Source organism: uncultured Enterovirga sp. (assembly GCF_964242715.1).
In the GTDB taxonomy this organism is placed as follows: Bacteria; Pseudomonadota; Alphaproteobacteria; order Rhizobiales; family Beijerinckiaceae; genus Enterovirga.
Genome location: NZ_CAXTAZ010000021.1, coordinates 9,967 through 66,820, shown reverse-complemented (window position 1 = coordinate 66,820; position 56,854 = coordinate 9,967). Strand labels below are relative to the sequence as shown.

Annotated in this window: 48 protein-coding genes (1 of these 48 cut by a window edge); 22 read left to right on the top strand and 26 right to left on the bottom strand. The window is 68.5% G+C overall.

Annotation, left to right across the window (positions count from 1 at the left end):
* The 3 genes in view from ACFE87_RS12415 to ACFE87_RS12405 are tightly spaced (at most 56 nt apart) and all read right to left on the bottom strand, a layout consistent with a single transcriptional unit that may run on beyond the window.
* Positions 1-767, bottom strand: partial view of an SDR family oxidoreductase gene (locus ACFE87_RS12415; protein ID WP_375459947.1) — the 5' portion only. It extends 292 nt beyond the left edge of the window; only the first 767 of its 1,059 coding nucleotides appear in the window; its start codon is at positions 765-767; its stop codon lies beyond the left edge, outside the window.
* Positions 764-1,426: a hypothetical protein gene (locus ACFE87_RS12410; RefSeq protein ID WP_375459946.1), complete on the bottom strand. Its 663-nt coding sequence runs from the start codon at positions 1,424-1,426 to the stop codon at positions 764-766. The genes ACFE87_RS12415 and ACFE87_RS12410 overlap by 4 nt, the downstream gene beginning before the upstream one ends.
* A 56-nt stretch (positions 1,427-1,482) precedes the next feature.
* Complete coding sequence (locus tag ACFE87_RS12405; RefSeq protein WP_375459945.1) at positions 1,483-2,451, bottom strand: tripartite tricarboxylate transporter substrate binding protein; 969 nt, start codon at positions 2,449-2,451, stop codon at positions 1,483-1,485.
* A 254-nt stretch (positions 2,452-2,705) separates the two neighbouring features.
* Between ACFE87_RS12405 and ACFE87_RS12400 the strand changes: the two genes are divergently transcribed.
* A complete protein-coding gene (locus tag ACFE87_RS12400; protein ID WP_375459944.1) occupies positions 2,706-3,560 on the top strand; it encodes an amidohydrolase family protein in 855 nt (284 codons plus the stop codon).
* Between the two features lie 3 nt (positions 3,561-3,563).
* Here ACFE87_RS12400 and ACFE87_RS12395 read toward each other — a convergent pair whose 3' ends face one another.
* The 4 genes from ACFE87_RS12395 to ACFE87_RS12380 are packed head-to-tail and all read right to left on the bottom strand — an operon-like array spanning position 3,564 to position 7,281.
* The gene (locus ACFE87_RS12395; protein WP_375459943.1) at positions 3,564-4,172 is read right to left on the bottom strand and encodes a glutathione S-transferase family protein; all 609 of its coding nucleotides are present in this window, start codon (positions 4,170-4,172) and stop codon (positions 3,564-3,566) included.
* A 16-nt stretch (positions 4,173-4,188) separates the two neighbouring features.
* Positions 4,189-5,148: a tripartite tricarboxylate transporter substrate binding protein gene (locus tag ACFE87_RS12390; protein ID WP_375459942.1), complete on the bottom strand. Its 960-nt coding sequence runs from the start codon at positions 5,146-5,148 to the stop codon at positions 4,189-4,191.
* A 28-nt stretch (positions 5,149-5,176) separates the two neighbouring features.
* A complete protein-coding gene (locus ACFE87_RS12385; protein WP_375459941.1) occupies positions 5,177-6,694 on the bottom strand; it encodes a tripartite tricarboxylate transporter permease in 1,518 nt (505 codons plus the stop codon).
* The gene (locus tag ACFE87_RS12380; RefSeq protein ID WP_375459940.1) at positions 6,694-7,281 is read right to left on the bottom strand and encodes a hypothetical protein; all 588 of its coding nucleotides are present in this window, start codon (positions 7,279-7,281) and stop codon (positions 6,694-6,696) included. The genes ACFE87_RS12385 and ACFE87_RS12380 overlap by 1 nt, the downstream gene beginning before the upstream one ends.
* 275 nt (positions 7,282-7,556) lie before the next feature.
* On the opposite strand from ACFE87_RS12380, the gene ACFE87_RS12375 reads away from it, so the two are divergent.
* From ACFE87_RS12375 to ACFE87_RS12365, 3 genes are read left to right on the top strand one after another with little or no spacing between them, the layout of a single operon-like run.
* A complete protein-coding gene (locus tag ACFE87_RS12375; protein WP_375459939.1) occupies positions 7,557-9,095 on the top strand; it encodes an FAD-dependent oxidoreductase in 1,539 nt (512 codons plus the stop codon).
* 15 nt (positions 9,096-9,110) lie between these two features.
* Positions 9,111-9,569 (top strand): tripartite tricarboxylate transporter TctB family protein, encoded by a 459-nt coding sequence (locus tag ACFE87_RS12370; protein ID WP_375459938.1) that lies wholly within the window; start codon positions 9,111-9,113, stop codon positions 9,567-9,569.
* Between the two features lies 1 nt (position 9,570).
* A complete protein-coding gene (locus ACFE87_RS12365) occupies positions 9,571-10,389 on the top strand; it encodes an SDR family NAD(P)-dependent oxidoreductase (protein WP_375459937.1) in 819 nt (272 codons plus the stop codon).
* Here ACFE87_RS12365 and ACFE87_RS12360 read toward each other — a convergent pair.
* Both ACFE87_RS12360 and ACFE87_RS12355 read right to left on the bottom strand, forming a co-directional pair.
* On the bottom strand, positions 10,376-10,624 hold the full coding sequence (locus tag ACFE87_RS12360; RefSeq protein WP_375459936.1) for a hypothetical protein: 249 nt from the start codon (positions 10,622-10,624) through the stop codon (positions 10,376-10,378). The genes ACFE87_RS12365 and ACFE87_RS12360 overlap by 14 nt on opposite strands.
* Positions 10,625-10,632: 8 nt before the next feature.
* The gene (locus ACFE87_RS12355) at positions 10,633-12,288 is read right to left on the bottom strand and encodes an FAD-dependent oxidoreductase (RefSeq protein ID WP_375459935.1); all 1,656 of its coding nucleotides are present in this window, start codon (positions 12,286-12,288) and stop codon (positions 10,633-10,635) included.
* A 185-nt stretch (positions 12,289-12,473) separates the two neighbouring features.
* On the opposite strand from ACFE87_RS12355, the gene ACFE87_RS12350 reads away from it, so the two are divergent.
* On the top strand, positions 12,474-13,883 hold the full coding sequence (locus ACFE87_RS12350) for an FAD-dependent oxidoreductase (protein ID WP_375459934.1): 1,410 nt from the start codon (positions 12,474-12,476) through the stop codon (positions 13,881-13,883).
* 105 nt (positions 13,884-13,988) lie between these two features.
* Here the strand turns inward: ACFE87_RS12350 and ACFE87_RS12345 are convergent, their stop codons facing one another.
* Together ACFE87_RS12345 and ACFE87_RS12340 are read right to left on the bottom strand one after the other, a co-directional pair.
* On the bottom strand, positions 13,989-14,759 hold the full coding sequence (locus ACFE87_RS12345; RefSeq protein ID WP_375459933.1) for an adenylyl-sulfate kinase: 771 nt from the start codon (positions 14,757-14,759) through the stop codon (positions 13,989-13,991).
* Between the two features lie 104 nt (positions 14,760-14,863).
* Positions 14,864-15,748 carry an alpha/beta fold hydrolase gene (locus tag ACFE87_RS12340; RefSeq protein WP_375459932.1) on the bottom strand — a complete coding sequence of 295 codons (885 nt, stop codon included), beginning with the start codon at positions 15,746-15,748 and terminating at the stop codon, positions 14,864-14,866.
* 290 nt (positions 15,749-16,038) lie between these two features.
* On the opposite strand from ACFE87_RS12340, the gene ACFE87_RS12335 reads away from it, so the two are divergent.
* The gene (locus ACFE87_RS12335; RefSeq protein ID WP_375459931.1) at positions 16,039-17,325 is read left to right on the top strand and encodes a hypothetical protein; all 1,287 of its coding nucleotides are present in this window, start codon (positions 16,039-16,041) and stop codon (positions 17,323-17,325) included.
* A gap of 189 nt (positions 17,326-17,514) precedes the next feature.
* Entirely contained in the window at positions 17,515-17,691 is a 177-nt protein-coding gene (locus tag ACFE87_RS12330; RefSeq protein WP_375459930.1) for a hypothetical protein, read from the top strand.
* Between the two features lie 36 nt (positions 17,692-17,727).
* Here ACFE87_RS12330 and ACFE87_RS12325 read toward each other — a convergent pair whose 3' ends face one another.
* Together ACFE87_RS12325 and ACFE87_RS12320 are read right to left on the bottom strand one after the other, a co-directional pair.
* Entirely contained in the window at positions 17,728-19,590 is a 1,863-nt protein-coding gene (locus ACFE87_RS12325) for an ABC transporter ATP-binding protein (RefSeq protein ID WP_375459929.1), read from the bottom strand.
* A 10-nt stretch (positions 19,591-19,600) separates the two neighbouring features.
* The gene (locus ACFE87_RS12320) at positions 19,601-20,758 is read right to left on the bottom strand and encodes a beta-glucosidase (protein WP_375459928.1); all 1,158 of its coding nucleotides are present in this window, start codon (positions 20,756-20,758) and stop codon (positions 19,601-19,603) included.
* A gap of 338 nt (positions 20,759-21,096) precedes the next feature.
* On the opposite strand from ACFE87_RS12320, the gene ACFE87_RS12315 reads away from it, so the two are divergent.
* The 3 genes from ACFE87_RS12315 to ACFE87_RS12305 all read left to right on the top strand — a co-directional run bounded on the left by ACFE87_RS12315 (position 21,097) and on the right by ACFE87_RS12305 (position 24,090).
* Entirely contained in the window at positions 21,097-21,633 is a 537-nt protein-coding gene (locus ACFE87_RS12315; RefSeq protein ID WP_375459927.1) for a ferritin-like domain-containing protein, read from the top strand.
* Between the two features lie 109 nt (positions 21,634-21,742).
* Complete coding sequence (locus tag ACFE87_RS12310) at positions 21,743-23,227, top strand: hypothetical protein (RefSeq protein ID WP_375459926.1); 1,485 nt, start codon at positions 21,743-21,745, stop codon at positions 23,225-23,227.
* 11 nt (positions 23,228-23,238) lie between these two features.
* A complete protein-coding gene (locus tag ACFE87_RS12305) occupies positions 23,239-24,090 on the top strand; it encodes a 3-keto-5-aminohexanoate cleavage protein (RefSeq protein ID WP_375459925.1) in 852 nt (283 codons plus the stop codon).
* 57 nt (positions 24,091-24,147) lie between these two features.
* Here the strand turns inward: ACFE87_RS12305 and ACFE87_RS12300 are convergent, their stop codons facing one another.
* The 7 genes from ACFE87_RS12300 to flgF all read right to left on the bottom strand — a co-directional run bounded on the left by ACFE87_RS12300 (position 24,148) and on the right by flgF (position 30,794).
* On the bottom strand, positions 24,148-25,035 hold the full coding sequence (locus ACFE87_RS12300; protein ID WP_375459924.1) for an MBL fold metallo-hydrolase: 888 nt from the start codon (positions 25,033-25,035) through the stop codon (positions 24,148-24,150).
* A gap of 282 nt (positions 25,036-25,317) precedes the next feature.
* Positions 25,318-26,775 (bottom strand): sensor histidine kinase, encoded by a 1,458-nt coding sequence (locus ACFE87_RS12295; RefSeq protein ID WP_375459923.1) that lies wholly within the window; start codon positions 26,773-26,775, stop codon positions 25,318-25,320.
* Positions 26,772-27,329: an O-acetyl-ADP-ribose deacetylase gene (locus ACFE87_RS12290; protein ID WP_375459922.1), complete on the bottom strand. Its 558-nt coding sequence runs from the start codon at positions 27,327-27,329 to the stop codon at positions 26,772-26,774. Before ACFE87_RS12290 ends, ACFE87_RS12295 begins: the two co-directional genes overlap by 4 nt.
* 108 nt (positions 27,330-27,437) lie before the next feature.
* The gene (gene flgH / locus ACFE87_RS12285; protein WP_375459921.1) at positions 27,438-28,184 is read right to left on the bottom strand and encodes a flagellar basal body L-ring protein FlgH; all 747 of its coding nucleotides are present in this window, start codon (positions 28,182-28,184) and stop codon (positions 27,438-27,440) included.
* Between the two features lie 35 nt (positions 28,185-28,219).
* The gene (gene flgA / locus ACFE87_RS12280) at positions 28,220-29,227 is read right to left on the bottom strand and encodes a flagellar basal body P-ring formation chaperone FlgA (protein ID WP_375459920.1); all 1,008 of its coding nucleotides are present in this window, start codon (positions 29,225-29,227) and stop codon (positions 28,220-28,222) included.
* Between the two features lie 10 nt (positions 29,228-29,237).
* Positions 29,238-30,029 (bottom strand): flagellar basal-body rod protein FlgG, encoded by a 792-nt coding sequence (flgG, locus tag ACFE87_RS12275; protein WP_375459919.1) that lies wholly within the window; start codon positions 30,027-30,029, stop codon positions 29,238-29,240.
* Between the two features lie 18 nt (positions 30,030-30,047).
* Positions 30,048-30,794 carry a flagellar basal-body rod protein FlgF gene (gene flgF, locus ACFE87_RS12270; protein ID WP_375459918.1) on the bottom strand — a complete coding sequence of 249 codons (747 nt, stop codon included), beginning with the start codon at positions 30,792-30,794 and terminating at the stop codon, positions 30,048-30,050.
* A 283-nt stretch (positions 30,795-31,077) separates the two neighbouring features.
* Here flgF and fliL point away from each other — a divergent pair, with 283 nt between their 5' ends.
* From fliL to ACFE87_RS12245, 5 genes are all read left to right on the top strand, one after another.
* On the top strand, positions 31,078-31,569 hold the full coding sequence (fliL, locus tag ACFE87_RS12265; protein WP_375459917.1) for a flagellar basal body-associated protein FliL: 492 nt from the start codon (positions 31,078-31,080) through the stop codon (positions 31,567-31,569).
* A 29-nt stretch (positions 31,570-31,598) separates the two neighbouring features.
* On the top strand, positions 31,599-32,651 hold the full coding sequence (locus ACFE87_RS12260) for a FliM/FliN family flagellar motor switch protein (protein ID WP_375459916.1): 1,053 nt from the start codon (positions 31,599-31,601) through the stop codon (positions 32,649-32,651).
* The gene (locus tag ACFE87_RS12255; RefSeq protein WP_375459915.1) at positions 32,648-33,121 is read left to right on the top strand and encodes a DUF6468 domain-containing protein; all 474 of its coding nucleotides are present in this window, start codon (positions 32,648-32,650) and stop codon (positions 33,119-33,121) included. Before ACFE87_RS12260 ends, ACFE87_RS12255 begins: the two co-directional genes overlap by 4 nt.
* Positions 33,118-33,888 carry a MotE family protein gene (locus ACFE87_RS12250; protein WP_375459914.1) on the top strand — a complete coding sequence of 257 codons (771 nt, stop codon included), beginning with the start codon at positions 33,118-33,120 and terminating at the stop codon, positions 33,886-33,888. The genes ACFE87_RS12255 and ACFE87_RS12250 overlap by 4 nt, the downstream gene beginning before the upstream one ends.
* Positions 33,889-34,039: 151 nt before the next feature.
* Complete coding sequence (locus ACFE87_RS12245) at positions 34,040-37,351, top strand: hypothetical protein (RefSeq protein ID WP_375459913.1); 3,312 nt, start codon at positions 34,040-34,042, stop codon at positions 37,349-37,351.
* 7 nt (positions 37,352-37,358) lie between these two features.
* On the opposite strand, the gene fliP is transcribed toward ACFE87_RS12245, so the two are convergent.
* Positions 37,359-38,123: a flagellar type III secretion system pore protein FliP gene (gene fliP / locus ACFE87_RS12240; protein WP_375459912.1), complete on the bottom strand. Its 765-nt coding sequence runs from the start codon at positions 38,121-38,123 to the stop codon at positions 37,359-37,361.
* A 118-nt stretch (positions 38,124-38,241) separates the two neighbouring features.
* Positions 38,242-39,387: a hypothetical protein gene (locus tag ACFE87_RS12235; protein WP_375459911.1), complete on the bottom strand. Its 1,146-nt coding sequence runs from the start codon at positions 39,385-39,387 to the stop codon at positions 38,242-38,244.
* A 250-nt stretch (positions 39,388-39,637) separates the two neighbouring features.
* Between ACFE87_RS12235 and flgB the strand changes: the two genes are divergently transcribed.
* Genes flgB through cckA form a run of 7 tightly spaced genes read left to right on the top strand, consistent with a single transcriptional unit; the run spans position 39,638 to position 45,541 of the window.
* Positions 39,638-40,036 (top strand): flagellar basal body rod protein FlgB, encoded by a 399-nt coding sequence (gene flgB, locus ACFE87_RS12230; RefSeq protein WP_375459958.1) that lies wholly within the window; start codon positions 39,638-39,640, stop codon positions 40,034-40,036.
* Between the two features lie 5 nt (positions 40,037-40,041).
* Positions 40,042-40,452 (top strand): flagellar basal body rod protein FlgC, encoded by a 411-nt coding sequence (gene flgC / locus ACFE87_RS12225; protein WP_375459910.1) that lies wholly within the window; start codon positions 40,042-40,044, stop codon positions 40,450-40,452.
* A 20-nt stretch (positions 40,453-40,472) separates the two neighbouring features.
* Positions 40,473-40,817, top strand: coding sequence for a flagellar hook-basal body complex protein FliE (gene fliE / locus ACFE87_RS12220; protein ID WP_375459909.1), 345 nt, complete (start codon positions 40,473-40,475; stop codon positions 40,815-40,817).
* Between the two features lie 3 nt (positions 40,818-40,820).
* The gene (locus ACFE87_RS12215; RefSeq protein ID WP_375459908.1) at positions 40,821-41,087 is read left to right on the top strand and encodes a flagellar biosynthetic protein FliQ; all 267 of its coding nucleotides are present in this window, start codon (positions 40,821-40,823) and stop codon (positions 41,085-41,087) included.
* A 50-nt stretch (positions 41,088-41,137) separates the two neighbouring features.
* Positions 41,138-41,893 (top strand): flagellar biosynthetic protein FliR, encoded by a 756-nt coding sequence (fliR, locus tag ACFE87_RS12210; protein WP_375459907.1) that lies wholly within the window; start codon positions 41,138-41,140, stop codon positions 41,891-41,893.
* Entirely contained in the window at positions 41,893-42,966 is a 1,074-nt protein-coding gene (gene flhB / locus ACFE87_RS12205; protein ID WP_375459906.1) for a flagellar biosynthesis protein FlhB, read from the top strand. The genes fliR and flhB overlap by 1 nt, the downstream gene beginning before the upstream one ends.
* 31 nt (positions 42,967-42,997) lie before the next feature.
* Complete coding sequence (cckA, locus tag ACFE87_RS12200; protein ID WP_375459905.1) at positions 42,998-45,541, top strand: cell cycle histidine kinase CckA; 2,544 nt, start codon at positions 42,998-43,000, stop codon at positions 45,539-45,541.
* Positions 45,542-45,554: 13 nt separating this feature from the next.
* Here cckA and ACFE87_RS12195 read toward each other — a convergent pair whose 3' ends face one another.
* The 4 genes from ACFE87_RS12195 to ACFE87_RS12180 all read right to left on the bottom strand — a co-directional run.
* Positions 45,555-46,070 (bottom strand): phage tail protein, encoded by a 516-nt coding sequence (locus ACFE87_RS12195; protein WP_375459904.1) that lies wholly within the window; start codon positions 46,068-46,070, stop codon positions 45,555-45,557.
* 9 nt (positions 46,071-46,079) lie between these two features.
* Positions 46,080-46,583: a phage tail protein gene (locus tag ACFE87_RS12190; protein WP_375459903.1), complete on the bottom strand. Its 504-nt coding sequence runs from the start codon at positions 46,581-46,583 to the stop codon at positions 46,080-46,082.
* A gap of 12 nt (positions 46,584-46,595) precedes the next feature.
* Positions 46,596-47,096, bottom strand: a complete 501-nt coding sequence (locus tag ACFE87_RS12185; RefSeq protein WP_375459902.1) for a phage tail protein — start codon at positions 47,094-47,096, stop codon at positions 46,596-46,598.
* 153 nt (positions 47,097-47,249) lie between these two features.
* Positions 47,250-56,854: tandem-95 repeat protein (locus tag ACFE87_RS12180; protein ID WP_375459901.1), on the bottom strand; the 9,605-nt coding region annotated here is incomplete at its 5' end.

Below are 56,854 nucleotides of genomic sequence, written 5' to 3'. Positions count from 1 at the left end.
CGCGCGAGCGTCGGCCAGATGTTTGCCCAGCGAAAAACATCGCCGTTCGTGACGTTGAAGGCCTCGTTCGCGCAGGCGGGCTCCTCGGCCATCCAGCGGAGCGCCGCGACGAGCTGCTCGGTCGAGGTGCATTGGTAGAGGGCCCGGTAGTTCTCCGGCGTTCCGGGGAAGGAGAGCGGGAGCCCCAGCTCACGGGAGACGAGCGCATAGACCGCGAGCACGAGCACCAGGTTTCGCGGCATGTCCGGGACGGTGTGGCAGATCCCGTGCGGGCGCGAGGTCGACCATGACCAGGCTTTTCCCTGCTGCCGCTCGGCGATGAAATCCTGCTGCCGGTAGTAGAAGTTGTCCGCGAGACTACGCGGATCGTCCTCGCGGGCCGGCGTCGAGAAGGGGCCGAGCTGCGAGCCGTACCATTTCGTGCCGTGGACGAGGTGGACGTGCCGGAGCCCGGTCGCGGCCGGCTCGACGGCATCCATCACATGGCGGAGCATGGCGAGATTCGTCTCGATCGGTTCCGGCTGCCCGGCTTCGTGATCGAATCGGGCCGTGAAGAAGACGTGCGTGATCTCCGAGAGGCCTGCCAGGCGCTCGCGGCATTCCGCCTCGCGCGTGAGATCCACGCCGATGAAGCGAGTTCCGGGGACGTCGACCGGCTTTCGGGCCAGCGCGATCACGTCCCAATCCGCGCTGGCGGCAAGGCTCTCCGTGAGCCCGCGGCCGACGGCGCCGGTCGCGCCCGCGATCAGGGCGGTCTTGCGGCTCATGCGGAGCGCCCCTGGTTGCCGCTCGGGCGGGGCGAGACACGGTAGAGCAGCTTGAACATGCTCGGGACGAAATCGGGATCCGGCTGGGGAACGCCACCCACGCGCGATGAGAGGTCGGCCAGCGAAAACTCTGCCTCCGCACTCTCGACCAGCAGCGCCGCTGCCAGCGAGCGGTCTCCCTGTCGGACGTGGCGGCGCGTCGAGCCGGAGGCGGCCTCATCGTCACGCTCGATCAGCTGGGCGGCGACGATGCCCCGAAACCCGACCAGCGCCGGGATGGCGGACGTGACGAGGCGGTCACGGGCCGCCCTCCAGTCGGCGCCGCGAAGGAGCGGAAGGAGCGCCAGCGAGGCGCCCTCGCTTTCGCCGAAGGACGCGACCAGCCGTGCCACGGTCCGGATCGGCTGCCTGAAATTCAGGATGAAATGGTGGCTCTTGGGATCTGGGGTGCCGATCAGTCTGAGATAGCTATCGGAAGAGAACACCTCGGGCCCGACCGCCTCGTAGAGTGCCAGGTATTTCGGCTCGCCGGAAAGGGCGACAAAGCGGCGTCCGCGAAGGAAGCCGGGCACGCCGAGCACGCGGTCGCGCATATGCTCGTGGTTGTACCATTCGTTGAATGCCGGCTCCTCCGCCGGATCGATGTCGGTCCAGGCCATCAGCACGGCCTGCCCTTGTGCCGGCGGAGGGTCCGTCGGAATCGGGGAGGGCCCGGTCATTGGGCCCAGAGAGTCTCGACGACCCGCTTTTCGGCCGCGACCATCTCGCGGACGCGCAAAGCGTCGTGGACATACGGCACCATCCCGACCGAGGTAAGAGCAGCCACGAATTTAGGGTCTTTCGAGACCGCATCGAGCGCCTCGTCCCAGGCCTTGACGACCTCGGGAGAAAGGCCGCTCGGGCCCGAGATGCTGAACCAGAACAGGATCTCGACGGACGGCATGCCGAGCTCCGCCATGGTCGGGACGTCCGGGAGCGCGGGGAAGCGGGTGGGGGAGGCGACGGCGAGCGCCTTCAGCTTCTTCGCGTTGAGAAGAGGCCCGACGGCGCTCCAGGAGCCGGCGCCCATCATGACATGGCCGCCGGCCGTCATCGTCACCGCCTCCGAGCCACCCTTCGATGCGACGGCCCGCGTCCGGGCGACGTCGATCCCGGTCGCCTTGAAGAGCTGCCGGAAGGTATAATCCTGCGCGCCCGCCCCCCCGAGGGACGTCCAGGTGAAGGACGAGGGCTCGCGCTTCAGCCGCTCGACCGCGTCGGCCATCGTCTGGAAGGGCGTGTCGGATGGCGCGATGAAGATCATCGGGGTCTGCGCGCTCATGCCCAGGAAGGTCCTGTCCATGACCTTGAACGGCAATCGCTTCACGACGATCTCGAGCATCGAGCTCGAGGCCGGCGAATCGGCAAGAACCGTGTAGCCGTCCGGCGCCGAGCGCATCACCTCCTCGACGGCCGGCACCGTGTTGCCGCCCGGCTTGCTGACCACCCGGACAGGGACGCGCCAGCGCTCTTCGAGAGCCTGGCCGAGAGCCCGCGCCGTGAGACCGGTCGAGCCGCCGGGCGCGAAGGGCACGATGAGGTCGATGGCTTTCGTCGGATAGCTCTGAGCGAAGACCGCCGGGGACGCGCAGAGCGCCGCGGCGACGAGGAGGGCAGCCAGCCGTCGGCGCAAGACCGTCCCCATGCATTCCTCCGGATGTCATCGTGGATGCCGGCCCAAGCGGGCCGGCTCGCTTACCGCAGCTCGGCGCAAGCGGTATGCCACCGCCCGACGAGCGAAGGAGAGGGCGGGCAGCGCCGGCCCGCGTCTCGAATGTCCGCGAGCCGGACACGGGTGTTGCCGCGGCTGACAAGTTCGGTCAGCCTTGCCCCTCGGGCATTACGGGCCTGAACCTTGCGGCGACCCTCGCCAGAAGAAGGCTCCCGGGGAGGTGCAGCATGCCCGTCATCGATTTCCGCGTCCGACCTCCGTTCCGCGATTTCCTCGGGATGGTCATGTACGGCCAGCCCGAGCGGCGGGACCGCTTCACCCGCCAGCTCGGCTTCGAGCCGTCGCGTGCCGCGACGGAGCAGTCCGTCGATTTGATGCTTGCCGAGATGGACAGGGCCGGGATCGACATCGGCGTGGTGATCGGCCGTAACTCGGGCCTGCTCGGCTCCGTCGCCAACGAAACCGTGCTGGACTTCGTCGGCGCGCATCCCGGTCGCTTCCTGGCTGTCGCGTCGATCGATGCGACCAACCGCAAGGCCGCGAGCGCCGCGATCGACCGAGCGATGGCGGACGGATTCCGGGCAATCAACATCGAGCCCGGCGCCTGTGCGATTCCGATGCAGCCCGATGATCGCCGGCTCTACCCGATCTACGCCCGCTGCGAGGACGAGCGCATTCCGGTCATCATGATGACGGGCGGCAATGCCGGGCCGGACCTGAGCTATTCCATGCCGGTGGCGCTCGACCGCGTCCTCGCCGACTTTCCGTCCCTGAAGGTGGCCTCGTCGCATGGCGGCTGGCCCTGGGTGACCGAGATCCTGCACGTCGCCTTCCGGCGCCCGAACCTCTATCTCTCGCCCGACATGTATCTCGTGAACATGCCCGGCATGGCCGATTACGTGGCGGCCGCGAACGGCTTCCTGGCCGACCGGTTCCTTTACGCGAGTTCCTTCCCGTTCTGCCCGATCGACTCCTACGCGGCCTGGTTCCGCACCCTGCCGATCCGGCCGGAGAACATGGAGCGCATCATGTACGGCAATGCCGCCGCCTTCCTCGGTCTGACCGACGAGGCCAGCGCCTGAGGCTCAGGTCCCGGGCGGCGCGGTCTCGACGAAGGAGGGCCGCGTTGCCAACCGGGCGACGCGCTCGGCGAGACCCGGATGAGTCGAACGCCAATCATGCGGGTAGCGGAAATCCATGTAGCTAATCGCGACCCCGAGCGTGATGTCCGCCAGGGTCGGGCCGCCGCCAACGAGCCAGTCTCCCGATCCGTGCCTGGCCTCGATATCGTCCAGCGCCCGCGCGATCCGGCGCTCCTCGCGGGCCATCCGGTCGGCCATCTGCAAGTCGGGAGGCCGACGGGTCTCCAGAAGGCGTGCGACGGTCGCGTCGATCATGCCCTGCGCGAGCGCATGCCAGCGCAAGACGGAAATCCGCTCGTCCCCTTGGGCCGGAATCAGGCGGAGAGCCGCGCCCAACGTGTCGAGATATTCGACGATGAGGAGCGACTCGAAGAGCGGTTCGCCCCCATCCGGCACCAGGATCGGCACCTTCCCGAGGGGATTGCGGGAGAGGACATCGTCGCCGTCCTGCCAGGGATCGGCGACCACCATCTCGCAGGGGATCGCCGCCTCCTTGAGGCAGACCCGGACCTTTCGGACGAAGGGCGACGTGAGAGAGCCGTAGAGTTTCATCACACCCTCCGAAGCCTCAGCGCGACCAGAGTTCCTGCGTCTCGGCCCGTTCCTTGGTGACCCGCGCCTTCATGTCGGCAGCGTTCGCGTAGAGGGGCTTCAGCCCAACCTTCAGCAGGCCCTCGACGACCGCAGGGTCGGACGTCACCTCGCGCACCGCCTTGTCCCAGATCTCGACGATCTCCGGCTTCAGGCCGGGAGGGCCGGAGAAGCCGATCCAGTACAGGGTTTCGATCTGGGGATAGCCGAGTTCTGCGGCCGTCGGCGTCTCGGGCAGGTTGGGCCAGCGTTCCGGGGAGGCGACGGCCAGCACCTTCAGCTTCTTCGCCTGCAGCGGCGCCGCGATCGAGCTATACGACCCGACCCCCATCGTGACGTGGCCGCCCGCCGCGAGCGTGATCGCCTCGGAGCCGCCTTTCAGCTGGATCGGGCGGGTCTTCGACACGTCGACCCCGACCGCCTTGAAGAACTGCCGGTTCGCCATGTCTTGCGCGCCGGCGCCGCCGAGCGAGGTCCAGGTGAAGCTGCCGGGGCTCTTCTTCGCAAGCTCCATCGCGTCCTTGAGCGTGACCAGCGGTGAATCGATCGGGGCCACGAACATCATCGGCGTATAGGCCGCCACGTTGACGAAGGTCCGGTCCGTCACCTTGAACGGGAGCGTCTTCACCGCGGTGTCGAGCATCGAGCTCTGGGGCGGGCCGTCGGCCAGGACAGTGTAGCCGTCGGGCTTGGCGTTCATGACCTCGTTCACGGCCGGCACGGTGTTGCCGCCCGGCTTGTTGATGATGCGGACCGGGACGCCCCATTTCGCCTCGAGAGCCTGGGCGATGACCCGGCCGCCGAGATCGGTCGAGCCGCCGGCCGCGAAGGGCACGATGACCTCGATCGCGCGGGTCGGGAATTTCTCCTGGGCCTGTGCGGCCAGTCCGGACAGGACGGCGATGCCGCCTGCGATCAGGTGTCCGATGGTCCTCATGGTCGTCTCCCTTGGGAGCCTCTCGGGCTCACGTCTCGTTGGTGCTTTGTTCGATCACTCGTTCGATGAGGCTCGACCGGCGCCGCACGATCAATGTGCCGACGACCACGAGCACGGCCATGATGCACAGGATGAGCGTGATGGGCCGGGACAGGATCAGGAGCGGGTCACCTCCGGAGAGGGCCAGCGATTGCCGTAAGGACTGCTCCATGAGCGGCCCGAGCAGGAAGCCCAGAACGAGCGGCGCGATCGGCATGGACAGCCGCCGCATCGCATAGCCGACGACCCCGAAGATCAGCGCCACCCAGACGTCGAATATCGTGTTGCGGGGCGCATAGGCGCCGACCGCGCATACGGCCAGCACGATGGGACCGAGCACGCTATACGGGATGAGGCTGATCCGCGCCCAGAGCCCGACCAGCGGCAGGTTCAGGACCAGCAGCATCGCGTTCGCGACGAACATGCTGCCGATCACCGTCCAGACGAAGGCGGCGTTCTGGGCGAACAGCATGGGGCCGGGCGTCAGGCCGTTGATGAGAAGGGTGCCCAGCATGATGGCGAGCGCGGGGCTCGTCGGGATGCCGAGGGAAAGAAGCGGGATGAAGCCAGCCATCGCGGTCGCGTTATTGGCCGCCTCCGGCGCGGCGACGCCCTCGATCATGCCGGTGCCGAAGAGTTCGGGAGTTTTGGATATCCGCTTCTCCACGTCGTAGGACAGGTAGGCCGTGAGCGCCGGAAGCATGCCGGGCAGAAGGCCCATCACGAACCCGATCACCGTGCCGCGCAGGCTCGCCAGGAGCCCGCGGGTCAGTTCCGCACCGCGCGGAATCATCGACAGCCAGGACCCGAGGCGCCCGGAATAGATCTGCGAGACATTGGCCCCGAGGCTGGTCAGGACTTCGCCGATCCCAAACAGCCCGATCAGGACCGGGATGATGTCGAGACCCTTCGTCATTTCGAGAGACCCGAAGGTCATGCGCTGCGTGCCGGTGAGGGGATCGGTCCCTATGCTGGCGAGCGCCATGCCGAGCGCCCCGATCGCGAGGCCGCTGATGAGCGAGGGGCCCGCGAAGCTGATCAGCGCCGTCAGGCTGAAAAGGACGAGGCCGAAATATTCGGGAGGACCGAAGCGGAGCGCGAGGTCGGCGACCGTCGGGCCGATCACCGCGATCGCGAGCGTGCCCAGGATGCCGGCCGCGAAGGAGCCGATCGCCGCGATGGCCAGCGCCTGGCCGGCGCGGCCCTGCTTCGTCATCTGGAAGCCGTCGACGGCCGTCACGACCGATGAGACCTCGCCCGGGATGTTCATCAGGATCGCGGTGGTCGAGCCGCCATACATGGCGCCGTAATAGATGCCGGCCATGATGATGATGGCGCCTTCGGGCGACATGTAGGTCGTGATCGGCAGCAAGATCGCCATGGCGGAGGCGGGCCCGAGCCCGGGCAGCACGCCGACGAGCGTCCCGAGAAGGCAGCCGATCAGCGCGAAGCCGATATTCAGCGGCGCAAGGGCGTTCGCCAGTCCGCCCAGGAGGCCGGTATCCATCAAGCGGGCTCGAGAGCCTGGCCGGACTCGCTCCTGGCCAGGATGGAAATCGGCCGGTAGGTCGCGTCGGCGGCGCGCATGCCGGCCGGGAGGGTAGCCGAGGGTCGTCCTTCATTGACGATCCCGAATCCGAGCAGGGCCGTGTGCCGATCCAGCCCGACCGAGCGGAGCCAGGTCAGGTTCAGGCCTCCCGCCTCGACGCTCGCCTTCGCGGCATCCGCCTCCTCTGACGAGAGACCTTCGCACGACACGATCCGCAGCAACTGGCCGTCCGACAGTTTCGGAGCCGCGACGTCGCTCTCGACGCCTTCGAAGAGGTCCCGGCTCCAATCCCCGATATACGGAGCCCATTCGAAGAAGCCCCAGTCAGTGGTGTATTCGGGCGTGGTGAAGGCTTGTTCCGAGGCGAGCGTCCAGAAAGCGACGTATTCTCGTCCTTCGCCCGCTACTCTGTGGAAGCGCTGGCCGGTCAGGAAATGCGGCTTGCTCAGCATCTGCTTGAGCTTCGGCCCGCTATACCAGCTGTTCCAGGCGTCCTCGCGGGACGGCTCCTTGAACGTGCAGCGAACGATATAGGCGAGTGTCATTGCCCGGCTCCTCCATATGCAGGCCGGTTGACGCGCGGCACCTGCCGCAACCCGACGCCTCTTCGCTGGCCGTCAGACTGCAATCGGCTTGCCATCAAAATCGTAGGGTGAGGTGGCCTTGCAGCCTCGTCTGAGTGTCGGCAGAGACAACACCAGGTCCGCCAGCTGTCCGCCGGGCGGACAATAACGGCTTGCCGGATCGTCTCGTCCGAGCGCAGGCTCCTGGCATATCCATTGCGCCGAAGGCTGCTCTACGAAGACGAAGGCAAACAGGAATGGGAGGAGAGACGCGGCAATCCGGGCCGGACGTGATCGTCGTCGGCGGAGGCGGGGCCGGTCTCGCTGCGGCGATCGCGGCCGCGGAAGCGGGCGCCAAGGTCCTGCTTTGCGAGAAGAACCCCGAACTCGGCGGCAGCACGGCATGGTCCGTGGGCTCGGTCTCGGCCACCGGCACGCCTCACCAGCTCGCGCGCGGCATCCGGGACACGCCGGACGAGCATTACGACGATCTCGAGATCCTGGCCGGCCGTTACGCCAATCGCGACAACCGCGAATTGCGCCGTCTCCTCGTGGACCGGACACAGGAGATGATGGCGTGGCTCGATTCGCTCGGGATCGTCTTCGTCGGCCCGAATGTCGAGCCGCCTCACCGGCATCCTCGGATGCACAACGTCGTCCCGAATTCCCGCGCCTTCCCACTGGCGCTGGGCGCGCGCTGCCGGCAGCTCGGCGTCGAGATCCGGCTCGCCACCCGGGTTCTGTCTCTTCTGACCGACGACGACCGGATCGCCGGGGTCGAGATCGCCGGTCCCGGCGGTCGCCGCGAGCCGATCCGGGCGCGGCGGGGCGTCATCCTCGCGGCCGGCGATTACAGCGCGAGTCCGGAGCTGAAGCGTCGTTTCGCCGGGCCGGAGACAGCCGATCTCGAACCGGTCAACGCCACGGCGACGGGCGACGGCTTCGGCCTTGGCACGGATGCGGGCGGCACCGTGATCAACGGTGACATCGTGCGCGGACCGATCATGCGCTTCGTGCCGCCCACGAGCCCGAGCCTGATCGGCCGGCTCCCACCCAGCCGGGCGCTAGGGCGCTTGATGAAATGGTCGTTCGAACATCTGCCGGCCGCGATCCTCCGGCCCTTTGCGATGCGGTTCCTGACCACGGCGCTCGGTCCCTCGGCCGAACTCTTCCGCCAGGGAGCGGTTCTCGTGGACCGCGGCGGGCGGCGTTTCGCCGACGAGGTGGCGGGAGCGGCCGGAAGCGTTCCGCAACGACCGGGCGGAGAGGCCTTCATCCTGTTCGACGCCACCGTCGCCGATCAGTTCACGGCCTGGCCGTATTTCATCTCGACCGCGCCCGGCGTCGCCTACGCCTATCTCGACGATTACCGGCGAACCCGCGGCGACATCTACCATTCCGCCCCGACGTTGGACGCATTGGCAACGGCGCTCGGGGTACCGGGCCAGGCCCTCGCTGACTCGGTCGCTGCCTACAATGCAGGTGGCCGCCGGAACCCCGACGGGGCGATCCGCCCCGTGATTGCCCGGCCTCCCTTCGTCGCTCTCGGGCCGGTCAAGAGCTACGTCGTCTTCACGGATGGCGGGCTGAAGGTGAACACGAAGCTGCAGGTCCTGGACGGTTCCGACCTGCCGATCCCAGGCCTTTGGGCAGCCGGATCGAACGGGCAAGGCGGCGTGCTCCTGGAAGGGCACGGCCATCATCTCGGCTGGGCCTTCATCTCGGGCCGGATCGCGGGACGGGAGGCGGCCCGAGCCGAAGCCGCCGCGGACAATGGGCAGGCGCAGGCGGCCTGAGGAGGGAGGAAGCGGATGTTCGAGCGGATCTGGGGCGTGTTGTTGGCCGCAGGCGGCCTTCTCTTCGTCTGGGACGGGCGGCGGCTCGGTCGCGAGGCGCGCGCGGATGGGATGTTCGACGACCTCGGGCCGGACCGCTACATCATGTTGCTCGGTGGACTTCTCGCCGTGGCTGGCGTGGCCATTGCCCTGCAGGCGAAGCCAGACAAGGAGGTGCAGCGGCAACGCCCGGCCCTCTGGCCTCCCTCACTTCCCGTCCTCTTCACGCTCGCCATCGCGGGCTATGCGCTTCTCATGCCCTGGCTGGGCTACACGGCCGCGACCTTCCTGTTCTTCGCGGTCGCCTTCGGGATGGCGAGTCGCCGGCCATGGCAGTCCACCGCTGCGATGAGCGTGGTTTCGACCGCACTCAGCTATGTGCTCTTCGTCAGAGTCGCGAACATGCCGCTTCCAGGCGGCATCCTGGGGTTTTGAGATGAGACTGCGACAGGGACGACTCGACGGGAAAGTCGCGCTGATCACGGGGGCGGCGGGCGGGCAAGGTGCCACGGAGGCGATGCTGTTCGCGGAGGAGGGGGCCGCCATCGTCCTGACCGACGTGGACGCGGAGGCGGGCCAGCAGGTTGCCGACCAGATCCGGGAGCGAGGCGGGCGCGCGACCTTCCTACGTCACGACGTGTCCGAAATCCCCGGCTGGCATGAGGCCGTTGCGGCCGCACGCGATCTCGGCGGGCTCCACGTCCTGGTCAACAATGCCGGCATCATCAGCCGGCATGGCCTGACCGACATCCCGCTCGCGTCCTGGCAGCGCACGCTCGATGTCAACCTGACGGGCCCGATGCTCGGCATGCAGATCTGCGCGCCCCTGATGCGCGACAGCGGCGGCGGATCGATCGTGAACGTGTCGTCCATCGCCGGCCTGACGGCCCATTACGATGCGGCCTACGGGGCCAGCAAATGGGCCCTCCGCGGCCTCAGCAAGATCGCCGCGATGGAGTTCGTGGATTGGAAGGTCCGCGTGAACTCGATCCATCCGGGCCAGATCGTCGAGACGAGCTTCGTCCGGGACGCCACGCCCGGTCACGCGGAATCCGCGCGTCGCACCATCCCGATGGGCCGGCAGGGAACGCCGCGCGAATGCGCCGACCTCGTGCTCTTCCTCGCCTCCGAGGAGGCGAGCTTCATCACCGGCGCGGAGATCGCGATCGATGGCGGCTTCACGGCCGGCGCGGCGATCCGGATGCGGTCCCAGATGCGCGACGAACTCGCGCGCGCCTCGGCTAGCGAGGCATGAGGGTCGCCGCGACGATCTCGACCATCTCGACCAGGCAGAGGACCAGCAGCAGGGAGAGAGGTGCCGCGAGGAGCGCGGCGATGCCGACCCAGACCGGATATCCGGCCACGAAGGCGGCCACGGCGGCGAGGACGAGCATCACGGCGAGCGCAACGGCGATCGCGCGTCCGAACCGCATCACGACTTTCAGGGCCGGGTAGTCCGGAGGCTGGTAGCCGTCGCTGAGGTCGTCCATGGCGAGCCTTACGCGGCCGCTGCGGCATCGGCCGCGACGGCTTCCGGGAGGTCGTCGGAGACGGACGCATAGGCGGCCCTGCGACCGGCGAGGCGACCGGAGGTGAAGGCCCAGCCGAGATGGTGTCCGTGTCCCTCGAGGAGGACGCCGCCCATTCCGATGAGCCCGGCCGCATAGAGGCCCGGCACGGGTCGGTCGCCCTCTCCGAGGACGCGGAAGCCGTCATCCACGGCAATGCCGCCGTCGGTGAAGTTGATGTAGTAGCGAACCGGACCCAACGCGACGAACGGGCCCCCACCGAGCGGCTGGCGTTCGTCGGGGGACCGGCGCAGCGCGAGCTTCGCGTTGTGATCGGTGACGCTGCGGCGGAGCGTATCGGGCTCGAAGCCCAGCTTGCCGGCAAGACCCTCGAGGGTCGCGTCCTCCCGGAAGATGTCCCGGCGGGTTCGGCGGTAATCGGCGATCGACGCGTAGGCGATGCCGGGCGCGGTCGAGACGTAATAGGGCCAGCCCGAGAACTTCTCGGCCAGGCGTCCGTCGAGCAGGATATAGGCGCGCTGGTCGGGCTGCCGGGCGAGGTCGGCGCAGGGGTCCATCAGCTCGTCGGTGAAGCGTTCGCCGCGCGCATTGATCATGATGGCGCCCTGCTGGAACAGTTTCGGCGAGGGCACCAGCACGGTCGTGAGGAAGCTGATGATCAGCGGTCGCAGCAGCGGCCCGGGCACATGGTCGAGCACCCAGCGCATCATCCGGGTGATGGGCCGGTAGGGCGGAATCTTGCCCAGCCAGCGCCGGGGTGGGCGCTGGAAGCGGATGCCTGCGAGGTGGAGCTGCGGGTTGATGATCCGGCCGCCCAGCGCCAGCACCAGACGGTGGCCGTCGCCGGTATTCAGCGGGTTCACGGGTTCGACCGCGGCAATGTCCGGGGAAATGTATTTCGCCCGGAACTCGGGGTCGGCACTGTAATCGCCCGTGCAGAGCACGACGCCTCCGCGGGCCCGAACGGTGATGGGGCCGGACGCGGTCTCGCATTCGACTCCGACCACGCGGCCGCCTTCGACCAGGAGCTTGCGGGCGGCGCTGCCGGTCCTGACCTCGACGCCGAGTTGGCGCGCGCGCCGCTCGAGATGGAAGATATAAGCCCGGGAATCCGGCAGCACATTGTGCATGCGGGGCTTGCGATGCGGCAGCTCGGCCATGGGGCCGAAGAACTCGATCCCCATCGATTGCAGCCAGCGGAATGTCTCCGGCACGTTCTCGACCAGCATGCGGGCCAGGGTCTCGTTGCCTGGCAGGTTCAGCTTGGCATTGAATTCCCGGAAGTCGCGTAGATGATCTTCGGGGCTGTCCTGGATGCCCTTCCGGAATTGATGGGGCGTGTTCGTCGCGGCGATCGAGCCGATGGACCGGCCGGTCGTGCCCCCGAGGTCCTCGCCCTTCTCGATCAAGCTGACGGTCCGGCCGAGAGAGGCGGCTTCGATCGCGGCCGCGAGTCCGCTGCCGCCCCCTCCGATCACGATGACGTCCACGATGCGCGCGTCTGGACCCGAACCGGCCTCGGCAAGTCTCATCGGGCGCTCCGGGCGGCTCTCTCGCGGGTTCTGCGGGCCGCGCTGGTTGGTCTTGGGCGTGGTCGTGCCGTCGTCCCGCAACACGAGTGCCACCTGCGCATCTGTCTCGACGCGGCCTAAAGCATCACAAGGAATGTAGCCTTCGCGGACACCAGGTCACGCCTCTGCCTTCGACGAGGACAGCCCGGGATCTGCTGGCCTGCCCCGGCCTATATGGCACGACGCCTGCTCGATCTGCCGGCGGTCATCAACGCAGGACCGGATTGGGCGGAGACGGCATGGGGGACGGCAGGCGGTCGCTGCTCGTGGTCGGAGGCGGGATCGCAGGGCTCTCGGCCGCTCTGCGGGCCGCCGAGCTCGGCCTCGACGTCTGCCTCGTCGAGAAGGGCGCGGGCGAGCGCTATCCCTGCAACACGCGCATGTCGGGCGGCATCATCCACGTCGCCTATAACGATGTGAAACGCCCGACTCAGGAGCTCGAGGCCATCCTCGCCCGGGCGACCGCTGGCCGGCTCTCGGCCGATCTGGCGCATGCCTTCGCGGTCGGGGCACCGCGGCTTGTGAACTGGCTCCTGCGGCACGGCACGTCGTTCGTCCGGCCGGGACCGGCCTGGCAGACCTGGACGCTGGCACCGCCGCGGCCCATCACGGCCGGCGTGCATTGGATCGGACGAGGGCCCGACGTGCTGCTTCGCCGCCTCGGCGACGCGTTGCGACGCCGCGGCGGCACGATACGGCTCGGCACCCGCGCCACGCGGCTCCTCATGCGCGATGGCCGTTGCGAGGGTCTGGAGGTGGTGGCAAATGGAGAGCCGATGCGCCTCACGGCGGATGCCGTCATTCTGTGCGACGGCGGTTTCCAGGCCGATCCCGACATGGTGCGCCGGCATGTCTCGCCCGCTCCGGGCAAACTCAAGCAGCGTGGTGCCGCGACCGGTTGCGGCGATGGATTCCGGATGGCCCAGGAGATTGGGGCGGCCGCGAGCCGGCTCGACCGCTTCTACGGGCATCTCCTCAGCCGGGACGCCATGACGAGCGACGCGGTCTGGCCTTATCCCGACCTCGACGCGGTCGCCACGGCCGGCATTCTGGTCGGGCCCGACGGTCGTCGCTTCGCCGACGAGGGGCGCGGAGGGATCTTCCTCGCGAATGCGGTCGCGGCGCTGCCGGATCCGCTCTCGAGCACGATCGTCTTCGACAGCCCGATCTGGTCTGGGCCGGGCCGATCCGCCCGCATCCCGGCCAACCCGCATCTGGCCCGGGCCGGCGGCACGATCCACCGCGCGCATACTCTGCCCGACCTTGCGGCGCTGGCCGGGCTCGACCCTGACGGGCTGGCCCGGACGGTCGAGGCGCACAATGCGGCGCTGCACATTGGCGCCGCTACGTCGCTCGGCCCCGAGCGCAGCACGGATCGATACCGCGCCTTCCCGATCCGCGAGGCGCCATTTTACGCTGTTCCGGCCTGCGCCGGCATTACCTACACGATGGGCGGGCTTCGCATCGATGAGCATGCGCGCGTGCTGGCCGACGGCGACTGCCCGATCCCCGGCCTGTATGCCGCCGGCTCGATCGTCGGCGACATCGAGGGCGGCGATGGAGCCGATTATCTTGGCGGACTGAGCAAGGCCGGCGTCTTCGGCATCGCCGCCGCGGAACATGCGGCCGCCAGCGACAGAGAACTCTAACCTTAGGTCCTCCAAAGCCGGGTCCTTGGGGTCGGGAGTTCGAAGCCCTCCTCCGCTACCGTCTCCGACCGCCACTCCGATCCTTCGACCTCCGCCAGTTCCGCCTCACAACCCCGCGCGTTGGCGGATGCCGGTCGCGGAGATGGCCTGGAGGCCGCTGTCGAGCACGATCTGTTCCACGTTCCAGCCGACATCGCGCCCGTAGAAGACGTCCGTGATGTTCGGGACGGGGAGGACGAGGAAGCGGCCTTCGTGGATGGACATGGCCTGCTCGATGCGCTGTCGGACGTCGTGGAAGCCGAGGGGGTTCTTGGGATCCGTTCCGCCGGTGTCGCGGACCGCGATGCAGACCTGACCGACCCGGCGAAGCCCTTCCTCGATCAGTGCGCGGTGGCCATCGTGGAATGGCTGGTAGCGGCCGATGAAGAGAGCCGTCGGGGCCTTCGGATCGAAGACGGGCCGGAGCTGGCGAACGATCTGCTCGGCCCAGAATTCAGGGGCGCCTTCGGCAGTGACCCGCACGTCGGGATCGACCGGAGGCTCGAACAGCGCATTCGTGTCGGCGAACCGGCCAACCTCGATCCGGTCGACCCAGACCACGAAGCTCTCCGAGCCGAAGGCATTGCGGGTCTCCTCCGTCGGACAGACGAAATCGGCGATGGCCGTCCCCCCGGATGCGACGACCAGATCGCAGAGATGGCCCATTCTCCGGGCCTGTTCGAGGCGATCCTCGACGGAGAAGCCGAGGTCCTTGTTGATGTTGCGGCGGATGTCGTCGTTGTTGAAATGCACGGCTCCGAGCCGCGGCGCCAGAGCCTCCGACAGGCGGGTCTTGCCCGCTCCCGGAAGGCCCATGACAAGGATCTTGCGCGCCATCCTGAAAACCTCCCTACGATTTCGATGATAGGCCCGCACTAAGTTCGATGGGGAGCGGATGCAACCCGGTGCAACCCCGGATCAAGTCGGACCCTCCTTGCTCGTTACGGTTTCATCCCGGTGATCGAGGCTGCGAGCGAGCGGGGATCCCGCATCGGCCAGCGTCCGCTATCCACCTGGGCGAGGAAGGTGCCGAGAAGGCGGTTATACTCGTCCGGCTCCTCGATGTTGATCGTGTGGCCGGAATTCGGGATCACCGACAACGCCGCCGACGGGATGTTCTGCTTCATCAGGATACTGGGAAGCAGGCAGGGCCAATCCTCGTCGCCGGTGATGATGAGGGTCGGGACGGTCAAGGCTCGCATCTCGTCCACGAGTTCGTAGAGTGACGGCCGCTCCTTCTGCACGCCGAGCTGCGTGTTGGCCGAGCCGAGGGCGGAATGCTGGGACAGCATGTCCCTGAACTCGGCGAAGCCACGCGGATCCTTGTTCTCGAACTGCACCCTGGTCGGTCCATAGGCGTACCGGTCCGCGAAGGCCTCCATGCCGTCCCGCTTGAGGGCGGCCGCGATCACGTCGGCTTCGCCGCGGAAGCGTTCGCGCTGGTCGAGTTCGGCGCCGTAGCCGCATCCGCCGACACAGAGCGAACGGGCCTTGCCGGGGTGGCGAAATCCGAAATGCAGCGTGGCGAAGCCTCCCATCGAGAGCCCGACCACATGCGCCTTCTCCTCCCCGAGATGGTCGAGAACGGCCGCGATGTCGTCGGCCGCCTGCGCCTGCGAATAGGAACTCGCCTGTTCCGGCACGTCGGAGGGCGGATAGCCCCGAGCCGCGAAGGCGACGCAGCGGTAGCGCCGCCCGAAATGCCGCATCTGCGGTTCCCAGCTCTCGTGGCTGCCCGCGAACTCGTGGACGAAGATGACGGTTCGGCCGGAGCCGGTCTCCTCGTAATAGAGCCTGACGCCGTCGGAGGCGATCGCGTGCGGCATATCGGTTCCTCGATGTTGCGAGGAGGCAATTCTATGCCGTCCGGCGAACCGGGGCGCCAGCCGCCCCGGCTCATGCCGAGTCGAGGCCGCGGCCGATCCGGCATCCATGTGATGAGCGCCAGGCTGCCTTGAGAGTGCCGATTCGCCTCCGGGGTCGTTGGTGACTGTACCGACGCCGCTCGCGCCCCCCGATGAAAACGCCGTTCGTAAGTCGAGCCCGGAGTGTCGATCGGTCATGACGCGGCCTGCATTTCGCTTAAGGGTCGAGGTCTCGACCGCCGGAGGTTTGCTTGAAAGTCGTTCTGGGCGCGCTCCTGGCGCTGTTCGTGGTCGGTGCCCAGCCTGTCGGCGCCATGTCCATCGATGCGCAGGTGCGGCTGCTGGGCGGCTTTCAGCCGCGCGCGGCCGATCTCGGCGACCCCGCCGTGCAGGCGATCACGGCGAGCACGGCCTGGAGAAAGGCGTCCGAGACGGGCTCCTTGAACGGGGTCTTGCGGGAACAGGCCGTGCTGCCGAAGCTGATCGGCGACCGGCGCCGCGCCTGGGCGGACGAGTCGCCGAGCCGGACCTTGTTCTCACCGAAGTCGCGCGCGCAGATGAGCGAGTTCTTCGCGCGCAATCTCGGACCCGCCTCGACCGAGACCCGAAACCTGCTCTATCTTTTCGGCGGGCCGGACGTGCTCTATCCGAACCTTCTCTTCCCCAATGTCGAGCATCTCGTGCTCGTCGGGCTGGAGAGGCCGGGCCAGGTCTTCTCGCCGCAAGATCTTGTCCAGTCCAAGACGCTCGACGCCACGATGGGGCGCGTCGCGCGAGCCTACAACGCGCTGATGCGGCTCAGCTATTACATCACGACCGCCATGGCCAAGGAGCTCACCGAATTCGGGACCTCGACGATGATCGCCGTCGGATTGGCGGCGAATGACTTCGAGATCCTGGCAGTCGAGCCCGTCGCCATCGACTCGGCCGGGCAGTTGCGCGTGAGCACTGATCGATCGAACGGCGTTCGCGTCCGGTTCCGCAAGCCGAACGGCCGCGAGGGCGACGTCACCTATTTCCGCATGGACCTCAGCGACCAGAACCTTCAGCGCAATCCCGACTTCATGAAGTTCCTCGAAGGCAGCCGCTTCGACACCGCCTATTACAAGGCCGCGAGCTTTGTCTCCTCCAGCCGCGAGTTCGACGGGCTGAACAAGTTCGTCATCGGCCAGGTGAAACACGTCGTACAGAACGACGACGGCATTCCCTTGCGGGCCTTCAAGGACACGGCGTCGTCCTGGAGCTTGCGGTTGTTCGGCCATTACACGCGCCCGCATAAGCAGTTCGGGACGAGCGGCCCGCAGAACGACTTGAAAAGCACCACCGGAGCGGCTCTCTGCCGGACGGCTTCGAAGGACGACAAGGACCTCTGGCGGAAGCTATGGAGCGACGGCTGCCGGGCCAAGCCGGCCTACGACTTCGCCGCGCTGGACTGGATCGGCCCGATCCCGTTCCGCTACGGCTATGGCGCAGTCGGCGGCCCACGCACCGACGATCCCGATCGTTTCAGCACCCTGATGGTCTTCGACCGGAAGTAGGGCGTCGTCGTTCGCACCCGGACGGAAGACGGGAGCGGGGCACACAGATCGGGCTGGCGAGTTGAGCCGATGACCCGACCGACGGGCCATCCTCGCCCGTCCTCACCAGCAGACGAGCGCGAGCGGCTCCGGTCGTTGGCCACCGCGCTTGCCGCCCGTGGGATCGGTTCATCGCTGGCGGAGACCATCATGAGCACATCGAAACGCGCTAACCTCGGCATCGCCGCCCTGTCGATTCTCGTCCTCGTCGTGGCCTTCGTAGGATACCGGTACACGCAATACGGCCGGGCCGAAGCTCCGGCGCCGGGACAGCCGGCCAATGTCGACCAGAAGCCCCCGGAGGCCTACAAGCCGCGCCCGCAATGACGGGGCGGGCTGGTGATCAGGCCAGCCGGTCGGGACCTACCCGGTCGCCGAGGCCCGGTGTGCGGCGGGCCTGATGCTCTCCTCGCCCTCAGCCGACGCCGGGGGAACTTCGTAGATCGACAGCCCGCGGGCCTGGAGGCGCCACATGCGCCGGTAGAGCCCGTCTTCCGCCAGAAGCTGGCCCGGGGGGCCGTCCTGCACCACGCGGCCGTCCTGGATGACGATGACCCGGTCGAAGGTGGCGAGCGTCGACAGGCGGTGGGCCACCGCGACCACGGTCCGACCCTTCATCTGGTTCATCACCGAATTCTGGATCTGGATCTCGGATTCGGTGTCGAGCGCAGAGGTTGCCTCGTCGAGAATGATGATCGGCGCGTTCTTCAGGAAGGCGCGCGCGATTCCGACCCGCTGGCGCTGGCCGCCCGAAAGACGCATCCCGCGCTCCCCGACGATCGTGTCATATGCCTCGGGCAGCGTGGCGACGAAGGCCTCGCAATTCGCCGACCTCGCGGCCGCGACGACCTCCTCGTCGGTGGCGGAGGGCCGCGCGAAGCGGATGTTGTCGCGCACGTTGCGATGAAAAAGGCCGATCTCCTGGGGCACCACGGCAAGCGCGGCGCGCAGGGAATCCTGCGTGACACGGTCGATGGGCTGCCCGTCGATCAGGATACAGCCCCGGTCGACGTCGTAGAGCCGCTGCAGCAGGTGGACGAGGGTCGACTTGCCGGCACCCGATGGACCGACGATCCCAACCTTCTGACCACCCGGAATGACGAGGCTGAGCTCATGGGTCGCGTCTCGGGCGCCGTCGCCGGCATAGGAGAAGCTGACATCCTTGAATTCGATGGTGCCGGTCGAGGGCCGCAGAGGGGGCGCATCCGACTGGTCGAGGACGGTCTGCTTCTGGCCGATCGTGCTCAAGGTCTCGTCGATGAAGCCGACCTGACGGCCGATATCCACGAGCGAGAGCGCGAGGTCGCGGGAGGAATGCAGGATCCGGAAGGTCAGGGTGGAGACCACGACCACGTCGCCGGGCGTGATGCCGCCGGCCGTCCAGAGCGTGATGGCCCAGGCCAGCATCCCGGCCGCCGCCGCACACAGGACGACGTCGTGCAGCAGGCGCGCCTTCTCGATATGCATCCAGCTCGCGCGCTGCGCAGAGGCCTCCGCGTCAAAGGACGTCCGAAGCCGCTCGTATTCGCGTTCCCGGGCCGAGAAGGCTTTCACGGCCCACATGTTGCTGATCGTATCGACGAGCTCGCCCGCAACCGTGCCGGCGCGCCCCGAATAGTCGCGGTGCGTCGGCCGTCCTCGTTCGCCGAACCAGATCAGCAGCCAGGTGACCAGGATGACGGAAAAGGCGAGGGCGCCCGTCATTCCAAGGTTGATCGAGCTGAAGATGATCAGGGCGCCGAGAAAGTCGATGCAGGGCGGAACGACGCGCCAGACCAACGTATTGACGAACGCACCGAAATTGCCGGCCGTCGCCGTGATGCGTTGGCCGAGGGAGCCGGCCAGGTTGTCGGCGAAATATCGCATCGGCTGACGATTGAGATACTCGAACAGGTCGAGCCGCATCTCGACGCCGGCATCGACCGTCGTCCGGCAGGTCAGCCAGCCGACGAGTCGCCAGCATAGATTCTCGAAGGCGATCAGACAGACGAAGAACGCCAGGACCGTCCAGACGGCGTTCTTACCCTCGGCCGGGCCCGCCATGACGTCGACGAGGAGCTTGATAACATACTGGACGCTGACGGCCGCTCCGGCCGCGCTGACGACCCCGACCCCGAGCACGAGGAAGACGCTGCTTCGGACCCGAACGTAATGGAACAGGAAGCGGCCCGGGGAGGTGAGATGCCGGCCGATATCCTCGGTCCGGTCGGAGCCGGCCGCCATCATGCGAGCCCCATCAGGCGGCTTCGCTCAGCTTGGGCGCTGCGTGGCGCCGTGCGGAACTCCGGACGTCCTTCACGAGGGCGCGCTGCACCCCGAGCTCCGTTGCCAGCGGGCCATAGACCGTCCTGGTGCCTGTCTCGTCCGGCCCCGAGAGTAGCCCGGTCGCGCAGGCCCGGCCATTCTCCCATCCCTGATATTCCAGGATGGGATAGATGCAGACACCGTCGCAAGGCACGCCGAGGCGGCTCGCCTCGCGCACCTCGCCGCAGACATAATGCAGCCAGGAGGCGCGGCCGGATCCCTCGGCACCCGTCTCCGCGAGCAGCAGCGGCTTTTCGAACCGACCCCACCATTCCTGCATGATGACGCTGAGCGGCCGGAAGGCATGGTGTCCGAGCGGGATCGTCAGCCCGCCGTAATACCATTGATTGTCGGGATAGAAATTCAGACCGATCACGTCGATGACGTCCGGGCTTCCACCCAGTTCTGGCTCTTTCCGACCCAGGAGGAGATCGATGGCTTCGAACTGCGACAAACGATTGAACTCGGCGCTGGCGACATGGTCGGGCTCGGCATTCCCACCTGGATCGATATGGATCGCCGGTTCGGCGCAGATGAAGCGTGCGCCCGGCACGGCGTCCCGCACCGCCCGCGTCGCCGCGATGCAGGCTCGGACGAGTTGCCGCTTCAATTCGCCGCCTCGCCCATGGGCGCACGGCCCAAACCGCCCGACCTCGCCGCCCGCCCAGGACCAGAACGAAATCTCGTTCACGGCGCAAAAGGTGGGCGGTGCTCCGCTGATGTCGGCGATGACGAGCGCGGCCTCGCGGGCGAACCTTGCGAACCGATCCGGAAAGTGAGGCGACCAGATGTCGATGTGGGTTGGCAACCCGTAATGGCAGAGGTCCCAAACCACCTGCATACCGACTTGTCGGGCCGCATGCGCCATCGGCAGCAGGCTGGACCAGTCGTAGCGACCCGGCTCGGCCTCGATCAGATGCCAACGGATCCCGTCGCGCGCCGACCGAATGTCATGATCGATGAGGAGGCGGTAGTCCGACGCCGCGAACCGGTCGTGACCGGTCGAGCGAAGGAGATCCAGCCTGTTGGCGTCGGGTCTCGTGTGGCACGAGCACTCGAAGCCGCCGAGGAAGAAGCTGGCGAAACTCACCGATACCCTTACCGTACATCCGACATGACACAATGTGTCCTGTGCGACTTGGTTCGCACCCTTTGAGACGAGGGCCGCGACGGTACGGCACCCGACGGAGTGGTTGGCCTGCGCCTTCGGCAGCTCGGCATTCAGAAATCGTACCAAGCGTTGTTTGCATTTCCAAGACGCCGGCTCATGCCCGGCCTGATGGTCTGTCGTGCTTGTGACGGCAGCTCGATTGCCAGTTGCACTTGCGACGAGGGTACGTTTCCAGTCGGTCTCTAGGCAGCGTTCGGTGCGTAGGAACCCGACCTCGCGGCTCGGGTTCGTTCCTCAACAACCGCAGGAATCCCGCCATGGCCGCCTCACTCGGAAGCTCCGCAGGGTCAGACGCGATGCTCGACCTCTATGTGGTCGGGCTGAAGAATGCGCATGCCCTGGAGAAATCAGCGACGCAATTGCTGGAGCGGCAAATCGAGCGGGTGGAGAATTATCCGGAGGTCAATGCTCTGCTTCGGCGCCATCTCGGCGAGACCGAGCAGCAGATCCAGCGTCTGGACGAGATCCTGGACTCCTTCGGCGAGGAGAATCCGATGCTGAAGGACTTGGCGACGTCGATCACCGGCAATCTTGCCGCCCTTGGCCACACCGTCATGGGCGACGAAATCCTGAAGAACCACTTCGCCAACCACGCCTTCGAGAATTTCGAGATCGCCGCCTATGTGTCACTGATCACGATGGCCGAGGCGTCGGGCCGGAACGGCCATGTCGCCGCCCTGAACCTCACCCTGCAGGAGGAGCGCACCACCGCGCAGCTGCTGCATGACATGACCCCGGAGCTCACCCGGACCTACATGCAGCGTTCCGCTTCGGGTCAAAAGGCTGACCGCTGAGCCGCAATGCGAGGCCGTATCGCTGCGGCGTTCGGCGGTCTGACAGGGTCCGCCGGACCGGCTAAGGGCGACACCGCATCACGGCACCTCATTGCGACGGAATACGCGGTTGGACCTTCCTCTCGGCGAGCGGCAGGCGTGGCTGAGGCCAGCCATCACGGGAAACCAGACGCCCGACGGCTTCCCGAATGCGGGCACGACGGCATGGGTCCAAACCCGGCCCGGCCTGCCCTATTTCGTCACCGAGACAGGGTCGCCCTGGACACCGGTCGGCCAGAATGACGCGATCGACTGGGTCGAGTTGCGTGACCTGTTTCGGCGGCGCGATCTTCCTGGCGTCGAGGCCCATCTGCGCTGGCTTCGGGCGAGCGGCGTCAACTGCCTTCGCCTGATGCTGGAATATGCCCATCGCCGGCATCGCTATATCGAGCGGCCGGTCGGGCGTTTTGTGCCGGACATGGTCCGGCTCTGGGACGACCTCTTTCGCCTTTGCGAGGAGATCGGCCTCAAGATCCTGCTGACGCCCTTCGACACGTTCTGGACGTGGCTGCAATGGAAGCACCACCCCTACAACGTGCTGAACGGCGGGCCTCTGAGGCGCCCGTCCGAATTCCTGCTCAGCCCGGCGACGCGCGCAGCGATCAAGGCTCGGCTCGGCTTTGCGGTCGAGCGCTGGGGCGGCAGCCACGCGCTCTTCGCGTGGGACCTCTGGAACGAAATTCACCCGGCCCAGGCTGGCGGGTCGGCGGATTGCTTCGGCGAGTTCATCCAGGACCTGAGCCATAACGTGCGCCGGCTCGAGACACGCCTGTATGGTCGAGCCCACCCGCAGACCGTCTCCCTCTTCGGTCCGGAACTCTGGTGGCGGCCGGAGATGGAATTGCGGGAGCCGATCTTCCGCCATCCCGACTTGGATTTCGCCTCCATCCACCTCTACCACCAGGGCACGATCGACGCCCCGGACAACACGGTCGACCCCGCGATCAGCACCGGTCGGATCGTTCGCGAGGCGATCGCGGAGATCCGTGACGGCCGCCCCTTCCTGGATACCGAGCACGGGCCGATCCACACCTTCAAGGACAAGCGCCGCTCCCTGCCCGAGGCCTTCGACGACGAATATTTCCGCCACATGCAATGGGCCCACCTCGCCTCGGGAGGGGCCGGCGGGGGGATGCGCTGGCCGAACCGCAAGCCCCATGTGCTGACGCGCGGCATGCGTGAGGCGCAGCGGGCGCTGTCCGACTTCCTGCCCCTCGTCGACTGGACGTCGTTTCGACGGAAGAACCTGAACCGGGAGATCAGGGCGCTCTCGTCGGACATCGCCGTGTTCGGCTGCGCCGACGAGCGCCAGGCGGTGATCTGGCTTCTTCGCCGCAACACCATCGGGGCGGACGGCCTCCTCCGGAAGGACGTCGCCCCGACCTCGACGACGATCAGGATTCCGGGGCTTGCGGCCGGCACCTACGCGGCGACGGGCTGGAACACGACGGACGGAGCAATGGCCTGGAATCAGGAGGTCTCGACGGAGGCCGCCCTGATGCTGAATGTCCCGCCCTTCGCCGCGGATATCGCGATCGCGGTGCGGCCGGTCTGAGAGGGCATGTCATGGCGGCAGGCGAGGGGATTCCCAGCGAGACCTGGCTCGAGGTGGCGCTCAACGGGCCGTGGGGACCGGACCTCCAGCCCGGGGCGCCGGTCAGCGTCGAGGCGATCATCCGCGAGGGGATCGAGGTGGCGGAAGCCGGCGCCGCGATCATCCACTTTCACGCGTATGACGAGGCGACCGGTCGACAGAGGGACGACTGGGATATCTATGCCCGCATCATCGAGGGGATCCGTTCACGGGTCGACATCATCGCCTACCCGACCATCCCGCTCGCCGGTTCCGGCCTAGGCTCCTACGAACCCAGCGCGGCCGCCGACCGGTACCGCCACGTGGAGGAGCTCGCGCGGCGCGGACTCATCGAATGGACGGTCTGCGATCCCGGGACGGTCAACTTCACGCGGTTCGACCGGATCGGGGAGGGCGATCGCGGCTTCGTCTATCTGAATCCGGGCGAGCATATCCGGGAAGGATTGCGAATCGCGGCCGCCCATCAGATTCGGCCGAGCTACGCGATCTACGAGCCCGGCTTCGCCCGGCTCGGAGCGGGGCTCGCCACAGACGACATCCCGACGCCGATCTACCGCCTCATGTTCTCCGACGAATTCGCCTGGGGCTTCCCGCCGAAAGACTATGCGCTCGAAGCCTATCTGGCGCTCCTTGCCGAGGTCGCTCCCGGAGCTCCCTGGATGATCGCCGGACTGGGCGTCCACGTGGACCCGCTGATCGAGGCGACCCTCGCCCGCGGCGGCCATCTCAGGGTCGGCCTCGAGGACGCGCCGCTCGGAAGCGGCAGCTCGAACCTGGTTCTCGCCGAGGAGGCCGTCCGGCACATGCGACGGTTGGGACAGTAGCCGGCCATCGCGGCGGCGGTCCGGACCAGCTTGCAGCTTGCCGACGCTCGCCGGCCGTCACGGCGTCCGGTAGGCTAAGCCGTTCTCCACCGTCGCCGGATGGTCGAGATAGCGGCCCTGCTCGGGCAGAGCGACCCTGTCGAAGGTCCGGGCCAGGGTCTCGAGGGCGGCCGTCATCTCCGGGCCCTTCATGGCTCGGCCGTGGCCCGTGACGACGAGGCTCGGCCGAAGGGCGGCGAGGGTCTCCACTGAGGCCCGGGACTTGGCCCAGTCGATGGTGAAATAGCGTGGCGGCCCGTGCATCTCGGGACTTTGCACGGCCGCCGCATAGACCGATTCCTGCTTCGTGGTCACGAAGGCATCGCCGGCGATCAGGGCACGGTCCGTCTCGCGCCACAGAGAGACCTGGCCAGGCGCGTGGCCAGGCGTGTGCACCCAGCGCCAGCCCGGCATCGGGGGCACGCTGCCGTCGGCCGGCAAGATCCGCAGCCTCGCGGAGACGTCGACCGGGCGGGTCGGCAACAGGCTGGACAGGCTGGCGATGAGCCCGCCCCCGACGCTCGGGTCGCCGGGCGGGTAGGCGGCCGTCCCATTCAGATAGGGGAGTTCCAGCTCATGGGCGTAGACGGGGACGTCCCATTCCTGCGCGAGATCCTCCAGCACGCCGACATGGTCGAAGTGACCATGCGTCAGGACGATCGCGGACGGCCGTGCGCCGGCGCCGAACCGGGCCTCCGCGGCGGCCTTGATCTGGCGCTTGGTCCCGAACACGCCCGCATCGACCAGAACCCATCCGCGGTCCCCCGCTCCGGGCGGGCCGGAGAAGACGACATTCGCGATCAGGGTGCGCAGATAGGCGAGATCGGGCGCGATCTCATGCGTGCCGTCCGGACCCGCTCCTTCGTCGGCCCGGGCCTCCTCACTGAGCGGGACTTGCTGGGTCATCGCGCTCGTCTCCCATTCCGCGGCCAGCATCGCGGCGATCTGGTTGCGGACAGACTCAGGCCTGTCCGAACCGACGCCGGTTGGCATATCGGAACCCGTCGGACCGGCCTTCGTTCACGCGCTCGCTTGAACGTTCGGAGGAAGACGGTCCGACCCTGGCGTCACCCGAGGGCGCCCGCTCCTCGTCTGAGGAGCGACAAAGGGTATGCGGACTGAAAGCCCCATTTCGAGGGCGACCGGCCGAAGCGCTGGAAAGCCTGTCTTCCGCCCGGCATCGGGTGATCACGCCTCGGCGGGTCGGTCCGGGATGGTGATGAGAAAGCTCGCGCCGCCTTGCGAACCGCTATCGAGCACGATCGTGCCCCTGTGCAGGCGAACGAGTTCGTCCGCGACCGGCAGGCCCAGCCCCGTTCCGCCGGCCTGGTCGGAAGCCTGAAAGGCGCTGAACAGGCGGTCCCTGATCCGCTCCGGGATGCCCGGGCCGTTATCCGACACGCGCAGGATGACCACCCCGTTCCGGCGTTCGCCTGCGATGGCGAGCGCAGCGTTTCGGGTGTCTGCGCGCGACAATGCCTCGACGGCATTGCGGAGCAGGTTCAGGAGCACGCGCGCCAGCTGATCTGGATCGGCATCGATCACGAGATCGTCCGGCATCGACACGGTGACCGCGACCTTGCTGCTGTCGGTCAGGGCCGAGAGGTCGAGCTGCTCCTCGACCAGGGGCCTTACCCGGATGCGTTTTCGTTGCGGCGGGCGCTCTCCGGCCCGCCCATAGGCGAGGGTCGCGCCGCAGAAGTCGATCGCCCTCGCCAGGGTACGGACCAGGCGTGGCGCGATGCGGCGCACGGTCGGATCCTCCAGCTCGCCGAGCCGGTCGCCCAGGAGCTGCGCCGTCGTCAGCATGTTCCGAAGCTCGTGATTGATCTTGCTGACCGCGAGGCCGAGATCGGCGAGATGGCGCTTCTGGCGCAACTCGCCGGCGAGCGCCGTCTCCATCCGGGCGAGCGCCTCCTCGGCTCGACCGATCTCGTCCTGCCTGAGCGAGGGACGGATGATCCGTGACGCGTCCTCCGGGTCGCGGGCGAAATCCTCGATATTGCCGGCGAGACGCCGGACCGGGCGCACCACGATAAGGTGAAGTGCGAGATAGAGCAGCGCGCCCGTGATCGCGGATATCGCCAGCGAGATGAGCAGAAAGTTTCGGGTGAAGCCGATGACGGCATGCCGAAGCGGTGCCTCGTCGGTGATGATTTCGACCCATTCGACGCCCGTCACGCCGGGCACGCCGGGACCGATGATCCGGATGACGTTAGGCTTGTTGGTCAACAGGGTGCGGGCGACACCCCGGAGAGGTCCCCACCAGGGAGCCTCACGCATGTCGATGGTCAGCGACGCCGGCGGTGGAGCCTCTCCCGCGCGTTCCAGGAGCCATCGGGTTCCAGGCCCACGGACGCCGATGGCCTGCGCTCCCTTGATGCCGGCGAGGAGCTTCGTCTCCAGCTCGGGCGAGAGCGCTTCGGGAGACGTGGCCGAGAGCGCGAGCGCGACCATCTGCGCGCCCATGATGCGATCCGTGATCAGGCTGCGTCGAAAGCTCGCCACGGAGGGCAGATAGATCATCACCTCCGCCAGCATGACGAACAGCATGGTGAGAAGGATCAACCGGCCCGACAGGCCGATGCGGCGCCCCGGTAGCCAGGCGGCCCTCGTCTCCTCTCCGCGGGAAGCAATCGTGGTCATGAGGACGACGGGGCCGTTTCGATGCGGAGCATCTCCGAATGAAGCAACGCGCTGGCGGCGCTGAAGCAACACAGCACAATCAACGCGGCACCGCTATGTTCCGCCACATCGCGCAAGGTCCGAACCGCGATGCCGGCCGCGCGATCGGCGGGGAACCCGTATATTCCTGTCGAGATTGCCGGGAAGGCGAGGCTCCGGATCCGGTTCTCGCGGGCAATCTCGAGCGAGCGCCGGTAGCAGCTCGCCAGGACGTCGGCCTCCCGGTGCGTGCCGCCCCGCCAGACGGGTCCGACCGTGTGGATGACCCATCGGGCCTTGAGCCCGAAGCCCGGCGTGATCTTGGCATCTCCCGGCTCGCAGCCGCCGAGAACTCGGCAGGCGTCCGCAAGCGCTGGCCCGGCCCCGCGATGGATGGCGCCGTCCACCCCGCCGCCTCCGGCCAGGGCGGCATTCGCGGCATTCACGATCGCGTCGAGGTCGAGCGCCGTGATGTCGGCCTGCTGCACCTCGATCGTGACGCCACCGATAACTCGCGACACCGCGGGCTCGTTCATGGCGGCGTCATAACAGAAAAGCGGCCCCGGCGGGAGCACCGGGGCCGCGTTGGAGGTGTCGGCTGACGTGGGGAGCGTGCCGACACCTCCGGGGGGAAGGCGTTCGCCCTAGAAGGGCAGGATGATGTCCATGACCTGCTGGCCGTAGCGGGGCTGCTGGACGTCGGTGATCTGGCCGCGGCCGCCATAGGCGATCCGGGCCTCGGCGATCTTGGACGAATCGACCGTGTTGTCGGCCTGGATGTCCTCCGGCCGGATGATGCCCGCCACGATCAGCTCTCGGACCTCGAAATTGACCCGGATCTCCTGCTTGCCCTCGACCACGAGGTTCCCGTTCGGCAGGATTTGGGTCACGACGGCCGCGACGTTGGTCGTGAGTTCCTCCTTGCGGGTGATCGAGCCCGACCCGTCGCTGTTCGAGGTCGAGCTCGCATCGACGAGGGCGCTGGCGCTCGCGCCAGGCAGGACCTTGGTCAGCTTCGTTTCGGCGCCGAACAGGTTCGTGGCGCCGAAATTCTCGCCGTTCGAACGAGACCGCTTGGTCTCGTTGTCGAGATTGGCCTTGTCCGTCACCTTGACGTTCACGGTGACGATGTCGCCGACCTGCTGCGCACGCTGGTCCTTGAAGAAGCCGCGCGACCCCGTCCGCCAGAGCGAGTTCGCCGCGTAGGAAACCGGCTGCGGGGTCGGCATCGGCATCCGGACCGGCTTGTAGCCGGGCTGCGCGGTCGGGTCCTGGATCGCCGACAGGTCGGGCTGCGCGCCGACATTGGCGAGACGGTCGAGCGAGCCGCAGCCGGCGAGGGCGAGCGTGGCGGCGCCGAGGGCGGCGAGGCGGAGGAGGGGGCGGGTCATGGCGGATATCCGATGGGGCACGGAGCGGGGCGGGCTTACGGAGAGGGGATGGCGGCGGCGAGCCGCCCGGTCGGGGCGGTCGAGACGGAGACGCGGCCGGGACCGATCACCACCGCCTGCAGCACCTTCTTGGATTGCGGATTGGTGATGCCGACCGTGTCGCCGAGGGCGCCGCCCTCCGACACCTTGGCCCGCATGGTCAGGCTCACGCCCGGGGTCTCGTAGGTGACGGTCACGACGTCCCCCCGGGCCACGAGTTCGGGCCGGATCAGGTCGGCGGGCCGCATCAGGGCGCCGACCCCGACCGCGCGGCGGGCGACCCGGCCCTCGAGTGGCGTTCCGTCCAGGATGGCGTCGGCCGGAACGAGGTCCCGGGCGCGGCGCTCCAGGACGACGTCCGTCGACCGCACGGTCTCGCCGCGGGCGAGGGCTCGGCCGGCAACGGCCACCTCGACGAGGTCGACGGCGCTTCCTGTAACCCGAATCTGGGCCTGACGTTCGCCGGCCGAGGGCCCGATCCAGATCGTCGCCTGGACTCGCCGGCTCCGCCGGTCGAGCGTGACGTCGGTCGCCGTGACCTCGCCCGTGACGGTCGGCGCGACGACGAGCGTCGGACCGGCCCCGTCGAAGCTGATCCCGGTCGCGCTCGGGTCCATGCCGAATTGGCCAGCGAGGCGCTTCCGGATCGCCGCCTCGATCTCGCTCGCACCGACATGGCGGGCGGCGCGGGTGACGGTGACCTGCGTCCGTCCCGCGGTGTCGATCGGTCCCAATCCGAGCGTCTCCGCCGCGCCCAGGACTCGTTGCGCCTGGATCGTGCCGGACTGGCCGAGGGACGGGGCCCGGAACAAGGCCGTGCCGGCGAGGGCCGCCGGGGCATGCGCGACGAGGTCGCCGAGCGTCAGGAGGTCGCCCACGACGGTGACGTCGCCGCGCAGGCTCGGGCGATCGGCCGCGCTGGCCGAGGTCGCCGCGACCATGGCGAAGATGGCGAGGCCCGCAGCGAGGGCCGGACGGCGTTGAGGGGGATGGCGGAGGGTCATGGTTCAGCTCTCAGCCGCGGAACATCTGGCTGGCCGAGGACAGCATCTGGTCCGCCGCCGTCACCACCTTGGAATTCATCTCGTAGGCGCGCTGGGCCGCGATCAGGCTCGAGATCTCGGTCACGGCGTTGACGTTCGCCTCCTCCAGGTAGCTCTGCTGCAGGTTGCCGAATCCGTCCTGGCCGGGATTGCCGTCCACCGGCTGGCCGGACGCGGCCGTCTCGATGAACAGGTTGTCGCCGATCGCTTCGAGGCCGACCTTGTTGATGAAGCGCGAGAGCTGGAGCTGGCCCGCGATCGTCGGGGCTGTCTGGCCGGTCAGCGACGCTTGGACCTGGCCGGTCGCGCTGATCGTCACCCCGGTCGTGTTCTGCGGGATGGTGATGCCCGGTTCGAGCACGTAGCCGTCCCGCGTCACGATCTGGCCCGCATTGTCGAGGTCGAAGGAGCCGTCCCGCGTGTATGCGGTGCGGCCGTCGGGCATCCGGACCTTGAACAATCCCTCGCCCCGGACGGCGACGTCGTAGGTCTTCTCGGTCGAGGACAGGTTGCCCTGGCTCATGACGCGGGGGGTCGAACCGGTCTTCACGCCCGAGCCGAGGGCGAGGCCGGCGGGAAGCCGGGTGCCCTGGTCCGAGGTCTGGCTGCCGGCCCGGCGCAGGTTCTCGTAGAGCAGGTCCTGGAACTGGGCCTGCTGGCGCTTGTAGCCGGTGGTGCGAAGGTTCGCGATGTTGTTCGAGATGACCTGGACGTTGAGTTCCTGGGCCATCATGCCGGTGGCGGCTGCCTGGAGGGCGCGCATGCTGTGTTTCCCCGGCCCTTATGAATTCGCGGTGTCGGCGAGGCGCGACATCGCCGAGCGTTTGAGCTCGTCCATGCGGCCGATCATGGAGGCGACGCTCGAATAGGCGCGGTTCACCTCCATGAGACGGGTCATCTCCAGCACGGGCCGGACATTGGAGCGTTCCACCGCTCCGGGCTCGAGCCGTCCGGCAATGCCGGCCGGCTGAGGGGCGCTTGCCGACGAGAACACGTTCGCGCCCTCGTTGCGCAGCGCCCGCACGTCGTCGAACCGCACGAGGCGAAGTTTTCCGCGCGGCCCCTGCGTGGTCGTGACGGTGCCGTCGGGGCCGATGGCGGCGCCGGTCTCCTGCGGCGCGAAGGTGATCGGCCCGGCATCGCCGAGCACCGAATTGCCGTCATTCGTGACGAGCTGGCCGGTGGCGTCGACCTGGAAGGCGCCGGCGCGGGTGTAGCGCTCGCCGGCCTGCGTCTGGACGACGAAGAAGCTGTCGCCCTTGATCGCCGCGTCGAGCGGGTTGCCCGTCGTCTCGATCGCGCCGGAGGAGGTGTCGAGCGGCGTGCCGGCATCGATCACGAAGTCGAGCCGACGGTCCGGCCGCGAGAAGGCGTCGGCGCTGGCCTTCGCCATCAGATGGTCCTGGAAGCGCGCCGAGCGAGCCTTGAACCCATTCGTCGTGACGTTCGCCATGTTGTTGGCGATGACGTCGAGCTCCCGGCCGAGCGCCATCTGGCGCGACAGGCCGACGAGCAGCGCGTTCTCCATGAGACGCTTCCTGCATTTCCCCGCCGGCTTCTCGACGCTCCCCAGCGCGAACCCGGCATGTGAGACGGAGCAGACCGCGTGCCAGCGGCAGGTAGCGGGAGTCGGTCTCATGTTCTCAAGGGCTTACGGTCGGACGTTCGTGTCGATGGGCGAGGCCGATCCGGCTGCCCGGCAAAGCCGGACCGGCAATTCCTGCCGGGTTTAACGCACCGTTAACCCTCGACCGAGAAAGTCTTTCCCGGAAACAGCGCGAGCTGCGGCGCGGTCCGGGATGTCGAGAACCATGGCGAAAAAGGCCAAGCCGAACGCTGCGCCCGAGGGCGAGGCAGTCGAGGGCGAGAAGCCGGCCGGCCGGAAGAAGCTCGTCATCATCGTGGCGGCTGTCCTGCTTCTCGGCGGCGGGGGCGGCTGGTTCGTCATGCGCAAGCCCGCCCCGGACCAGAATGCCGCCGCGGCCAAGAAGCCCGTCGCCTTCCTGGACGTCGCCGACATGGTCGTGAACCTCGCCTCTGAGCCGAACCAGGACCGCCCCCGCTTCCTGAAGCTGAAGGTCGCGCTCGAGATGAAGGATGCCAAGATCGTCGGCGACGTGCAGCCGCTCCTCCCGCGGGTGCAGGACATCTTCCAGGTCTTCGTTCGCGAATTGCGGGCCAGCGACCTCGAAGGGTCCGGTGGCATCCATCGCTTGAGGGAAGAACTCCTGCGGCGGGTCAATCTCGCCGTCTTCCCGAGCAAGATCGACGCCGTGCTCTTCAAGGAAGTCATCGTCCAGTAGGCGTCCGGCGCCCGGAGCACGCGACAATCATGTCTGACGACGTGTCGATCGAGGCCGAGGCCGCGGCGGTGGAGGAATCCTCCCTGGCCCCGCGCCAGCCCTACGAACCCCTTCTCGACCAGCACGAGATCGATGCGCTGGTCGGTTATTCGCCGGGCGAGCAGGCACCTGCGCCCGGCCTTCGGGCGATGCTGGACGCCGGCGCCGGCCCCCGCGAAGCCCTGCCGATGCTCCCGGTCGTGTTCGGGGAAACGGTGCGGCGCCTCGGCGACAGCCTGCGCGAGCTGTTCGGCGGCGACGCGGAGGCGAGCCTCACCTCGCTCTCCACGCTCCGCTACGGCGACATCGTGGAAGAGATCGTGCTGCCCGCCCAGGTCGCGACATTCCGGGCCGAGGGCTGGGATGGTTGCGGCCTCGTCGCCATGGGTCCCGATTTCGCCTGCCTCGTCCTCGATTCGCTGCTTGGCGCCGGACGCAGCCTTTCGAACGGGCGGGTGGCCTCGAGGCCTTTCAGCGCGATCGAGCGGGCGATCCTGACGCGGCTCGCCGACGCCGTGCTCCGCGAGGCGGAGACGGCCTTCACCGAACTGGCGCCCGTCCGGTTCGTCCGCGACCGGGTCGAGGCCGATCCGCGCCTCGCCCAGATCGCCCTGCCGGGCGATGTCGCCGCCTCGGCCCGGATCACGCTCACGCTCGAAGGGCGCGCCGCGACGCTCCTCTTCGTCCTCCCGCTCGCCACACTGGAGCCCGTGCGGGCCATCTTCCGGCAGAGCTTCGCCGGGGCGAAGCAGGGCCGCGACCTCTATTGGGCGGGCCATCTGGCGACCGAGATCTGGCAGGCTTCGATCGAGGCCGAAGCCGTTCTGCACGAATGCGCCCTGCCGCTCCGCCGGGTGCTCGACCTCGGCATCGGCGACACGCTGATGTTCGACATGAAGCCGACCGACCTCGTCGAGGTCCGGTGCGGAGGCCTGTCCCTCACGCGCGGCCGGATCGGCCGCATGGAGGGCCGGATCGCCGTGCAGATCGTCGAACCCGTGCGCGCCATGCGGCGGTCCGGCCCGGAAGCGAGCCTCGCATGAGCCCCGTCCTGTCCTTCGCGGCCGACCTCCTGGTCGCGATCCTCCTCGTCGCCACGATCCTGACCTCGGTTCGCCTGTCCGGCCGGATGAAGCGCCTCAAGGCCGACGAATCCGCGATGCGGGCCACGATCGGTGAACTCCTGGTGGCAACGGATTCGGCCGAGCGCGCCATCGCGGGGCTGCGGGCGACGGTATCGGATTGCGACCGCACGCTCGGCGAGCGGCTCAGCGCGGCGGCCCACCATTCCTCCCGCCTGGCCGAGCAGGTGACGGCCGGCGAGACGGTGATCTCGCGCGTGGTGCAGATCGCGGAGCTGTCCCGCAAGCTGGAGGCTCGCGAGCCGCAGCCGGCTCCGGCCGCCGAACCGGCTCCCCGCCCTAGCGGACGCCAGGATCTCAAGGCGACCATGGAGGCCGCCCGGCTGGTCGCCGCCCGGGCGGCGCACCGGATGCAGGATCGGGCGGCGTGACGCTCGGCGGTTTCCTGTCCGGCCGGACGCGCCTCGTCGACGGCCTGATCATCGCGGCCGGTGCGCTGCTGCTTCTCAAGGGCATCGGCTTTCTCGCCGCGCCCGCGAGCCCGGAACTCGGCCCGGACGGACTGCCGCGCTTCGCCCGGGTGCTGGGCTTCGCTCGCAGCAACTACCTGCCCGTCGACCCGTCCACGACCGGATCGGTGCCGGACAAGCCCAAAGAGCCTGCCGCGCCCGCGGCTCCTGCCGAATCCCCGATGGCCGCGCCGTCGTCGGGTTCGCCGTCCGAGCGGTCCATCCTCGAGCGGCTCGGCGAACGGCGCGAGGAGCTGCAGCAGAAGGCTCGCGACATCGAAAGCCGCGAGAAGCTGCTGGAAGAGGCGGAGCGCCGCCTCGACGCGAAGACGAGCGAGGGAACGACCTCGGAAACAAAGGCGGGCCCGGCGACGCCCGCCGAGGAGAGCGAGGCGGCCGCCCTGAAGGGGCTCGTCACCATGTACGAGACGATGAAGCCGAAAGACGCCGCACGGGTGTTCGAACGGCTTCCGCATGACGTGCTGGTGCCCGTCGTGCGCCTGATCGCTCCCCGGAAGATGGCCGAGATCATGGCAGCCATGAGCTCCGAGAGCGCCGAGAAGCTGACCGTCGCGCTGGCGCGACGGCCGGGCGCCACTGACGCACGCCCCTCCGCCTCGGCCGGCCTGCCGCCCAACGAATTGCAGGCGGTCGAGCTGCCACCTCGCGCATCCCGGCCGCGTCGCTAGTTCAGGTTAAGCTCGTATTAGCCCTGACGGGCTAGCGTCCGACTGCGCCACCTCTTGCCTGGGCGGCGCCGTTCGAGAGTTCGGGTCGATGCGTAATTCCGGCCGACGGCTCGGTCGGCGATCACTCCGCACCCTCGCGTCGAGCCTCTGGTTGGCCGCGTCGCTGGCCTGCTGCGCCGGCTCCTCCTCCGCTCGCGAGCTCAAGGTCACGGGCGCGCCGATGAAGGGCTTCGCCCGGATCGAGCTCCGCTTCGACGAGATGGCCAAGGTGCGCGTACGCGCCTCGAACGGCGTCATCGTCCTCGCTTTCGACGCCCCCGCCCACGTGACAGCCGAGAAGCTCGCGGCCGAGATCGGCTCCTATGTCTCCGCCGTGCGGCGCGACCCGGACGGCACCGGGATGCGGCTCGCGCTGGTCGCCCCCGTCAGGACGAACCTGCTCGAAGCCGGAGAGCGCGTCTTTCTCGATCTCCTGCCGCCATCCTGGTCCGGCCTTCCGCCGGCGCTGCCGCCTGACGTCGTGGCCGAACTCGCCGAGCGCGCCCGGGTCGCGGAGGCCAAGGTCAAGGCGGAGGCGGAACGCCGGCAGGCGGCGCGACAGCCCGTCACTCTGCGCCTGGCCGAACTGCCGAGTCTCACGAGGCTCGTCTTCGAGCCCCCGCCCGGCACGCGCGCGCGCTGGACCACGCTCGACGGCGCGACCGAACTCGTCTTCGACGGTCTCCTCAGCCTCGACCTCGCCGGCTCGCGCCCGAAGGGCGCCTCGGGAATCGCCGAGTTCACGTCCTCGGCCGAGACGAATGCGCTCAGGGTCAAGGTCGCGACCGCGCCCGGCTATGCGCCCCATGGTTTCCGGGAAGCCGACACGCTGGTCCTCGACCTCGCAAAGCCGCAGCCCGCGCCGGCACCGCCGGCACCGACCGCGGTCTCGCCGTCGCCGCCGAAGACAGATGACCGAAGCGAGCCGCCGGTCAGGCAGGCCTCCGTCGCCGAAACACCCGTTCCCGCTGCCCCGATTGCCGTTCCTGTGCCGCCCGTATCGGCCGCCGCGCCGCCCCCAGCCGCGGAACCTCCGGCTGCCTCTGGTCCGCTTCGCCCGGTCGGCGCGCGTGACGGGGAGGGTGGGTCGATCCTGTTCCCGTTCCGGACCGGCACGCCGGCCGCGGCTTTCGCGCGGGGCGGCCGCCTCACCTTGCTCTTCGACACGCTCGATCGTCTCGATCCGGCCGCTTTGGCCTCCGCCGCCCGCGGGCTGGCGGAGGTGGCGGACGTCAGGTCCGAATCCGGCGTCGTCCAGGTCAGGCTGGTTCCCGCCGAGGGCCGCCCCGTGCGGCTCCTGCCCGAGGGGACGGGGTGGCGGCTTTGGGTCGGCGGCCAGCCGGGCCTGCCGCCGGACGACACCAGGGTGTCGCGCGCCGTCGATGCCAGTGGCAACACAGAGATCGCCGTCGGCCTCGCATCCGCCGCCGCCGTGCGTTGGACGGACGAGGAGGGCGGGGCTCGCCTCGCCGTGGTCACGGCCTCGGGCCGCCCCCAGGCCATGACCAACCCGCGCCATTTCGTGGAATTCGGCCTTCCGGCCTCGCTCCAGGGGATCGTCGTCGAGGCGCGCGCCGACGACATCTCGGTCGCGCTCGGTCGCGGCGGCATCCTGATCTCGCGGACATCCGGGCTGTCCTTGTCTCCAGTGGGCTCGTCCGGGGAGGCGAGGGGTCCGGCGCCGCCCGTCCTGAATCGCGAGGCCTGGATCCAGGACGGAGCAGGGTCGGCCAACGAACGCTACCGCGACCTCGTTGCCGAAGCCGCGGATGCGCCCCGGTCGGGCCGGGCCGAGATCCGGTTCCGGCTGGCCCGCTTCCTCCTCGCGAACGGCCTCTCGCTCGAAGCGGCGAGCGTCCTGGCCCTGGCACGCGCCGAAGACGCTGCCTTTGCGGGGCGGCGCGAGAGCGTTCTCCTCTCGGCCATCGCGTCCATACGGGCCGAGCGCCTGCGCGAGGCGCGGGGTTTCCTGGCCCACAAGACCCTCGCGGACGATCCCGAGGCGGCGCTTTGGCGTGCCGCACTCGATGCCCGCGAACGCGAATGGACGCGCGCGCTTTCCGGTTTCCGGCGCTCGGCGGAGATGCTGGCGATCTATCCCGAGGACCTCTCGGGCTGGCTCCGGCTGCTTGCGCTTCGGGCAGCCCTGGAGACGGGGGACGTCGCGTCCGCCGAGACAGCCATGGCCGGGATCGACCGGCTCCCGGCCGGCTCGGTCGGTCGCGACGAGCATGAGCTCGCCCGGGCCCGGGTCGACGAGGCCGCGGGCCGCCGCGAGGCGGCTTTGAAGAGCTACGACCGGCTTGCGGAAGAGGCTGCTCGGCCGGCCGCGGCCGAGGCCCTGCTCCGCGGCACGGCCCTCGCCGTTCGGCTGGACCGCCTACCGGCCGCGGAGGCGACGCCCCGTCTCGAACTCCTCTCCGTGGCCTGGCGCGGCGATGAGGTCGAGCTCGGCACGCTGGTCGAACTCGCAAGGCTCTATGCCGCCGAGGGGCGCTGGCGCGACATGTTCGCGACCACGCAACGGGCGAACCGCAGCTTTCCGAACCACGAGCTGACTCGGACCCTCTACGACGATACCGCTCGACGGTTCGAGGGCCTCCTGCTCGGCGAGACCCCGGTCAAACTGTCCGCCGTCGACATTCTCGCGCTCTATTACGACTTCAAGGAACTCGCCCCGATCGGCCGGCGCGGCGACGAGATCGTCCGGCGGCTCGCCGACCAGCTCGTCGAACTCGACCTCCTCGACCAGGCGGCAGACCTGCTGCAGCACCAGGTCGACAAGCGGCTGACGGGCGCCGCCCGGGCCGCCGTTGCGGCGCGTCTCGCCGCCATTCGGCTGATGAGCGGCAAGCCGGCCTTGGCGCTGGCCGCGCTCCATGCCACGCGGCTGGCGGAATTGCCGGCCAGCGTCCGCAAGTTCCGCCTCCTTCTTGAGGCGAAGGCTGAGGCCGACCAGACCCGGACGGACCTCGCGCTCGAGATCGTCGAGGGCGAGAGCGGGGTCGATTTCGCGAGGCTGCGGGCCGGCATCCTGTTCGGGGCCCGGCGCTGGAGGGAGGCCGGCGACGCGTCGGAGGGACTCGTCGGCAGGCGCGGGGAGGGCGCCGATCCGCTGTCGGAGAGGGACCGTTCCGACGTCATACGGGCCGCCGTCGCCCACGCCCTGGCCGAGGAGCCGGTGGCCCTCGACCGGCTTCGCTCGAAATTCGTGGCCAAGATGGCGGACAGCCCGGACGCCAAGACCTTCGAGTTCCTGCTCCAGCCCGGTGCCGCGCGGGCGCGGGATTTCAGGGCGGTGATGCGGGACGTCGGAAAGGCGGACAGCCTTCGCCGGCTCCTGACCGACTGGTCGGGCGCGATCGCGCCGCCAGACGGGCTCCCGGCAGCGGAGGCGGTCCAGGCCGGCCGGCGCGCCGGCTAGACCGCGTTCAGCCGCTGCCGCCGAAGCTCTGCACGAGAGAGCCGGCCACGAGATTCCAGCCGTCCACGAGCACGAAGAAGATGAGCTTGAAGGGCAGCGACACCGTCGCGGGCGGCAGCATCATCATGCCGACGGACATCAGGATCGAGGCGACCACGAGGTCGATGATCAGGAAGGGCACGAAGAGAAGGAAGCCGATCTCGAAGGCGCGCCTCAATTCGGAGATGACGAAGGCCGGGATCAGCACCTGCAGCCCGACCGCGCCCGGATCGGCCGGAGCCGGCTCGCCCGACATCGCGATGAACAGGGCCAGATCCTTCTCCCGCACCTGCCGCATCATAAAGCTGCGGAGCGGCACGGTTCCTCGCTCGAAGGCGACGGTCGGCGTGATCTGGCCCGCGACGAGAGGCTCGATCCCGGTCCGGTAGGCCTCGCGGAATGTCGGCGCCATCACGAAGGCGGTGAGGAACAGCGCGAGGCCGACCATGATCGCGTTCGGCGGCGCGGTCTGCGTCCCGATCGCCGAGCGCAGCAGCGACAGGACGACCACGATCCGGGTGAAGGACGTCACCATGACGAGCGCCGAGGGCGCGATCGCCAGCAGCGTGACGAGCGCGACGAGCTGAAGCGCCCTGTCGGTGAGACCGCCCCCGGGCCCGAGGTCGAGCGTGACGCTCTGCGCCAGCGCGGCGTCGCCGGACAGAAGAACGATGGCGGCGCCGAGCCATGCCGCCGCAGGCACCGATCCTGCTGATGCCGCGAGCCGTCTCATCCCCGTCCGATTCGCCACCATGTCGCGGGCACGACGGTGGATTGCGCCGGTGGTGGGGGCAAGCCGGTCGGCGGCGTTCTCCCGGGTCAAACCGCGCGCGGGGAGAGGCTGGCCCTCCTCACTCCTTCTTGTCGATCGGGCGTCCGAGCAGGCGGGCGAACTCCGCCTCGATGTCCTCGATCGAGAACGGGTCGGGCTTGGCCGGAGCCGCCGCCACGGCCAGCGGCGGAGCGGCCGGCGGCGGAGTGGGCGTCGGCGCGGGAGGGGGGGGCGGCGGCGGGGTAGGCGGCGGGGGAGCGACAGGCGCAGGCCTGGGCGGTGCCGGAGACGGCGCGGGCGGCACCGGCGGTGTCGGCTGAGGCGGCGCAGCCTGGATCGGGGTCGGCGCGGGCGGCCGCGGTGAAGGTGTCGGCTCGACGCGCGGGAGCGGCGGCGATGGCGGTGGCGGCGGGGCCGGCAGCTTCGGGGCGGGTTCAGGAGGCCGGGGACGGGGCGCGGGCTGAGCGGCCGGCTCGGGCTGCGGCCGGGGAGGCTGCGCCGGAGCCGAAGGGTAGGCTCGCGGGGGCGAAACCGGCTGCTCGGGACGCCGCAGGGCCTCCTCAAGCTGGCGCGTCATGTCGGTCATGCCGCCGCCATTCGGCGCGGGCGAGGCCCGCGGCGGGGCCGGGCGAGGCGGAGATCGGTCATTCCCGCTGGGCTGGGGAGGGGCGCCCGTTACCCGGGTCGGCTTCAGCGCCGGCTCGCGAAAGCCACCTCCGGAATCCGCGCCGCGGCCCGCAACCGCCGCAAGGGCGTCGGACGGCCCGAGATGTCCGCCGACGGTGGAATCCGACAGCCGATCGCCGCCGCGGCCGAGGCCCGGATCGATCACCGGCCGCACGGGCGCGATCTCGACATTCCTGTCCGCGCCGGAATCCATCCGGTCGCCGTTATCGGCCGCGGCGGCCGGTATGCGGGCCCCCGGCACCCGAACGATATTCGTCTCGACCACCACATCGTTCGGGCCGCCGACGAGAAGGAGATGCTCGACATTGTCGCGGCGCAGGAGGATGAGCTGCCGCTGCCGGTCGAGGTCATAGACGTCGACGATGCCGAGCCGCGGCTGGCGTGCCCGGCCCCGCTCGTTCGACATGGACATCCGCCCGCCGGTCAGGCGACGCAGGATCAAGGCAAGCAGCACCAGCATCGCGAAGATGATCGCGAAGGCGATCACATACTTCACGGCGGGCGACAGATTTTCAATGCCGGGAATGGAGACAGGCAAGACGCGGCTCTCTCGACTAGCGGCTGCAGCCGCCCACATCCGCGGCGGCATCGGGCGGGTCTGCCGAGGCGATAACACGTTTCGGATAGGGTGTCGCGGGCTTGCCACAGCGAGGGGGACGGCTGCGCGTCCCGGGACGCCGTGCCGTGACGGTGCCCGGGCTGGACCCCGTTTCGGATCAGCTCCTTAACCCGGCGTTAACCATGCGGGCGGCAAGTTCTGCCGGGTGGCGCGGCGACGGGTGGCGATGATGTCGATGACAAGTCTGCCGATCGTCTCGCTGCTGCGCGAGCGCATGCAATGGCATCAGTCACGTCAGAAGGTGTTGGCCGAGAACGTGGCGAACGCCAACACGCCCGGGTTCAAGCCGAAGGATCTCGTGCCACCGGCCGGAGCGAAAACCGCGCCCGCTCCGGGCGTGTCTCTGGTCCAGACGAGCAGGCTGCACCTAGCCGCCTCGGGAGCCTCCGATCCGGCGGCCACCCGCAATGCAAAGGGTTTCGAGACGACGCCCTCCGGCAATGCCGTCAATCTCGAGGACGAGATGATGAAGGTGGCCGAGAACCAATCCGAATATCAGCTCGCGGCCTCCCTCTACCAGAAAAGCCTGGCGATGCTCCGCACCGCCGCCGGCGTGCGCGGAGGCTGATCGGCATGGATTTCCTGAAATCCCTCGCGGTCGCGGCCTCGGGGCTCCGCGCCCAGTCGGGCCGGATGAGGGTCGTGGCCGAGAATATCGCGAACGCCGATTCGACCGGCGACAAGCCCGGCGCCGATCCCTACCGGCGCAAGATCCCGACCTTCACGCGCCAGCTCGACCGCGAGCTCGGTTCCAGCGTCGTCGCCCTGGGTCGCGTCCGCCGCGACGAGACCGCCTTCCGGACGAAGTTCGAGCCGGGCCACCCGGCAGCGGACGCGGTCGGGCAGGTCAAGCTGCCGAACGTGAACTCGCTGATCGAGACGATGGACATGCGCGAGGCCCAGCGCTCCTATGAGGCGAACCTCAATGTCGTCACGGCGACGCGCCGGATGATCTCCCGCACCCTCGACATCCTGCGCGCCTGAGACGAACGGAGCGGACGACGATGACCAGTGCAGGATTCGTGAGCGGCGCCTACACGGCGGCCCAGAACCTGATGCAGTCCCGCGGTGCGCCCAGCCTCGGGGGCGGGAGTGCCGCCGGCGCGGCGCTCGGCGCCGCCTCGGGGGCCGGCGGGGGGTTCGGGCAGTTCCTGTCGCAGGCGATCGAGGGCGTCGCCTCGAGCGGCAAGGCCGCCGAGGCGCAGGCCACCTCGGCCGCCACCGGCAAGTCCAACCTCGTCGACGTCGTGACCGCCGTCGCGGAGAGCGAGACGGCGCTGCAGACCCTCGTCGCCGTGCGCGACCGCGTGATCTCGGCCTATGAAGAGATCATGCGGATGCCGATCTAGGCCATGACCGGCGCCGCGATCCTGGACGTCGCCCGCGAGGGCGTGATGACCTTCCTGAAGGTGTCCGGCCCTCTGATGCTGATCGCGCTCTTCGTCGGCCTCGCGGTGTCGCTCGTCCAGGCGCTGACGCAGATCCAGGAGCAGACGCTGATCTACGTCCCGAAGATCGTGGCGGTGTTCGGCGGCCTCCTCGTCTGTCTCCCCTTCATGGCCGATGCGCTCGGCGCTTACATGACCCGGATCGCGGCACTGATCGCGTCCGGAGGATGACCTTGCGTCCGGCGGTCCGGGCGCCGAGTCTGGCGCCGCGTGATTCCGGCATGACCTTCGCCATCCCCGAGCTGACGACCGTGTTCCTGCTCGCCTTCGCGCGGGTGGGCACGCTCGTCATGCTGCTTCCCGGAATCGGCGAGCGAAGCATTCCTGGGCGGGTTCGGCTCGCCTTCGCGCTTCTCCTGACGCTGATCCTCCTGCCGACCGCCCGCTCGCTCCTGCCCGCCGCGTCGTCGCCCTCCGGCCTCGTCGGCACGCTGATCGGCGAGATCGCGGTCGGACTGGTGCTCGGCCTTGCCGCGCGGGCGGTCATGGCCGCGCTGCAGACCGCCGGCACGCTCGTCGCCCAGCAACTCGGCCTGTCCTACGCGACCACCGTCGACCCGAGCATGGGCGGACAGGAGGCGGCGCTTTCCACCTTCCTGACGCTGCTGGGCGTCACCCTGATCTTCGCGACCGACGTGCATCACATCGCCATCGCCGGGATCGCGGACAGCTACCGGCTCCTTCCGCCTGTCGGGATTCCGGCCCCGGGTGATGCCGCGACGCTCGTCCTCGGCTCCGTCGGACGCGGCTTCGCGCTCGGCGCCAAGATCGCGGCTCCCTTCATCGCCTTCGCGATCCTGTTCAATCTCGGCCTCGGCATCCTGTCCCGGCTGATGCCGCAGATGCAGGTCTTCTTCATCGGCCTGCCGCTCACGATCCTGTTCGGCATGCTGATCCTCGTCGCCTCGCTCGGCCTCATGATGGCGTTGTTCCTGGAAGACCTCGGGCGCTTCCTCGAAGGCGTCGGGGCCCTCTGATGGCGGCCGAGGGCGAGGACGGCGCCGACCGCACGGAAGACCCGACCGCGCACCGGCTCGAAGAGGCGCTGCGGCGCGGCGACGTCGCGAAGAGCCAGGAGGTCTCGCTCTTCCTCTCGCTCGGCGCCCTGACCCTCGCGCTGATGCTGATCCCGACCTTCGGGGCGGCGAAGACGCTGGCGCTCGATCTCCGGGCTTTCCTGATGAACGCCCATCTCGTGCCGGATTCCGGCAGCGCGATGCTGGGGGCCGGCCAGCGCGGGCTCGTCGCCGGGCTCAAGATGCTGGCCATCCCGATCGGGCTCGTGATGGTGGCCGCGCTCGCGGGCGGTCTCGTCCAGCACCGTCCGGTCTGGTCCTTCGAACCGCTGACGCCGAAATTCGAGCGCCTGTCGCCCTTGTCCGGGCTGAAACGCATCTTCGGCCAGCAGGCGATCGTTCAGTTCGTGAAGGGTCTCGCCAAGATCGGGATCGTGGGCGTTCTCGCCGCTGTGCTCCTTTGGCGCGAGCGCGACCGGTTCGAGGGCCTGGTCGGCCAGGGTCCGGCGGACCTCCTCGGCTTCACGCTGACGCTCGCGCTGAAACTGCTCGGCGGCGTCCTGGCCCTGCACGCCGTCGTCACGATCGGCGACGTGGTCTATTCACGCCTGTCCTGGATGAAGCGCCAGCGCATGACCCGCGAGGAGGTCAAGCGCGAATCGAAGGAGCAGGACGGCAATCCCGAGATCAAGGCGAAGCTCCGCCAGATGCGGATGGCCCGCGTCCGCAAGCGCATGATGGCGGCCGTGCCGCAGGCGACCGTCGTCGTCATGAACCCGACCCATTTCGCGGTCGCGCTGAAATACGAGCCCGGCATGGCGGCGCCGCTTTGCGTCGCGAAGGGCGTCGACGCGATGGCGCTTCGAATCAGGGCGGTCGCCGAAGAGCATCGCGTGCCCGTCATCGAGAATCCGCCGCTGGCCCGTGCCCTGCACGCGACCGTCGAGATCGACGGCGAGATTCCCGTGGAGCATTACCGCGCGGTGGCCGAGGTCATCGGCTTCGTCTTGCGGCTGAAGCGGCGTGCGTCGTAACCACGGTGATGCGGCATGAGCGGTGATGGACATGGCTGAGGCAAGGGGCGCGGCCCCCGCCGCGATCGATCGGTCTCAGCGCGCCGGCCATGTCGGGCTGCTGGTCGGGCTCGCCATCCTGCTGGTCGCGGCCTTTGGCGGGCTCAGCCTGCTGTCCAGCGAGCGCGCGCAACCTCTCGTGCTGGCGCTCCTCGCGCTTCTGGCGATGGCGGGCGTGTTCTGCGTCTTCGCGATCGCGGTCGGGGCTTTGCGCTTCGCGGGTTCGGCCGGCAGCAACGACCTGACCAAGGCCATCGCCGACGGCGCCCGGGACGGCCTGATCGTCGTCGAGGAGAATGGCCGCATCCTCTACGCGAACGAGCGCTACCTCACGCTGTCGGGGGCGGAGGGCAGCTCCGGTCTCCGCACCGCCGAGCGCCTGCTCACCGGCGGGCCGGACGTCTCCGAGGCCGTGTACCGGCTGGCGCAGGCGGCGCGCGAGGGCCGCTCCGGAACCGAGGAGGTCCGCCTGTCGCCCGCCCTCGATGGCGACCGGGAGTTCGGCTGGTACCGCGTCCGGGTGAGCCCGGTTCCGCGGTCCGGGCGGCCGGCGACGCTCTGGAGCGTCGCCGACGTCACGCACGAGCGCGAGCGGCAGGAAAACGTCTTCCAGGAGCTGCAGCACGCGATCGACTATCTCGACCACGCGCCGGCCGGCTTCTTCTCGATCGGGGCGGACGGCGCGATCGTCTACATGAACGCGACCTTGGCCGCCTGGCTCGACCACGATCTCGCCAGGGTCGGCCCGGGCGGGCTGAAGCTCACCGACATCATGCCGGGCTCCGTCGTCGCGCTCCTGTCTGCCGCGGGCGGGCGTCCTGGCGAGGCCCGGACCGATATGATGGATCTCGACCTCACGCGTCGGGGTGGCCAGTCGCTGCCGGTGCGCCTCTATCACCGGGTCGCCTTCGGGGCGGACGGGCGGCCGGGACCGTCGCGGACGCTGGTGCTCAACCGCTCCGCCGGCGAGAGCGGCGGGGAGGGTCAGCGCGCCGCCGAGGTCCGTTTCGCTCGCTTCTTCAACACGACCCCGCTCGCGATCGCGACCCTCGACCGGTCCCGGCGCCTCGTCCGCTCGAACCCGTCCTTCCTCCGGCTGTTCCGGTCGCCGGCCCGCGGCGTCGAAGGCTCGGCGCCCGCGATCGTCGACCAGGTCGTGGCCCCGGATCGCCCCCGCCTCGAGGCGGCAATCGCGGCGGCGGCCGCGGGCCAGGCAGAGACCGGCCCGATCGAGGTCACGCTCGTCGGCGAAGGCGGCCGCCAGGCGAGGCTCTGGCTGTCCCCGGTCGAGGATACGGATCCGGCGCCCGGCGCCGACCGGGAGAGCGCGATCCTCTACGCCCTCGACACGACGGAGCAGCGCCAGCTCGAGCAGCAATTCGCGCAGGCCTCGAAGATGCAGGCCGTCGGGCAGCTCGCGGGCGGCGTCGCGCACGATTTCAACAACGTCCTCCAGGCGATCATCGGCTATTCCGACCTCCTGCTCGCGAACCATCGCCCGACCGATCCGTCCTTCCAGGACATCATGCAGATCAAGCAGAATGCGAACCGGGCCGCGAGCCTGGTCCGTCAGCTGCTCGCCTTCTCCCGCCGGCAGACGCTGCGGCCCGAGGTCGTCAAGCTCGGCGACACCCTCTCCGACCTGTCCCTCCTCCTGAAGCGGCTCCTCGGCGAACGCGTCCAGCTCGACCTCAGGCAGGGCCGTGACCTCTGGACCGTCAAGGCGGACGTGAACCAGCTGGAACAGGTGGTCATCAACCTCGCGGTCAATGCGCGCGACGCGATGCCGGATGGCGGCACCGTCTCGATCGAGACCGCGAATGTCGCGGAAGCGGAGGCGCGCGGGCTCGACCTCGCCGGCATGCCGCCTGCGGATTACGTCCGGATCTCGGTCGGCGATACCGGCACCGGCATCGCGCCCGAGATACTCGACCAGATCTTCGAGCCCTTCTTCACGACGAAGGAACTCGGCAAGGGCACCGGGCTCGGCCTCTCGACCGTCTTCGGGATCGTCAAGCAATCGGGTGGCTTTATCTACGTCGATTCGGAAGTCGGGCGGGGCACCACCTTCTCGATCTATCTCCCGCGCCACATCCCGGAGCCGGAGGCCGAACCGGAGCTGAAGCCCGAGGTGGCCGCGCCCAAGGCGCGCGCGGCCGACATGACCGGACAGGGCACGATCCTCCTCGTCGAGGATGAGGATGCGGTCAGGGCCGTGAACACCCGCGCCCTCACGGCGCGCGGCTACACCGTCCTCGAGGCGGCATCCGGGATCGAAGCGATGCAGATCATGGAAGGGCGCGACCGGCCGGTCGACCTCGTCGTCTCGGATGTCGTCATGCCCGAGATGGACGGCCCGACGCTGCTCGGCGAGCTCCGCAAGCGCCACCCGGAGATCAAGTTCGTCTTCGTCTCGGGCTACGCGGAAGACGCCTTCGCCAAGCATCTGCCGGAAGGCGAGACCTTCAACTTCCTGCCGAAACCCTTCAGCCTGAAACAGCTCGTCGAGACGGTGAAACAGGCGATCGGGCGGTAGCCGCAGCGCCGGGCTACGAGCGCGGCGGGAAGACGCCCTGCAGCGCGATGTTGAAGTAGAAGGTCAGGTAGGGCTGCATGTTGTTGTGGGGCTGGCCGCCGCCGGCGGGGCTGAGCGCTTCCGGCGCCAACGTCGCATTCGTCGCCGTCGGCGTGAGATACATCTGATTGCCGGAGGCCAGGAACATATTCTGGGGCGTATTGAAGGAGCCGTCGTTCTCGTCGCCTGTCAAGGTGTGGGAATGGGCCGGCATCTCGCTGCCCAGTAAGGTCACGGTTTCCGCCCCGCCCTCCTCCCCGAGGTCGTGTGGGGAGAGCCCGGGTCCCTGACCGGGATGCATGGGCGCGCAGCCCTGTAGGTTGGGCAGGGCGAAGTTGCTCTTGCCGTTACCGCCATAGGTCGTGCCGAGCAGCGAGAACAGCGCCGTGTTCTGGGACAGGGGCAGGAGCTGCCCGTCGCACCACGCCCAACCCCTCGGGGCGAAGTTGAACGGGAAGATGCGGATCTCGGCCACGAAGGGGTCTGCCACGGCGAGCTCCTATTGCTGCGACGGAAAGATGCCGGACATCGAGATGATGAAGTCGACGCACAGATAGGGCTGGAAGTTGGTATGGGGCTGGCTGCCGCCGACGGGCGAGATCGATGCCGCGGCCATATTGGCCGGGCTGTCGGGGATGTTGAAATAGGTCTGCGCCTGCGCCGCCGCGAGGACCTGTCCGCCCGGGGTCTGGGACCCGGCTGCCGCGCCCGACCCCAGGAGCGGATGGGTGTGCGCCGGCATCTGTTGGACGGTCAGGGTGACCTCCTCGGCTCCGCCGGTCTCGGCCAGGTTGAAGCCGTTGCCGAAATGCAGCGGAAGGCGGCCACGCAGGTCGGGCAACGCGAAGGTGCTCTCCCCGTCGCCGCCGTAGGTCGTGCCGATCAGCTGGAACAGCGTCTCGTTCTCGGAGATCGGCAGGAGCTGCCCTTCGCAGAACTCCCAGCCGGCCGGCGCGAAGTTGCCGGCGAACATGCGGATCTCGCCGATGTAAGGCTGTGCCACCGGTATGCCTCCTTAGTTCGGCGACGGGAAGATGCCCTGCAGGGCGATGCAGAAGTTCAGGACCAGGAACGGCTGCATGTTGAGGTGCGGCTGGCTCCCGCCCGTATTCACGACGGAGGACGCGCCCATGGCGACGAGCTGGGTCGGCGGCCCGTAGGTGTTGGCCGGCGCCTTCGCCAGCACCGCGCCGTTCGGAACGGTGGCCGTCCCCGTGCCGTTGTTGACGGTCACCCCATGCGTATGGGTCGGCAGTTCCGCGACCGCGAGCGTATGGGCCTGCTCACCGGCCCGCTGGCCGAGAGGGTGGCCGGCACCGACATGGATCGGGGTGGAGCCCTGAAGGTTCGGCAGCGCGAAATTCACGCGGCCGTCGCCCCCAAAGGTCGTGCCGAGCAGCGCGAACAGCGCCTGGTTCTGGTTGATCGGCAGGAGCTGCCCGTTGCACAGCGCCCACCCCTTCGGCGCGAACCCGAAGGACATGATCCGGATCTCGGACAGAAACGGTTCGGCCATGCTCCCCCCTTCACCGGATATTCCGCTCACAATACCTGCGGGCCGCCTGAACTCCAGCCCTCTTCAAGTCCCCGGCAGTAGAAAATCGGGAACAGGCCGACCCTCGCCAAGTGAATCGTCCGGACGAGCCGGGGCGAGGGGTACATCCGTCCGTCAGACGAACCAGCCGGCATGCAACTCCTGGGCGGGCTGCACGGGATCGACGACCACCCTGACCGTGTCGCCGATATGGATCCCGTCAAGCTGGGCGATGCTCGTCCATTTGGCTCCACCCTCCGTTGCGACCTGCAGCGTCGCGAAGGTCCCGCCGGTATCCTCTTGCACGCGGATCAGGGACGCGTGTCCGCCCGGCCCGCCATGGGCCGAGAGCATGGGGGAGAGGTCGACCGTATCGCCCTGCAACGCGCTGTAATCGGCGATCCGCGTGAGCGGCCCCGACACCGCGGAAAGGAACGCGGGGTCGAACACGAAGCCATCCGCTCCGGCACCCCCCGCCAGGATCGCACCGGCCGCCTCGACGAGGAACGTGTCGTTCCCGGCGGTCCCCGGCACGACGGCGTCGGGCAGCCGGCGCTCGCCGGTGACGAGGGCGCCGTACATCAGCTCGTCCGCTTGCGCCCCTCCATAGAGGTCGTCGAGCCCGAGAGCGTGCCCCATCTCGTGCATGAGGGTGGTCAGGAGGTCCATGTCGCCGGCCGGCGCTCCGGAGGGATCGGTCCGAAGCCGGGTCGCGCTCAGCGCGGTCGCGAACTCGGAATCGCCGAGCGGCGTGGGGTCGATGAACCAGCCGTGGCCGGCGGCGTCGTCGTCGATGACGATGCCGCTGTCCTGGATGGCTGCCAGCCGATCGGCCCCGAGGTCCGCGACCGAGACGGTGATCGAGCGAAGGGCGTCGAGTTGATCGGCCGTCAGTCCCGCCTCAGCCCACCGCGCGAAGGCCGCCGCGACCACGGGGTCGAGCTGCGCGGCGGTGGGATCCGTGATGCCCCCCCCGCCCGAGGGACTCGTCACGCCGCCGGCGGCCGCGATGAGGAAGCTCGGGTTCGACGGCAGCGGGACCGCGCCTGTCGCCCCGATTGTGCCGATTATCGTCACCTGCCCGGTATTGCGGGTTTCTAAAAAGCCCTCTGCTGTCGCGGCGCCAAGGTTCTCCACCAGGAACACTCCCGACGGGTTCCTCAATTGAATATCCGTTCCATTTCCTCCAGACACAGTGTTTCGACTGGCAGTTGCATTATCAGAGTTTAGATCCAATCTAATTGTTGTCGTTGTCATACTTGAATTTGATATGTCGAAAACCTGTCCAGCATTGTTCAGTTGACTTAGATTATTTCCTAAAATTGTTAGGTTGAGCTGACTCGAATTTCCAGCGCCGGTGCTAACGCCACTCCGATTGTTGATCTCGAGCGTGTCACCAACTCCGCTGCTGTTGTTGCTCACCGCGACATTGCTCTGGATCAGGACGTTGGCGGAGATCTGTCCGCCGGTATTGTCCGCGTCGATGCCCGTCTCGAACTCGATGGCGGAGCCGCCGTCCCCCCCGTTCTGGCCGACGGCCGCGCTCGTGCCGACCGAGTTGTTGCGGATGGTGACGTTGTTGTTGAGCAGATCGAAGCCGCCGACCGATGTCAGCGATGCGTAGATCCCGATGCCGTTGAGACCCTGAACGCTGTTGTTCTGGATGGCGACCGTGTGGCCCCCGTGATCGCCGGCGGACGCCTCCGCCAGCACCACGATACCGCGCCGCCCGCTGACGAAGCCCGGGTTCTCCACAATGTTGCTGGAGATCGTGCCGTTAAGCTGCGCGCCCGCCGCGCTCGTGCCCGATCCGCCTGCGGCGTTGACCTGTACGACGCCTGCCGTCGAGATCAGCCGCGCCAGGTTGATGAATTCGTTGTTCGAGATCGTGAAGTTCAGGTCTCCGCTGCCGGCCAGCGCCAGGAACAGGGTGTTGTTGCCGTCGCCGCCGGTCGCGTCGGCGTCATGGAAGTAGTTATTCTGCACGATGGCCCGGATGGCGCCCGAGCCGTTGTTGAGGATCTGCGCCGCGTTCTGGTCGATCAGCGTCAATTCGCTATCCGTGATGTCGACCCTGCCGTCCGTCGTCCCGTTCAGGTTGGCGTGGAATCCGGCAGCTCCAGTCGCCGACGTCGAGAACAGGGCGTTGTCGACCGTGAACGAGGTGAAATCCGTGTTCGTATTGTTGATGACGACGCCGTTCGACTGCAAGGACTGCCAGTTGAAGACGCGGGAATTGTTGTCGAACGCATTCGTGCCCGTGATGTTCTCTGCGTACCAGCCGTTGCCGGCACCGAAGCCGGTCGGATTTCCGGTCGATCCGGCCGCCGGATTGTCCTGGCCCGGCGTGTTGATGTCGACGGCCGACAGCACGATGTTGCCGCCACCGATGCTCTGCACGCCGTCGAAGCCGGCGTTGGTGATGTTCATCTTGCGCAGCGTGACGTTGAAAGCGTTGGTCAGCGAGACGGCGTCGCCCGTTGTGTTCTGGATCGTGCCGCCGGAGCCGTCGCGGTCGTACAGGCCCCCCGTCTGCGAGCCGTCGCCCGTAACAGTGAGGAAGCCGTTCGTGCTCGTGTTGGTGAGCACGATGCCGTTGGTGCCACCATTCGCGGAGATGCTTCGGAACGTCAGGCCGTCGGAGTGAATGTTGGTGTTGGCGACGTTGAGTGCCGTCCCGGTGGAGGCGACCAGCGTGTTGGAGCCGCCGGTAATCGCGACGGTCCCGCCATTGGTGGCAGTGAACGCCGGAGCTGTGCCTGTGGACAGCTGCACGCCGCCGTCGAAGCGGATCAGGTGGTTGCCGCCGCCCACGTCGTTGTTGTCGAGACCGATGCCGCCGCCGTTGGCGGCGTTCGACGTCAAGAGGCCATTGAAGTCGACCGTGCCGCCGGCACGGTTGGTCACCTCGACAAGGTTTCCCGCCGAGGTCTTGTTGACCGCGGCATTGATGGTGACGTTGCCGGCGCCGCCCTCGATGTCGACGCCGTTGCTGCCCGGATCGTTCGAGTTGCCGATCGAGCCCCCGCCGATGGTGACGGAGCCGGCCGAATTGGTGATGGCGACGCCGTCGCCGGTCTGACCGTTGATGGTGACGGTACCGACGGTGAGCGACCCGGTCATGCCGGTGAGGTCGATGCCGTTGGTGCCGCCCGAGGAGGTGATCGAATCGATCGTGGCATTCAGCTGGGTCGGGTTGATGAGCAGCGCGGTGCCGTTCACCGACGTGATCTGAGTGGGCGTGGCGGCCGGGTCCGCGATGTTGACGATGCCGGAACTCTGCGCGCGGAAGCCGAACGCGTTGGAGCCGTTGACCGTGATGTCGACGCCGCCGTTGAAGTTGAACGTGCTGTCGGTGAGGTTGTTGAACTGCAGGTCGACGCCGTCCGCCACCGTGCCCGCGCCAACGTCGTTGAGGATCGTGACCAGGCCCCCGAAGGTGAAGGTTGAGCCCTGCGAGTTCGAGATCGCGATCCCGTCCGCGGTGGCGTCGGCGATGTTGGTCGCGCCCGTGACGGTGAAGGTCGAGTTGTCGAGATTGACGAGCTCGATGCCCTGCCCCGCCCCCGAGGAGGCGATCGAGCTGAAGGTGGCGTTGACCGTGCCGCCCTGGTCGATGTCGATGGCTTGGCCGGCGCCAGAGATGGCCATGTTGGTGACAGCGAGGTTGCCGACGTTGCCGCCCGTGCCGCCGACAACATTGGTGCCGTCGTCGAGGCCGGTCGTGCCCGAGCCGGTCGTGATGTCGATGCCCCGGACGGTGTTGCCGGAGGCGAGGTCGATGCCTTGGTCGCCCGCGGTCGTCACGTTGATGACCGGACGCGCACCGCCGCCTTCATCGACCACGATGGGGGCGCCGCCACGCGGATTGGGGAAGGACAGCGCCTCGCCGTCGCCGAGCAGCGTCTGGCCGTCCTTCAGGTTGATGCCGTCGCCCGTGTAGGTGCCGGCCTTCACGTAGATGTAATCGTTCGGGCCCGGGCCGCCTGCCGCGGCCGCGGCCGCGTTGTACTGGGCGACGGTCTCGAACGGGTTCGTCTGCGAGCCGCGCGGCGCCCCCGAGTCGATGCCGGTCTGGTTGCCGTTGATGAACCAGACCTGGGGCAGAACGTCGACCAGGATCGTGTCGGTATCGAGTTCGTGCGCCAGCGTGCCGGTGCCCCCTGCTCCCGGATCGGCGCCGCTGTTGCCGGCATCGTTGGTCGTGATCGTCAGCGTGGTCGTGGTCGGGGCCGTGGCCCCGTCCGGCGCCGTGAACAGCACGTTGTTGCCGGCCAGCGCCGTGTTGATGGCAGAGATCGACCCCGTCAGCGTGACGGAGCCGGTGCCGCTGCCGGATATGGCCACGCCTCCTGCGGCTCCCACCGCGATCGTCCCGCCGGCTGATGCGAGCGTCGTCGTGACGTCCATTGCCGTCCCGGCGTCCACGTCCGAGATCGAGAGGCCCGTGATCGCCTGGGCGAAGCCGGACTGGACCTGGATGCTGGCCGGCACGCCGTTATTCACCGGCGCGTCGTTCACGGCCGTGATGTTGAGTGTGACGGCGTCGGAATCATTGGCGCTGCCGCCGCTGCCGGTGGCGGCAAGGTCGCCGACCAAGACTGTAATCTGCCCCGTCCCATTCGCATTGGGAGTCGGCGTGAATACGAGGCCGTCCAGCGCGGCGTTGATGTCACTGATCGCGCCACGGGCCACGAGGGACGAGTCCGAGACGCCGTCACCCGAGAGGAAGGTCAGTCCCGTCGTCCCGTCCAGCGAGATCGTGCCGAGCGAGGCGCTCAGCACGATCTCGACGGGGCTCGCGCCTGCATCGACGTCCGACACGGATATGGCATTGCCATTGAGGGCGCTGAAAGTCCGGGTCGTATCCTCTGCGAAGACCTGGGCAGCAGGTACGGCGACGACGGGCGCATCGTTGACGGCGTTGACCACCACGCTCACGGTGGTGGCCGAGCCGCCGGGGGTCAGCGTGTAGGTGAAGGTGTCCGGCGTGCCGGCGGTGTTGTTGTAGTTCGCGTTCGGCCTGTAGGTCAGACCGGTCCCGCCGCCCGTGATGGCGACCGTGCCGTTGGTCGGCTGCGTCACGGCGGTGATCGATATCGGCCCGCCGTCGACATCCGTGTCGTTGGCCAGCACGTCGATCTGGGTCGCGCCGCTATCCTCGTTGACCGTGATGCTGTCGGCGACAGCCACCGGTGCGTCGTCCACGGCCGTGACGGTGATCGTCCGGGTCGCGGCAGCGCTGGCCGCCGCGCCATCGTTGACGGTGAAGCTGACCGTGCGGGATCCGGCGGTCGGGTTGTCGCTCGTATTGACGTAGGTCACCGAGCGGAGCGCCGCTTCGTAATTCGACCGGCTCGAATTGCCGGACAGCGACAACACGCCGGTCGCGGCATCGAAAGCGCCGCCCACGATGCCGTTCTGGTCCGTGAAGGCGAGGAAGTCCTGGCCGCTCGCGTAGCCGGCCGTGATCTGCACGGTCGCCGAGGTGAGGTTCGGGGTATCCACATCGAAGACGGTCAGCGCCGGGGCAATCGCCGTGGCGGGCTGGTTTTCGGTATAGGCGAGAGTGCCGCCCGCCGTGACGACCGGCGCATCGTTCACCGGGGTGACGGCGATGCTGGCCGCGATGTTCAGGGGCGTCGCGGTGTCCTGGCCGGCATTTGCCACGCCCCCCGTGTCACGCAACGACACGAGCGTGATCGTGTGGGTGACGCCGTCCGGGTTCTCGCTCGCATTCGCGTAGGCCAGCCCGTCGATCAGGGCTGCCATCGCGGCTGCGGTAACCCCGCCCGCTTTCGAGATGGTCACTGTTGCCGTGCTGCCGCTGAGGGCGACCGCGGCCGTTGTCAGATTCGTCGCCGTCGTCTGCGAATTGCCGCTCGTCAGGACGAGGGTGGTGCCGTCGACGACGAGGCTGTCGCCGCCCGTTCCCGACACGTTCGAAACCGTAAGGACGAGCTGGTCGAGGCTCTGGCCGGGTTCGACCGTCGATGCGCCGACGCCCGAGAACAGATCTGCCGGCGGGCCGTTCTCGGTGAAGGTGACCGTCGCCCCCGTCCCGGTCTGTGTCGGGGCGTCGTTCACGCTCGCGACGGTGACGCTGCTCGTGGCTGCGACGCTCGCCGCCGTCCCGTCGTTAACGACGAAGCTCACCGTTCGGGCCAACGTCGAGGGGGCCTCGCTCGAGTTGGCGAAGGTGACCGACCGCAGCGCCGCTTGGTAATTCGCGACCGTGTCGCTGCCGCTCAGCGTGAGGGTGCCGGTGGCCGGGTCGAAGCTCCCCGTGATGGTCGTCGTATTCGCGAAGCCGAGCACGTCCTCGCCCGGGGCGTAGTTGCCGGTGATCTGAACCGTGGCGCCGGCGAGGGTCGCGTTGTCGAGGTCGGCGACGGTCACGCTCGTGTCGATCGCCGTGGCCCCCTGGCCCTCCGTGAAGCCGAGCGTCGCGCCGGCCGCGACCGTCGGGGCGTCGTTGACGAGGGTGACCGTGATCGTGACAGAACCCGTCGGATTCGAGCCCTGCGGACCGTCGGCGCCGTCGTCGACCAGCACGGACACGCTCGTCGCCCCGACGAAATTGTCGGCCGAGTCGAACTGCACGGCAGCCAGGGCCGCGCCGACCTGAGCCGCCGTTCCCGTGACAGTGTAGCTGCCAGCCGTGGTCCCGGCCGCGAAACCGCCTCCGGCCAGCACGCCGGACGCCGTGTCCGCCAGCGTCAGGGTCGCCGTGACGCTCGAGTTGTCGACATCCGTCACCACGGGCGGGGCGGTGAACAGAGCGAGAGGAGACGCGTCCTCGGCGAACGTCAGGCTCTGGGTCAGGTTCGTGGCCGCCGGGGCGTCGTTGATGGCTCCGATCGAGATCGACACCGACCCGGTCGGGTTCCCGCCCTGCGGGCCGTTCGCGCCGTCGTCGATCGTGACCGAGACGCTGCTCGCGCCCGTGGCGTCGGCCGCAGGGTCGAATTGCACGGCGGCGAGCGCCGTGTTCACGGCGACCAGAGTGCCCGTGATCGTGTAGACGGTCCCGCCGCCACCCGAGGCGACGCCCGAGCCGGCCCCCGTGAGGACGCCGAAGGCCGCATCGGCCAAGGTGAGGGTCGCCGTGACGTTGGCGCTGTCCACATCGGACAGGGTCGGCGCCGTCGTGAACAGGTTGACGGTCGGTCCATCCTCGCTGATCGCGAGGCTCTGGGTCAGGCCCGTCGCGGTCGGGGCGTCGTTCAGCGGCGTGACCGCCACCGTCGAGGTGATTCCGGGCGCGACCGTGTCGACGCCGCCATTCGCGGTGCCGCCGCTGTCGTCGAGGGACACGATCGTGACGGCGCGGCCGAGGCTGCCCGGATCGTCGCTCGTATTCTGGTAGGCGATCCCGTCGATCAGCGTCTGCGCGCTCGCCGGGGCGATCCCGGCGAGGTTTGAAAGCGTGGCGGTCGCGGTGGTGCCGGACAGCGCGACTGTGACCGTGATGCCGTCCGAGGTGGTCGTCGAACCCGCGACGAGCGCCACCGGGGTTCCGCCGACGATCAGGCGCTCGGCGGCCCCATTCACCACGTTCGTGACCTGGAGCACGATGTCGTTGACGGTCTGCCCGGCCTCGACCGTGGACAGGTTCACGCCGGAGAAGAGATCGACCGCGGGCCCGTTCTCGCTAAAGGCCGGGTTGCCGGGGGTTGCCGCCAGGGTCGGGGCGTCGTTCACCGGGGTCACCGTGACCGTGCTGGTCGCGGGGACGCTTGCATCCGTTCCGTCGGTGACCGCGAAGCTGATCGTGCGGGCGGCGGCAGAGGGATCGTCGCTGGTGTTGGCGTAGGTGACCGAGCGCAAGGCGGATTGGTAGACTGCGATGCTCGCGGTCCCGGTCAGCGTCAGGACACCGGTCGCCGGATCGAACGTTCCGCTGATGCCGGGCGTGGTCGGCAGCGCGAGAAGATCCTGGCCGCTCACGTCGTTTCCGGTGATCGCGACCGACGCGCCCGTCAGGTTCGGGCTGTCGACATCGGCGATCGTGACGGTGTCGTCGATCGGTGCCGCAGCCCCGTTCTCGGCATAGGTCAGCGTGGATCCGGCCGTGACGGTCGGAGCGTCGTTGACGGGCGTGACGGTGACGGAGATCGTGCCGCTAGGATTCGTCCCCTGCGGGCCGTTCGCGCCGTCGCTGATCGACACCGACACCGAGGTCGTGCCGTTGAAATTTGCGGCCGAGTCGAATTGCACGGCCGCCAGCGCGGCCGTCACCTCCGCGGTCGTGCCCGTGATCGTATAAGCGGTCGTGCCGCCCGACATGGTGCCTGCCCCGGCCCCGGTCAGGGCGCCTGCCGTGCCGTCGGCCAGCGTCAGAATGGCTGTCAGCGTGCCGCTGTCGATGTCCGCCAGCGTGGGCGGCGTGGCAAAGAGCGCCGTCGGCGCCGAATCCTCGGCCACCGTCAAGAGTTGGGTCAGACCTGTTGCCGTCGGAGCATCGTTGACCGGGGTGACCGTCAGCGTGACGGTGGCGAGGTTCGACGACAGGCTGCCGTCGCCGGCCCGATAGGTGAACGTGTCGGTGCCGACGAAATTCGCGGAGGGATTATAGGTGAACGAGCCGTCCGGGTTCGCCGTCAGAATCCCGTGCGCCGGTTGCGTCACGATGGTGGCGGTGATCGCATCCCCGTCCACGTCGACGTCGTTGGCGAGCAGGCCCGTGACGACGACAGTGAGGGAGCCGTCCTCCGCGACCGTGTAGCTGTCGTCGCCGGCGACAGGTGCATCGTTCACAGGTGTCACGGTCACGTTCACGGTCGCACTGGAGCCGCCGTTCAGCGTGTAGGTGAAGCTGTCCGCGCCGACGAAATTCGCGTTCGGCTGATAGGTCAGACCTGTTCCGCCCCCGGTGACGAGGACCGACCCGTTCGCGCCCTGCGTGACGGCCGTGATCGCCTGCGGTCCAGCGTCGATATCCGTGTCGTTCGCGAGCACGGCGATGGGCGTCGCCCCGGAATCCTCGGTCAGGCTCGCGCTGTCCGAGACGGCTACCGGCGCGTCGTCGACGGGGTTGACGGTGACGGTCACAGTCGCGGTCGAGCCGCCGTTCAGCGTATAGGTGAAGGTGTCGGTTCCGAAGAAGTCGGCATTCGGCCGGTAAGTCAGCCCCGTGCCGCCCCCTGTCACCAGCACCGCGCCGTTCGTACCTTGCGTCGCCGACGTGATGGTCTTCGGATCACCATCGACATCCGTGTCGTTGGCCAGGACCGCGATCGAGGTCGCGGCCGCATCCTCGTTCAGGCCGACGGAATCCGCGACGGCGACCGGCGGGTCGTTCACGGGAGTGACCGTCACGTTGACCGTTGCGGTCGCGCCTCCGTTCAGGGAATAGGTGAAGCTGTCGCTGCCGAAGAAGTCGGCATTAGGCCGGTAGGTCAGTCCTGTCCCACCGCCCGTGACGACGACAATGCCGTTCGCGCCCTGGGTCGTCCCGGTGATGGTTCTCGGGCCGCCGTCGACGTCGGTGTCGTTGGCCAGGACCGCGATCGCGGTGGCGGCCGCATCCTCCTGCAGAATTGCGCTGTCCCCGACCGCGACCGGCGCGTCGTCGACGGGATCGACCGTGACGCTGACGGACGCGGTCGATCCGCCGTTCAGGGTGTAGGTGAAGCTGTCGGTGCCGAAGAAGTCCGCATCGGACCGGTAGGTCAGGCCCGTTCCACCCCCGGTGACGACGACCTGGCCATGGGCGCCCTGGCTCGCGCCCGCGATGG

What these genes read in the sequence shown, in the direction of transcription:
- flgG (WP_375459919.1), bottom strand. Translation starts at nt 30,029, where the DNA reads ATGCGCGCCCTCCAGGCAGCCGCCACCGGCATGATGGCCCAGGAACTC.
- fliE (WP_375459909.1), top strand. Translation starts at nt 40,473, where the DNA reads ATGACCAGTGCAGGATTCGTGAGCGGCGCCTACACGGCGGCCCAGAAC.
- ACFE87_RS12390 (WP_375459942.1), bottom strand. Translation starts at nt 5,148, where the DNA reads ATGAGGACCATCGGACACCTGATCGCAGGCGGCATCGCCGTCCTGTCC.
- fliP (WP_375459912.1), bottom strand. Translation starts at nt 38,123, where the DNA reads ATGAGACGGCTCGCGGCATCAGCAGGATCGGTGCCTGCGGCGGCATGG.
- ACFE87_RS12380 (WP_375459940.1), bottom strand. Translation starts at nt 7,281, where the DNA reads ATGACACTCGCCTATATCGTTCGCTGCACGTTCAAGGAGCCGTCCCGC.
- ACFE87_RS12215 (WP_375459908.1), top strand. Translation starts at nt 40,821, where the DNA reads ATGACCGGCGCCGCGATCCTGGACGTCGCCCGCGAGGGCGTGATGACC.
- ACFE87_RS12260 (WP_375459916.1), top strand. Translation starts at nt 31,599, where the DNA reads ATGTCTGACGACGTGTCGATCGAGGCCGAGGCCGCGGCGGTGGAGGAA.
- ACFE87_RS12315 (WP_375459927.1), top strand. Translation starts at nt 21,097, where the DNA reads ATGGCCGCCTCACTCGGAAGCTCCGCAGGGTCAGACGCGATGCTCGAC.
- fliL (WP_375459917.1), top strand. Translation starts at nt 31,078, where the DNA reads ATGGCGAAAAAGGCCAAGCCGAACGCTGCGCCCGAGGGCGAGGCAGTC.
- flgB (WP_375459958.1), top strand. Translation starts at nt 39,638, where the DNA reads ATGTCGATGACAAGTCTGCCGATCGTCTCGCTGCTGCGCGAGCGCATG.
- ACFE87_RS12400 (WP_375459944.1), top strand. Translation starts at nt 2,706, where the DNA reads ATGCCCGTCATCGATTTCCGCGTCCGACCTCCGTTCCGCGATTTCCTC.
- ACFE87_RS12410 (WP_375459946.1), bottom strand. Translation starts at nt 1,426, where the DNA reads ATGGCCTGGACCGACATCGATCCGGCGGAGGAGCCGGCATTCAACGAA.
- ACFE87_RS12345 (WP_375459933.1), bottom strand. Translation starts at nt 14,759, where the DNA reads ATGGCGCGCAAGATCCTTGTCATGGGCCTTCCGGGAGCGGGCAAGACC.
- ACFE87_RS12255 (WP_375459915.1), top strand. Translation starts at nt 32,648, where the DNA reads ATGAGCCCCGTCCTGTCCTTCGCGGCCGACCTCCTGGTCGCGATCCTC.
- ACFE87_RS12305 (WP_375459925.1), top strand. Translation starts at nt 23,239, where the DNA reads ATGGCGGCAGGCGAGGGGATTCCCAGCGAGACCTGGCTCGAGGTGGCG.
- ACFE87_RS12405 (WP_375459945.1), bottom strand. Translation starts at nt 2,451, where the DNA reads ATGGGGACGGTCTTGCGCCGACGGCTGGCTGCCCTCCTCGTCGCCGCG.
- ACFE87_RS12370 (WP_375459938.1), top strand. Translation starts at nt 9,111, where the DNA reads ATGTTCGAGCGGATCTGGGGCGTGTTGTTGGCCGCAGGCGGCCTTCTC.
- ACFE87_RS12290 (WP_375459922.1), bottom strand. Translation starts at nt 27,329, where the DNA reads ATGAACGAGCCCGCGGTGTCGCGAGTTATCGGTGGCGTCACGATCGAG.
- flgC (WP_375459910.1), top strand. Translation starts at nt 40,042, where the DNA reads ATGGATTTCCTGAAATCCCTCGCGGTCGCGGCCTCGGGGCTCCGCGCC.
- ACFE87_RS12350 (WP_375459934.1), top strand. Translation starts at nt 12,474, where the DNA reads ATGGGGGACGGCAGGCGGTCGCTGCTCGTGGTCGGAGGCGGGATCGCA.
- ACFE87_RS12340 (WP_375459932.1), bottom strand. Translation starts at nt 15,748, where the DNA reads ATGCCGCACGCGATCGCCTCCGACGGCGTCAGGCTCTATTACGAGGAG.
- flhB (WP_375459906.1), top strand. Translation starts at nt 41,893, where the DNA reads ATGGCGGCCGAGGGCGAGGACGGCGCCGACCGCACGGAAGACCCGACC.
- ACFE87_RS12375 (WP_375459939.1), top strand. Translation starts at nt 7,557, where the DNA reads ATGGGAGGAGAGACGCGGCAATCCGGGCCGGACGTGATCGTCGTCGGC.
- ACFE87_RS12330 (WP_375459930.1), top strand. Translation starts at nt 17,515, where the DNA reads ATGAGCACATCGAAACGCGCTAACCTCGGCATCGCCGCCCTGTCGATT.
- ACFE87_RS12365 (WP_375459937.1), top strand. Translation starts at nt 9,571, where the DNA reads ATGAGACTGCGACAGGGACGACTCGACGGGAAAGTCGCGCTGATCACG.
- cckA (WP_375459905.1), top strand. Translation starts at nt 42,998, where the DNA reads ATGGCTGAGGCAAGGGGCGCGGCCCCCGCCGCGATCGATCGGTCTCAG.
- ACFE87_RS12300 (WP_375459924.1), bottom strand. Translation starts at nt 25,035, where the DNA reads ATGACCCAGCAAGTCCCGCTCAGTGAGGAGGCCCGGGCCGACGAAGGA.
- flgH (WP_375459921.1), bottom strand. Translation starts at nt 28,184, where the DNA reads ATGACCCGCCCCCTCCTCCGCCTCGCCGCCCTCGGCGCCGCCACGCTC.
- ACFE87_RS12395 (WP_375459943.1), bottom strand. Translation starts at nt 4,172, where the DNA reads ATGAAACTCTACGGCTCTCTCACGTCGCCCTTCGTCCGAAAGGTCCGG.
- ACFE87_RS12185 (WP_375459902.1), bottom strand. Translation starts at nt 47,096, where the DNA reads ATGGCCGAACCGTTTCTGTCCGAGATCCGGATCATGTCCTTCGGGTTC.
- flgA (WP_375459920.1), bottom strand. Translation starts at nt 29,227, where the DNA reads ATGACCCTCCGCCATCCCCCTCAACGCCGTCCGGCCCTCGCTGCGGGC.
- flgF (WP_375459918.1), bottom strand. Translation starts at nt 30,794, where the DNA reads ATGGAGAACGCGCTGCTCGTCGGCCTGTCGCGCCAGATGGCGCTCGGC.
- ACFE87_RS12295 (WP_375459923.1), bottom strand. Translation starts at nt 26,775, where the DNA reads ATGACCACGATTGCTTCCCGCGGAGAGGAGACGAGGGCCGCCTGGCTA.
- ACFE87_RS12325 (WP_375459929.1), bottom strand. Translation starts at nt 19,590, where the DNA reads ATGATGGCGGCCGGCTCCGACCGGACCGAGGATATCGGCCGGCATCTC.
- ACFE87_RS12360 (WP_375459936.1), bottom strand. Translation starts at nt 10,624, where the DNA reads ATGGACGACCTCAGCGACGGCTACCAGCCTCCGGACTACCCGGCCCTG.
- ACFE87_RS12385 (WP_375459941.1), bottom strand. Translation starts at nt 6,694, where the DNA reads ATGGATACCGGCCTCCTGGGCGGACTGGCGAACGCCCTTGCGCCGCTG.
- fliR (WP_375459907.1), top strand. Translation starts at nt 41,138, where the DNA reads ATGACCTTCGCCATCCCCGAGCTGACGACCGTGTTCCTGCTCGCCTTC.